This is a genomic window from Fimbriimonadia bacterium, from assembly GCA_039961735.1.
In the GTDB taxonomy this organism is placed as follows: domain Bacteria; phylum Armatimonadota; class Fimbriimonadia; order Fimbriimonadales; family JABRVX01; genus JABRVX01.
The window spans coordinates 115344-172690 of record JABRVX010000020.1; the positions used below are offsets into that span (position 1 = coordinate 115344).

Consider the following 57347-nt stretch of genomic DNA (forward strand, 5'->3'; position numbering starts at 1 on the left):
ACCCCATGCAGCGCCGTTGTGACTGCCCTCCCGGTGACCCCACAACCAGAGCCTGTCTCGAACGCACTGTCCTTGCATGGGAGCATTGTGGCCGATTCGGGAGCCGACCGAGGGGCCTACGGCTCCGTTCTCCTGTTACAGCCGTGGTGTTGGTGAGCGGCGGTCCTCCGTTCTACCTCTGCTCCTGCAGCAGAGGAGTTCGGGTTGTCGTTTGGGCTTCGCGAGCCTGTTCGCAATCTCTCAATGCTGAACCTGCCTGCAGCCAGATGCCGCTCCCGCTCTGACGCGGCCTTAGCCTAGCGCGAGCAGGCTCGCGAAGCCCCAGAGGTTCCACCCCTCCACGGTCCAGTCGCGGGAGCCCGGACAACCGCCTGGCTCGCCGGCGCCTATCGCGGCCAGGTGTTCGCCGGTGGTGCTTCCTAGTTGACCGCTGCCGGGGCGCTCGCCCTCTCCCGCTAGCAAACAAGGATGTGCGCTCGACCCGAAACCCCGCAGAAGACGCAGGGCCGCACCTCGGACCTCGACAATGAAGTGGCTGCCGGACTAGGGCTCGAACCTAGAACCTCCTGATCCAGAGTCAGGCGCTCTGCCAGTTGAGCTATCCGGCAGCGACGCTGCATCTTAGCATCCAGACCTCGGCGGGGTCAAGTTAGGTTCGAAATCGGCCATAACGACGCTTCAGACAGCCGGTGACAACGTGTCGAGGGGTCCGCGAAAGGACAAGCCGATGACCCACTTTCAGCATCTGATTCTGGCCGAATCCGCCGACGTGTTCCGACTACGTCGGCAACAGGCTTCGTGACGTTCCGCAAAGATGGTCGCTAGGTATCGCTACGCCACCGAAAAGTCGATGCGTTCGCTGGTATGTGGTACTTCAGGCCATTGGCGCGATACTGTTTCGGGCATTCCTCTCGGACCCGATAGACAATGGCATGATCGATACATCGGTAGGCTTCCTACACCATCACCTACGGGTGTTCTTCCGATGGGCCGTGGCCGAAGGGCTACTCGAAGCGGCCCCGACCGACCGGTCCGCTCCCCCTAAGGTTCTGAAGAAGCAGCTCTAGTAGATGCTCATAAACCCATTGTCGGAAGTGTCAGGGCCTCGGTGTTCGGCTTCCTTAAGGTATCGAAGCAGCCGCCAACTCCGTCACCTCTCTCGGAGAGGCGGTTCCAGTGACGCCACGTTTGCGGATGGTCACGCCAGCGCATAGGTTCGCCAACTCGGCCGCCTCTCGCGTGCCCGCCCCAACGCACAGCGCGCATAGCATGCCCGCAGCAGCCGCGTCTCCTGCGCCGACGGTGTCAATCTCCTCGGGAGCAGCGGGGGCTGGAACGAGGCCCTCCCCGTCCTCGCCGCAGAATGCGATGCCTTTCGCCCCGAGGGTTACGAAAGCCCGAGTCGCCCCACGTTCGCGCAGCGCCCGTGCCGCATCCACCGCGTTACCCGCGGTTACCTCGTGCCCGAGAGCGCTGGCAGCCTCCGATGCATTCGGCTTGACGCACATTCCCCGAAACTCCCCAATCCTCGACCTGCTATCCACCAGCACCGTGAGGGCAGGGAAGTCCCGCGCCAAATCCATCAGTCGCTCCCTCATCCACTCGGTCACTAACCCGAAAGCATGGGCACATTGGTCTGACACCATCACACCGCTCAATCGCGGTGCCTCTTTCGCGAGCGCACCGATCACCTTTCTCTGCAGTTTGAGCGAAGGTGGCTTGCGGTTTTGGATGTCGAGCCGCTCCATCTCGCGACCCGCCGCCATGGGCTTCATGTAGGTGGGTGTAAGCATTCCTTGTGACTTGATCACCGAACCCGTCTCAATGCCATGGTTCCGCAGTGTCCGCACGAGGTCGAAGCCCTCGCCGTCGCACCCGACGAAGCCCATTGCGTGCACCGCCCCCACTCCTAGCGCCTTAAGGTTGGATGCGACCGTGCCCGCCGCTCCCGGGGATTTCCGCACCTTCACAACCTGGTACGCCTCCAAGCCGGTTTCCAGCGAGCGTTCCGAAAGCGATGGGTCTATTTCGAGGTACTTGTCCAGGAAGAAGTCCCCTACCACGGCGATGGAGAGGGAAGGGAAGCGTTGCAGAAGCTCAGCCAGATGTTCGCGGGTCATGCTCCCTCAGCCTTAGCCAGAGCGTTCGGATGGTGTCCCGGTGGTCGCCCTGCACGTAGTAGCTGCGCCCTCCGTCCGCCACCGTCCGTACCAAGATGGTTTTCCAGGGACGGTAGTAGTAGCGCGCATCACTCCTGGGTGGTTCTTCGTGATAGTCTCCGGTGATCGGTAGCAGGTCGAACACCGCTGTGGTGAAGTTGGTGATCGTACGGCCCTCCTGCCGCGCTACGTTGCGCGCCATCGAGAGCGCCTTCAGATACACCTCTGGACCCATCACCGCCGAACCGAAGTTGAGGAATACCCCGCCTTCCAGGTTCTCGATGCTGTGTGCGTAGATGAGGAAGTCGCGATACGAGGTGAGGCCGGTCGCCGCCGCGTCGAAGTTGGGGTGCTCGTGTAGGATGTCGTAGCCGATGCCGACGTGCACGGTGACGGGCACTCGCAGCCGATACCCCATCGCGAAAATGCTGTCCTCGCGGTTGGGGTACTGCTCACGTTCGATTATCCGGCCGATGGCTTCACCCAGTCCGATGCCGTCGCGTGCGCCCTCCACCGCAGCATGGTTCAACTCGGCCGTTTCGCGCCACATACCGAACCGTCCCTGCTTGATGTAGAACGGCACGCTCTCTGAAGTTGCGCCGAAGCGGGACAGTTCGAAGTCGTGGATGGGCCCAGCGCCGTTGGTGGCCACGTGGGTCACGTATCCCTGTCGCATCAGGTCAATCACGAACCGGCACAGGCCCGACTTCACTACGTGCGCACCCATTGAGAACAGCACCGTCGCGCCCCGCTCGCGAGCACGCAGAATGTCGCGGGCGATGGTGCATATGTCGGGGTTCGACATCGGCTCGAAGGGCTCGTCGAGTCGCGGCATCTCGTCCAGCCGGTGCAGGTTCTCGCGATTGGCGAACGGCTCGATGTGTAGGCGGCTGACGTCGAACATGGGATATGGCATCTCTCTCAGGTTAGGTGTGCGAGTCCGATCTCCTGTTCACTGCCCGGTATACTCAGCCTATGCGTTGGGTGTGGATTGGGTTCATTGTCGCGGTTGTTGCGCTCCTCGTGGGGTGCGGGGGTTCGAAGTACGCGCAAACCGAGCTGGATGCTGCGCGCAACTTCATCCAGGCGACCAAGACGGAAAAGAGCGAGGGCGAGGTGATCGAGATGGCCCGGTCTGCACTGAAGGATGCGGGCGCGCGGGTGAGTGTGGAGAACGTGAAACAGGTGTTGGAGGGCGCGCACCTGACCGACCCCTCGAAGGGTATTCAGAACATCCCGGACATCGCCCGCCAAGTCGCCGCGTACGAAAAAGGCGAGCTGGCGGAGTAGCCTCTGCATCCTTGGGGTGGGTGGCCTGCCTCGCGGTTCTTCAATGAGAAGAATACGAAAAAGAGCGCGCCGCCCCGACTGCGTGCTGCTGGGAGGCTCCTGCGGGGGAGGCTGAGAGAGAACAAGGAGCTCGTTGCAGGACCGGGATTCAGCTTACAGCTATTTGCCATACCCTGGCGCACGAACTGAGCCCAGGGAGATAGCACCGGGGTGCCGGACCTTCCGCCGCCCATTGCATCTGGTTCGCCTCTGCCCGAAAGTCGCGGGCCCTGAGAACCGATATTAATGCCGTGGGCCCTGGCATTCCGAATCGAATAGCCCCTGTACGGCACTGGGTGGAGGATGGGACCTAGCGAGGGCTGGGCGCGAGTCGCGCTCGTCACCGGCCCTGACTGGACCCATGCGCCGTCAGTCGCTGACGCGCTGCGAACGGCTGGGCTGGTGTTTCGCAAGTACTCCGCGGACCAGATCGAGGCCGCGTGCTCCTATGCACAGATACTGATCGTGCCCCCGCTGCCCGACACTCCGGAGGCTGCAACGCTCCTTGCCCGCCATGTCGAAGAGGGCGGCTCCCTCATCTGCATCGGTGACACCTGCGGGCTGAACGCCTATCTCGGTGTACGCTCTCCAAGCGAGAACTGCGAGTTCGGCGAAGGCTACCTGGCTCCGGTCAGCGAACACTTCCTGCTGGGTGACGAGACCGTTCCCATCCACTGCATCGGTGGGCAGTGCGTGGTGGCTGACGGCACCATGACCCTTGCCCAACTCCTGGACCGCCACGGAAAGCCGACGGGCCTGTGCGGCCTCTCGGTGCAGGAACACGGCTCGTCCACGGCCATCTATATCGCCCCAGACCTCGGCTTGACGGCGGTTAGACTGAGGCAGGGCAGCTACGTGGAGATGGATGGGATACCCGCGTCCGACGGCACCGCGAAGATTCGCGACGGCATCTTGCGTAGCGAGGACGGCTCGGTGCTCGATTGGGACTTCGACCGCTCCACCGACCTAGCGGGCGAGCCGCCGGCTTTCTTGCTTCCGGCGGTGGATCGGTTGGTAGGGATAGTAGTGCGTGCGGCCGCGTACGCCGCAGAGCGGATGAGCCTACCGCTTCTTCTTCTCTGGCCGCATCCGAACGGTGCGGTAGCAACGGGCATGGTGTCCTTCGGCACCGACGGCACCGACGTGCAGAACGTGCAGACCATCCTGCATCAGGCCACCCTGGTCGGTCTTCGCGCGACATGGTGCCTGCGCAGCCCCGGCTTCAGCCTGGACGTGGCGAAGGCGCTGCGCACCCGGGACCACGAGGTGGCGCTGCAATTCGAAGTGAACGAGCCCGAAGACTGGGCGTCAGACAGGCTGAGCTTCCAGCAGACGCGTATGAGTCGCTCATTGGGAACGCGACAGCTACTGTCCACAAGCATTCAGGATGGAAGGTGGCATGGGCGCAACGAGTTCTGGGAATGGTGTGCTCGGGTGGGCATCGAGGCGGAAATCGGGCGAATGCCACGACAGCCGGGAAACGTCGGGTCCATATTTGGAACCTGTCGGCCCTTCCGACCTGCGCGGCGAGACGGGTCGCTGCTGCCCGTGCTCAGCATTCCGTGCCTTGCCGCGGACATAGGCAAGGGTGTCTCATCGGCACGCGCCCTCGAGATTCTGGAGCACGCGGTAAGATCGCATGGGGTCGTTCACTTCTTCTTCGAGACGCGCTCCTTCGAAGAAAAGACGGTGTCCGAGGCGTTCCGCAACTTTATGGCGCACGCACGTCCAAGAGGGATCGAGTGGGCCACCGCCGAGGAGATAGTGCAGAGAATGAAGGCCGTGCGAACCATGCGAGTGGATCTGAGTTTCGCCGACGAGGGGCTTGCCGTGGTGTTGCACCCCGAGTACGAGATGCCGGAAGCGGCGTTGTGCATTACCGGAGACACGATAGTGGGTGCTACGGCGCTGCAGAAGAGGTTGCGAGTGACTCGAGTGGTTAGGTATGGGATTCCGTGCTGCTCGGTCACCGTAGATTTGAACGCTCAGTGCCCAACCTATGTCACCCTCGAACGCACCGCCCCAGCCGAGATGACGAGCTAGTCGGCGAGCACCCTATCGTCCCCGACACGGCGGGTAAAGTGGATCGAATCGAGGTACTCCACCAGCGGCACAGCGTACTTGCGAGACGTCTGTGTTAGGTCCCTGAACGCTGCAACGGTCAGTCCGCCCGTGCAGCCGACCTTCTCACGTACCAGTCGCTTGATCTCCTCTACCGTCTCCACCGGGTAGTACAGATCATCGCTTACCTTCACCACCCGACCAAGATTGCGTGCGAGGCGCAGTACCTCGTTGATCGCAGGTTCGGGCAGTCCTGCAACACGCGGGAGTTCACTGACCGTCGGCACGCGAAAGCTTGCGTCCAGCAGCAGTTTCACCACGCGGTCCACCAGAGCCTGCTGTTTTTCCGAGACCTGCACGTGGAAGTCGGCGAGTCTAACGCCCGCGCCGCTACTAACGACCAGACCATCGTCCGAGAGCCGAGCCAGCGCTGCGTCCAGAGCCTTGGGGTCGTCTTGTATCGGCGTCGCGGCGGCCCATGTCGCTTTCGGCATCATCGGCGTAGTCGTGTGACTCGCATGGTAAGTGCGAATCGGCCGCACAAGGGCCTCCTTCAACGCCTCCCAGCCTCGTAGTGTTAGTATCCGCTCGCCTAGCGTGATCACCCGCCCGGACGCACCCAGTCGTTCTACGATGTCGCGGGCTTCGGCGGGCTGCAGGCCACACAGACGCCCAATCTGCACGAAATCCAGCCCGGATGCGCTCGAGTCGAGTGCTGCCAGTACTGCTTCTTCCGGCGATGCAGACAACGCGTCTGCAAACGCCTCCGACTCGATCTGTGCCCGCTTGCGTCTAGGTGCGATTGGTAGTACGATCTGCCCTCCGCCGATGGTGATCCCAGGCGAATAGCGACGTAACACGAACCGGTCCCCTTTCGCACATGCGATCGGCGACTCGCATCGCAGTTGCACGGCGCCAGTCTCGCCGCTCCCGATCTCGTCCATTGATGATCCCAGTGCGACCCGCGCGATCACCTCCGCCGTGCCGATGTGCAGGCGAACGCGTACCCCATGCTTGAGTGGCGGGGCGTCGCGCAGCAACGTGATCAAGGCGTCGCAGCAGAGTGTCTCCTCGCACGCGCCACGCGCGGACAACATTTGACCCCTATGCAACTTCTCCTTCGCCACGCCGGTCAGGTTCGCGGCCACCCTCTGACCTGCGACTGCTCGGGAGACTTTCTTTCCATGCACCTGCAATCCGCGTATGCGGCAATCCAGCGAGCCGGGGACTAACACATAGCTGGCACCCTCTGCCAACGTTCCAGCTACCAGCGTACCTGTCACCACCGTTCCGAATCCTGTCATGGTGAACACACGATCCACTGGCATGCGCGCCGGTGCGCCCGTGTCTCTGGCCGGCATGCGCTCCAATGCAGAGTCCAGCGTCTCGCGCAGTTCGTCCAAGCCGCTTCCCGTGACGGCAGACGTCTCCACGATTGTCGGTTCAGGCAGCTTGCGTTCCTCGAGCAGCGTACGAACATCCTCGGCGGCTAGCGCTCGCATCTCCCCATCCGCCAGGTCGCACTTGGTCAGCGCCACGACCACTCCGTGCACGTCGAGCAAACTGAGAATGTCGAGGTGCTCTCGTGTCTGTGGCATCACACCCTCGTCCGCAGCAACCACTAACAGTGCGAGGTCCACACCGCCCGCGCCTGCCAGCATGTTCTTCAGGAATCTCTCGTGCCCAGGCACGTCCACGATGCCCACACGTCCGGAGCGCGGAAGATCCAACCACGCGAAGCCGAGATCGATTGTCATGCCACGCTGCTGCTCTTCACGCAGACGGTCGGGGTCGATGCCTGTTAGAGCTTTGATCAGTGTGGACTTGCCATGATCCACATGCCCCGCCGTGCCGATGATGAGCGGCTTCATGGCACTCAGCCCTCCTTCAGCGATTCGATCCCTGGAATGGGCACCTCTTCGAAGTTGCCGTCAATGCATACTTGGGCCGTGAAGCCTTCTTTGGAGGCTGCGGCTCCCCACTCACCCTCTTTGCTCACGGCGAACACGGCGCTGCAGCGAGCGGTGGTGTTGGGTCTTCGCCTCACCATCTCCGCGATGGCCACGCGGCACGACTGCATGGGTGATAGGCCTGCACGCATGCCATCCACCGCGCGGTAGCTCAGCAAGAAGCGCCAGATGTCTTCGCCGACACCCGTCGCGCCCGCGCCACCCACCTCATCGTCCGCATAGAGTCCGGCTCCGAAGATAGCAGAGTCGCCCACGCGACCAGGCATCTTCCATGCCAGGCCGCTGGTGGTGCACCCTGCTACTACGTGCTTGCCGTCGGTTCCGACGCAAGTGCACGTGTCGTGCGTGTCGTGCGCGGTCATGGGCATGGTCTGCTTCATCTGCCACTCCTGGTACCGTTCTAGTGCCTGGGTGGTGAGTAGCTGCCGCACCTCGAATCCGTGACGGATGGCGAACTTCTGCGCGTTCTCTCCCACCAGCATCACGTGAGGAGTCTCCTCCAGCACCCTGCGTGCGAGGCTGATGACGGGCACGATCCCTTGCACCCCGGCCACTCCGCCGCACCTCAGGGTCTCGCCATCCATCAAGCCCGCGTCCAGCTCCACCACACCCTCGGAGTTGGGCATTCCGCCATAGCCCACCGAGGTGACCGAGGGGTCCAACTCGACCTGGGCAAGTCCGTGCTCGACCGCGGTGAGAAGGTCGGCATGTCGCTCCCACACGCTCCATGCCTCGTTCACGCAAATCCGACCGAAAGACCAAGTGGAGACGAAAACCGTTGGCATACGCGTATCGTACCCTTCGCCGTCCGAGGTTCCTACAGGGTACGGATTGGGATGCGTCGTTTGCGCTTCGCGGATTCGATGGCGGCGAACACCATGGCGAGCGACGCGATGTTGTCGTGGCATTCCGTCTGGGGCGGCGTTCCTTTTCGCTGGTAGGTCAGCATCTCGTTCAGCGCCCCATGGAACCCTTGGTACTTCACGGCCACCTTCGGTGCCCGCACGGCCTTGCGCTTGCGCTCGAAGCCGGAGCCGGGGAGCGCAATCTCGCCCGCCGGGTCCGCGTTCGCTTCGTATAGCATCGTGCCTTTCGTGCCGATAACCCGCCAGTCGCCGTTCCAACTCGTCGGGCAACCTTCCGCGCACCAACTGCCGCGATAGGTGAACACGATGCCGTTTGTCATCTCGAACACGCAGGTCGCTGCGACGTCCCCTTTGTACCACGAGCCCTTCGGGTTGAATTCGTGGGCGTACACCGCCACGGGGTCGGCGCCGGTGAAGAATCGCGCCAGATCGAACTGGTGAATGGCCATGTCCAGGATGAGTGGGCTCTGCATCTGCTCACGGAAGCCGCCGAAATGCGCACCCATGTAGAAGTCGCAGTTGATGGTGGTCACGTCGCCGATCAGGCCGCGGCGCAGCCCTTCGCGAAGAGACGCGTGACGCGAGTCCCATCGCCGGGTTTGCGCCACCATGTACAGCCGGCCGGTCTGCTCCGAGGTGCGAACCATCCTTCGCGCTTCGGACATCGAGGCTGCCATCGGCTTCTCGCCCAGCACGTGGCAGCCGGCTCTAAGCGACGTGGTGGTAACTCCGGCATGTGCATCTGGAGTGGTCAGGTCCAAGACGAACGTGGGCTGGTGCTTCCGCAACGTCGCCTTCAGGTCCGTCGAGACCTCCGCGCCAAGCCCGTAGCGCTTCACCGCCTTCTGGGCAACCTTCGGATCCAGCTCCACGACCGCTCGTACGTCTACGCCTTCTTCGATGAGCCGCGGGAACCACGCGCCCGAGATGCCTCCCGCTCCAACGACGACAACCGTTTCCTTGGCCACTGTCCTCCTCCTTCTTCCTGCCTGCCGACACGCGGATTCTACCGACAGACCCCTTTGTCCCCTGTCCTCCGTGGTGACGGCACTTATCTACAGCAGGGTTGCTCGACTGGGATGATGCAGAGGAAGCGGAAGGGGGAGGTACCCGTGTTCTCGAAGCTGTGTGGCTCGCCACCGGGCACCAGCACCGCGTCGCCTTCCTTCACGGCGACGGGGCCGGTGTCCGTGTGCACCTCTCCCGTGCCCGAGAGAATGTATACCTCGTGCTCCCACGCATGGCTGTGATGCATGGTGTGCCCTCCAGGGCGTATCTCGAAGAGGCGCATGGCGAAGTTCGGTGCGCCTTCACGCTGCGTGAGCAATTCCTTGATGTACGCGCCGCTCGCTCCTTCATAGGTTACTTCCTCGAACGGCAGTTGCTCGGACTGCACTACTACCATCTCTTTCCCCTCTTCTGTGTCATCGTATTATCGCATATGCCTCCGCTGCTCTGCAGTGGAGGTAGTTCGCTTCCGACACACCCCCACGCGGTGCGACATGGTGGCCGACGCGGAGGGCCTCGGTGTCCCGCTTCTTACACACCCGCGCACGGTGCCCACCGCTGCTTCTGCAGTGGAGGCATGTAGGACTGCGTCATGCTGAGCCTGTCGAAGCATGACGCCGCCTGGAGCACCCTTTCGTTTCCGGTTTTCACCCTTGCGGCAACCGACCGCATGCTTCGACAGGCTCAGCATGACGTTTGCTTCGATGAGCTCAGCATGACGTTATGACGTTTGCTTCGACAAGCTCAGCATGACGGTCCACAACCCTCACGACTCGCAGTGGTGAGAGAAAACGACTGCAGGGTAGTCGGAAGCCAAATGCTATCACTGAGCCAGCGCGCCCATCGGGTCCCAGGGCGGGAGCCCGACCGGCTCGGTGTCAAGCACCGGCAGTAGCGAGTCTGGCAGGTACTTCTTGTCCACTACCACCTCGTACATGTACTCGTCGAACCACCTATCCGTCATCACCAGAAAGCCCTTGTCGCCCACCTTGTCGCCCCAGCTATTCTCGACGCGCCACTTGCGAGGTTTCCCGGAGTCGTCCAGGTCCACTCCAGTTAGCACCATGGCATGGTTCATGGCACTGTGGCAGTAGTCCAGCCTCTGCGCCTTGTCCAGTCGAAAGTCGGTGCCGTATACCAGCGGATAGTCGAGCACGTGAGTGTCCAGCACGCCGAGTTCACGTTCCAGCCCTTTCCCAACGTCGCAGCCGAACCACACGGAACGTCCATCCTTCAGTTGCGCCAGCGCGGCCTCCTTGAACACGGGCAGATCCACGTTCAGATAGCGAATGACCTGGCCGCCCACCACGTTACCCAGAAACTCGATGGTGTACATGGTATCGAACCGCTTGTCCGCAGTGGGGCAGTGGATGAGGCATACCATCGAGTCCAAATCGAAGGGCACGTGCTTGTGGAAGAACTCGTGCGGCGTGATGATACCATCGCGGTGGAAGTTGTCATCCTTATCTCGCCACTGCCACTCGAACGACCGGGGCGGCTCTCCCAGGTGGATCACTAACATGCGGTAGACCTCGTTCAGCATGTCCGCTTTCTCCGCCCTCAGCCTATCGATGGATGCTCCCTTCGCATGGCTGTCACGCAACCGAGCAGCGTACTCGCGTAGCTTCGCGGTGATGTTCGCGGTCATCGGCCAGGTGGAACTACTGCTCTCCGTCTCCGGCATGACGGACTTGGGTACCACGCCGTACTTCTTGATGATGTTCACGAACATGTCCCACTGTCCGCCGTCTTGAATCGGATTCGCCAGGATGTGATTCAGCAGTCGGCTGCCGATGGGCTCGTGCAGTGTCAGCAGAATACTCTCTAGGAAGTAGTTGGACTTCTCCAACTTATCCCAGAACAATGGGTAGTTCTGCGACAGTTCGAACTTCTCTACGTTCATCTGCTGCATGGCTACTACGCGCAGTGTGTTGAGCCCTGCGAACAGCCAACAGCGCCCGCTCTTTTCCTGGCTTGTAGCCTCGCCCACCTTGATAGAGATGGAGTAGGTGTGATCGAGCGAGGTTACGATGTCGCGATTCAGCGCGACCTGCCCGACCGGCGTCTTGGATACGGCATTGCGAGCGAGCAGATTGCGGGGCTCTTTAGCGAAGTCCTCGCGAAACGCGGTCAGCGCTTCTTGGGTGATCGAGCCGTTGACGGTGTTCTCCACGGGTGCATACGCCATCGTTGCGTTCTCCTTTGACTGACTGCCTGATTCATGGTGTGCCGAAGAGACTCGGAGTGTACCAGAGGCCCTTCTATTCCCAGTACCTTCGCGGGCGGTGGAGCGCGCTAGCGGTCTTCCTAGCCACCGCTCCGCCAGGTGGATCGGCTCGTCGAGATTGGCTTCTCCCGCCTCGCACCGGGCCAGCGGCAGTCGGGTAAGACCTCCAACCTCGATCTGAGGGAAGGCACGTTGCCTGGGTCTGGATTCAGCGGTCGGTACAGCACGACGCCCACGTGGCTGTTGTGCACCCCCATCCACGTACTCCGGCTCGTGGTCCAGCAGCCCCGAGCACGCTGTTCCGGAAGTGCGCGGGGGCTGAGTGAATCGCCGCAATGGGTCACGACGCCGTCTGCGCACCGTATGTTCCACCGCTCGGCTCACGGCCCTCAGTCTACCGCGCCTTGAAGCAGTGCAGTGGTAGACTCCCGGCGTGTCCGAGGGTCTCGCTAGAGTTCCCGTCTTTCCTCTTCGGAGCGTGGTTTTCCCCAACGCTCTGGTGGCTTTGCACATCTTCGAGGACCGCTATCGGCTCATGATCAACGACTGTTTGGACGAGGGCACACCTTTTGGCACCGCGCTCATCCGCAAAGGCCGAGAAGTAGGGGACAAATACGTCGAGCCCTATCTCGTCGGGACCCTGCTCACCATCCGAGAGGTCGAGCGCCTGGACGATGTGAGGATGAACATCGTGGCTCAAGGCGGCGAGCGCTTCCGCATCCGTGAACTGGACTACGAGTCGGAGCCCTATCTCGTGGGACGGGCCGAGCCGGTGACGGACCAAGCGTGGACCGGCTCGGATGAGGAGATGGGGCTGCTCGAAGCAGCGAAGGATGCCTTCGCGGAGCTGGCAGACGCCCTAACGGAACGGCTGGACTTTACCGTGCAGATACGGCTGACCGAGGACCCCACGTCGCTCTCGTTCGCGATGGCGGGGCTGCTGCGTATGGGCCGTCGTGAGGCCCAGCACATGCTCGAGCTGACCAGCGCCGCCGAGCGCTTCCAAGAAATGCTGCCGGTGATGCATCGGCTCATCTCTTACGTTCGCAGCGGGCAGCTGCGCTCGGGCGGGTATGAGCACATTCGTCACTGGATCAGCCCGAACTAAGCTCCGAAGGCCGTTCGTGCAGGCCCGTTCATCAATAGGAAACCCAACGGTTGCGAAAAAATAATTAGCTAAGATAAGCAATTTACTGTATAATAGTACCCAGGCTTTGGTCCGCTCTGGCATGGCCAAAAGGATCTAGCCGTCTGCTTGCCTAGGGTCTGGGAGGGCGAAAGCTTCACGGCTCGGTCTCCACCCTAGCTTTGAAAAGGGGAGATTAGGGGGGCGCTCGCCGCCAGACGGACTGGCCGGAGGCGGCGAGTGTGCGCCAAATAAGTAGAGGTAAGACACCTCGAGGGATGCGGCCGATGGTCGGGTCCCCGAAGTAATGGGTTGCTGTACAACACCTGTCATTGCCGCCTGATGGTGATCGGAACGCACGCGTTCCGGTGCGTCCACGATGAACGCATGAAAGAAACCGGAGGGTAACAGATGATCAACCTACGACGACAGCGAGTGACCCGAGCCATTCTGACGGCCATGGCAGCCGCTGCACTCTCTCTCAGCGCGGTCGCCGACGACCTGACGCCCCCGTGGTATCGCGGGCTCCCGGACACGACATTTCAGCACTGGCAGTTCTACACCCCGTCGCAACACCCCGAGGTGTTCTGGAATCCTTACGGCGAGCCATTTATCTCTGACGTCAGCAGCGCCAGCGTCTGGTTCCCTGAGTTCGAGGGCCGCAGGGGGGTTTGGTGTATCGCCCCCGACACCTTCATGGAGTTCACCATACCGAATGTGGTGGACTACAATCACGAAAAGGAGTACCGGTTCCAACTCACTTACTTCGGGGCTCCGGGCGACGTGGGGCCTTTGGGTGATCCCTATGACTTCGGCTACATCGACATGGGAGATGGTTGGACCCACTTTCGGGCCGACTATCGCTTCCCGTTCTGCGACTGGACGAAGGCATACGTGGTCGCAGGCGGTCGGCCGCTATACATCGATCAGCTCGTCGTAGACAGCTGGTGTGTTCCGGAGCCGGGGACGATGGCCGCTATCGCGGCGGGTCTTGGCGCGCTCGCACTTCGCCGCCGCAAGAAATAGGTAGGCAAGACAGGGCCTCTCGGAGGCTCATATCCTATGGGATGGCCGGGCCACTCTGTGGCCCGGCCATCCGCTGTTGTTTGCGCCAACTCACGAGGTGTGTTCACCCGCTGTAGCGAATTTGGCGAAAGCTTCGCGCAAAACGCCTCTGGAGGACACATGGCCGTGGGTACGTTCATTCTCGTCTGTCTGCTGACCCTCTTGTTCGCCACCGTCTCCTACGGCGCGCCGCAAATCCCTCTGCGCATTATCCCGTCGCCGCAATCCGTCACCACGGCAGAGGGACTTTTCGCGCTCGACCGCATCGCCTCGATATCGGTAACTTGCGGTGATGAGGACGACTCCTTTGCCGCATCTCAGCTCGCTGAGGAGCTTCGCGAGTCCGCGGGGATTCGCGCATCGGTCAGCTTGGGCGCGTCCGGCGCAGTCGTGCTGGCCCGCTCTTCGTCTGCCGACTCCGAATTCGAGTCGCTCTTGCTGCGGCTGCCGGACGCAAACATCGAGGGATCGTATGTACTCTCGATTGACCCCGACCGCATCGTCATTGCCTCACGTAGTGCCCCGGGCATCTTCTACGGCGTGCAGACGCTGAAGCAGATCATTCGTGCGAACAGCGTGGAGGCCGCCATACCGTGTTGCTCGATTTTGGACTGGCCCGCGCTGAAGGTACGTGGGTGGCAGGACGACATCTCGCGCGGACCCATCCCCACGCTCGAGTACCTGAAGCGCCAGGTCCGCACCATGTCCGAATACAAGCTGAACTCCTTCACGCTCTACACTGAGCACGTCTTCAAGCTGAAGAAGCATCCGACCATCGCACCGCCCGACGGTATTACGGCCGATGAGGTGCGGGAGCTGACGCGATATGCCAAGCGCTACCACGTGGAGGTGATCGGGAACTTCCAGTCGTTCGGACACTTCGCTAACATCCTGAGCGTGCCTGGCTATGAGCACCTCGGCGAGGCAGGATGGGTGATCTCGCCGGCCAAAGAAGAGAGCTACCAGTTTCTGGCGGACGTATACAGCGAGATCGCTCCGGCGTACGAGAGCCCTCTCTTCAACATCAACTGCGACGAGACGGGTGGGCTGGGAACGGGAGCCAGCAAGGAGATGGTGGAGAAGGAGGGGTTAGGATCGGTCTATGCGCGCCACATCGTGCGCATCGCCGACCTGCTGAGGCCTTACGGGAAGACCGCGCTGATGTGGGGCGATATCGCACTGCACCATCGCGACATCATCCCTCGGTTGCCCAAAGACCTAATAGTGCTCTCGTGGGGATACCATGCTGGCGAGAGTTTCGATGATGCCATCCAGCCTTTCACCGAGCTGGGCTTCCGCTTCATGGTGTGCCCCGGTGTTAGTTGTTGGAGCCAGGTGTACCCCGATCTCCGCACCGCTTGCATCAACATCTCCAACTACATCCGCGATGGCGCGAGACACGGGGCTATGGGTGTGATCAACACCACGTGGGACGACAGCGGCGAAAACCTCTTCAACGCTAACTGGTACCCGCTGATTTGGGGAGCCGAGTGCTCTTGGCGACCCGCCGTGCCGGAGCCTGGCGAAGATGCCAACGCGTTGCGGGAGGCAAGGCTCGCTCGGTTCGACAGAGCGTTCGGTCCGCTGTTTCATGGCACCGACGGCACGGATACAGCGGAGTTGCTACATGCGCTGAGTGAGCTAAGGCAAAACCCGGCATCGGGTGGCATGAACGACGGTGCATTCTGGCGTACGATGGAGCAGGTGTACCGACGCAGTGGTAGTGTCTCGGATGCACTGGGGCTCGCACGCAAGGCAGGGAAGATCCGCGATGGGCTGGAGAGGTTGCTGCGTGCGCAGCCGATGAACGCCGACTCGCTGGAAGTCGCGTTGCACGCCGCACGACGGGCCGCGTTCAGCGGCTTGCGTGTACTGGTTGCGCACCTGCTACGCGCGGACGACGCGACGCGACTCGATAAGGCGGCCGAAGGGATCCGGCAGCTGCTGGCCGAGGCACGTGCCCTGCGCGACGATTATCGTCGGCTGTGGCTCGTCGAGAACCGTGGGTGGTGGCTCGACCGCAACCTCGAGAAGTGGGAACGTCTGGTAGCGGAAATCGCAGCACTGCCGAAGACACCGATCATTCTGCCTGGAAAGTGGGAGTTCCATGGCACGCAAGACGTGGAGATGACCACCATCGAGCCGGGGGCCATCATCAGGTACACGCTGGACGGCTCGGACCCGACGGAGCAATCACCTGCCTACGGCGCCAAGCTGCGCTTGGATAGGACCACGGTGGTCCGGGCTAGAGCCTACTATCCGGACGGCACGACGGGCGGGATCGGGGAGGCACGATACCGCACGCTCGCACTACCGGCGACTGTGGAGACTACCATGCCCACCTACGAGACATATGCTCCCACGAATACGATAGACAGTGACGAGGAATCCTTTTTCTGGTGCAGCAGGGGGCCGGTTGCAGGAGACACGTTCACCGTACGTCTTAACGAACCTTTTGGAGTGAGTAGGCTGAGAGTGCTCACGGGCCACCAAGAGCACCCATCGGACATCGTGTACGCAGGAGTGTTAGAGGTGTCGGTGAACGGCGTGGACTACGAGCCTGTCGCGGAGTTCTCCAACGGCGTGGCAGAGGTTTCCTTCGGGCCGGGCACTACTCGCAGCCTCCGTGCGGTGCGAGTCCGCGTCGTCGCCCCATCTCCGTATTGGGTGGTGATTCGAGAGATCGTGGTGGAGTGAGTTCCTGGTGCGTGCAAGGTGCCTGTTCAAGGATCGGTTGCGCTCGGTGAAGTAGACGGGCGCCGAGGCTCCGCAAAGTGCGCGAAGGTCACGACGGCGTCTCGCAGTGTCTGTCACGCGGCTGCTGCGGCCGGTCTTGCGCGCTCTGCTCGTCCTCTGCGATCTCGACGTGCCGGCTATTGCGAAGAGAGGGTCATTGTCGGCAGCGTTGGTGCTGCGTCGGCCGGATTGCTCGCCAACTGCCCAAGAGATTGCAAAGACTGTAGCAGCATTGGCGTCCTCCGCGGCACCTTCGCGATCTTTGCGTGAGAACGCTTCTGGTAGATGCGACGAGCAGGATAATGCACCCCAACCAGCTAGGGTCGTGATGGCGGTGCGAATACGGAAACGGTGGAGATCGTGGGACACGCCCGCGCACCGAGGATGTTTACACGCAGCCCATCGGCCTCCACCACCAGGATTCGTAGCAAACGCTCGTACCCGATGGTAGTGCCGCGCGCAACCTCCTGCCACTGCCCACCCACTCGAGCCTCGATGGAGAACTCCTCGACTCGCTGCCCCAGTTCGATATTCTCCTGCAGCATCACCACGCTGAACTGCACGGTCTCACGCCAAGTGATAGTCAGCGAGCCAGTCAGAACACCGTCATCCGTCGCCCAATAGCTGCCGGGCAGCCCGTCGATAGCACGCTCGGCAGCGAACCTGGCATCCCCACCGCGGACGCAGTTCGCCACGGCCTTCGCCTCGCGAGCCAAGTCCCGTGCGAAGATGGCATCGAGTGCCCCTCTGAACTCGAGAAGCCTCTGAACATCCGGCTCGGCGATCAACCCCCTCCTATCCGGCGGCACGTTGAGTAGCAGCGACGCGTTTCGACCCACCGACTTGAAGTAGATGTCCACGAGCTGCTCGACCGACTTGACCTGCGCGTCTTGCTCCGAATGATAAAACCACCCAGGACGGATGGACACATCACACTCCGCGGGCACCCAGTGTGTCCCATCCTTCTGCCCGTGCGTCAGCAACGAGAGGTCGGCCACCTTGCCTGGAGCGAAGTCATCGCGTCGCTGCATGCACCAGTTCGTCTCGCCCGCAAAGCCCTGTTCGTTACCGACCCACCGAACGTCCGGTCCCGCATCGCTGAAGATGACGGCCTTCGGTTGCAGCCGCCTGACTAACTCTTCATACGACCTCCAGTCGTACTCCTGCCTCTTTCCGTTGGGGCCTTCACCGCACGCGCCGTCCCACCACACCTCGAATACCTCGCCGTAGTTGGTGAGCAGCTCCGTGAGTTGGTTCTCGTAGTGCTCGTTATAACGGGGAGAGTCTCCGTAAGATGGTTCATGTCGATCCCATGGTGACAGGTAAACCCCGAACTTCAGCCCGTACTCCCTACACGCTGCGGCCAGCTCGCCCACTACGTCGCGCTTGCCATCCCCCCACGAGGTGTGTGCTACCGAATGGGTGGTATAACGGGAGGGCCACAGGCAGAAGCCGTCGTGGTGCTTCGCGGTGATGATAATCCCTTTGAATCCGGCGTCCTTCAGCACCCGTGCCCACTGCCGACAGTCGAGTTCAGTGGGCTGGAACAGCTCGGGCGACTCGGTCCCGTCTCCCCATTCGCGCCCGGTAAACGTGTTCATCCCGAAGTGGCAAAACGCGTACATCTCCAGCTTGTGCCACGCGAGTTGTCTCTCGCTGGGTATGGGAAGAAGTGGTGTCGGCGCGCTCGGCGGCACACTTGTCATCTGCAGTATCTCCCACGACGCCTCCTGCGAGGTACTACTGCACGCAACTACACAGGCAAGGCAGAGACCGACGATCGGTGTCAGAGCACTCATGATAGTCGAAAGTTCGGCATCGAGAGTGCCGGGCCTGCACGCGAATGCCCCTCAGTCGGCATTCCCGTCCTCATCCGATACCCGTACCGTAGTAGGCTGTGCAAACTGCTCCTCGTACAGGCGCCTGTACAGCCCACCTCTAGCCAACAGTGTCTCGTGCGTTCCTCGCTCGACGATGCGTCCCTGATCCATCACCAGGATCTGGTCTGCGGCAAGAATCGTCGATAGTCTATGTGCGATTGCGAAGGTGGTTCGTCCCTTCATCAGCCCCGCGAGCGAAGCTTGGATGAGCCGCTCGGAACGGGTATCCAGCGCGGAGGTCGCTTCGTCCAAGATGAGCACGCGTGGGTTCTTCAGGAGAGCGCGGGCGATGGCGAGGCGTTGTTTCTCGCCGCCGGAAAACCTGTATCCACGTTCTCCTACCACGGTGTCGTAACCCTCCGGCAGGCTCGTGATGTGATCGTGTATGGCAGCCAGCCGACAAGCTTCCACCATCTCTTCGTCGGTAGCATCGGGCTTAGCTACGTGCAGATTCTCGCGTATTGTGGAGTGCAGTAGATAGGTCTCTTGAGTTACGGCTCCCACGATCTCCGCGAGGTCCTGCAACCTGATGTCGCGCACGTCGTGGCCGTCGAGAAGCACCTGTCCGCTGTCAGGATCGTAAAGCCGTGGAATGAAATATGTGAGGGTTGTTTTGCCGGCTCCTGACGGTCCGACCAAGGCGACCAGTTGTCCCGGCTCGGCTGTAAAGGAGATGTCCACTACGGCGTGACTGCGCACGCTCTCGTCATAGGAAAAGCAGACGTCGCGAAACTCGATCCTTCCCAGCACCGACTCCTTGGGCAACGCCACTGCGTTGGGTGACTCCTGCACATCGGGCTGGAGGTCGAGGTACTCGAAGATACGCTCGAACAGCGCGAAGGAGCTGAGGATCTCCACCTGGATGTTCAGCAAGCCGGTTAGCGGGAAGAACATTCGCGTCTGCAGCGCCGTGAACGCTACAAGCACTCCCACCGTTATGCTGGCATCGCCCCTCCACATCAGGTAACCCGCAAGCCAGTACACCAGCGCCGGAGCCAGCGATGTGATCAGGCGGATCATGGCGAAAAACAGGTAGTTCACCAGTGTCATCTTGATCTGCCAACCCGCCAGTTTCCGATTCTCCTGATCGAACTTGCGTGTTAGTGTGTCCAGCCGACCGGTGGTCTTCGTCAACAGCACGCCTGATACCGAGAGCGTCTCCTGCATCATGGAGTTCAACTCGGCGGTTTGCTCCTGCGTGCCGCGTCGGACATTCTTAGCAAAGTCTCCTACCTTCGAGCCGATCACCGCAAACAGTGGGACCATTCCTACCGATAGCAGCGTGAGTCGCCAATCGAGAAGGAACATGGCGACTAGGGAGGTGATCACGATTGCCACGTTGGAGAGTGCATCGGTCACCGTGGTGCTGACGACGGTCTGAACTCCCTGCACGTCGCTGATGAGGCGTGTCTGTATCTCACCTGTACGCGTGGCTGTGAAGAACCTCAGCGACATTGCCTGCAATCTAACGAACAGGTTGTTGCGAATGTCGCACATGATGTACTGCCCGATCAGCACGCTCCAATAGCCATAGAGCAACGTGACCCCGGCGGCGGCGATGGTGACGATGACGGTGAGTGCCGAAAAGATAGAGACCGTTCGGAGGTCGTTCCGCAGCAGCCCGTCATCTATGATGATCCGCAGGAAGTACGGAGGAAGCAGCCCCATCAGCACGCCCACTATCACCGCGATGAGGGTCAGGCCGACGCGGGCGCGGTATGGTCGGAACAGGTCGACCACCCGGCGAACCGTCGCTCTGTTTACGCTTCGCTTTGGCTCCGTTTCGTCGCGGACGGGATGACTCAAGTCAAAAACCTGCCTGCGGGCTATTCACATGGGATGCATCTCCAGTATGACAGGAGCGAAGAGGGTGATGTTGGGGTGGAAGCCAAAGCCCTGGTTGCCGCAGGACCGCCGGCAGGTGGCACAAAGCGCAGGGCGGGTGAGCCGAGTCTCTTACAGAGCCGCCGTCCCGAGATGGCGCAACGCAAGGCGCGTGTCGGCTCGACCCGCCTACGTCCGAATAGGATCGCACCAAATCGAACAACCCGTTGTCGGCAGACGGCCATATCGGTTGTAGGACAAGGACCCAACCGGGGCACACGGGGCCGCTAGCCGAGGCCGTGCGTCAGCGCGTAGCGCGTAAGATCGGCGTTGGTCCGCGCGCCCAGCTTGGCCAATACGCGTGCTCGATAAGTGCTCACCGTTTTCGTACTCAGCGACAGCTCGGCGGCGATCTCCGTCACCGTCTTTCCCTTGGCCAGCATCTCCAGCACCTGGAACTCCCGGTCGGACAGCAGCTCGTGTGGCGCGCGATCTCTCGCGGATACCAAATGGTCGGCAAGTAGTTGTCCGACCTCTTCGGTGATGTACCTCTCCCCAACGTACGCCTTCCGGATCGCATGAAGGATGACCGTAGGTTCGACCGACTTTCCAAGATATGCGTAAGCGCCCGCCTGAATGACACGAACTGCGTACTGCGACTCGGGGTGAATGCTGAGTACTACGATGGGCAGCCCGGGTCTGAGACTCCGAAGCTCGCGCAGCGCTTCCAGGCCTGCGGATCCCGGCATAGACAGGTCCACGAGTGCCACGTCGCACGCCACCTGTCTGGCGAGTTGGAGCAGCTCTTGTGCAGTTGCAGCCTCGCCTGCGACCGTCATGTCGCCTGCCGCCAGCAGAATGCGCCGCAACCCCTCGCGGACCACAGCATGATCATCCGCGATCAGCACCCGGATCATTGCGCCGTTCCCTCAGCTAGAGGAACCGTCAGCCTAACGCGCGTTCCCACACCCCGACGCGATATCACGCGTAGCTTGCCACCCAGTTCCAGGGCCCGCTCCTGCATCCCGGCCACACCAAATACACCGGTTCGCCGTCGCCCCTCGGAAAAACCCGTCCCGTTGTCCCGCACCTCCATAATAAGCCGGCCTCCCCGAGTGCTCAATGCGATTTCCACCTCCGTCGCATTGGCGTGCCGCACAACGTTCGTGAGGCTCTCCTGGAGGATGCGGAATGCCGCAGTCGCGACGTGTACAGGCAACTCCGGCGTTTCGCCGGACATTGTCGCCCGGCACCTGATGCCCGTCCGTCGTTCGACGTCTTGTGCGATCCATCCGATCGCGGCTCCCAGGCCGAGGTCATCTAGGATGGCCGGGCGGAGGTAGGAGCAGAGCTGCCGAACTGACGTGATCGTCTGATCGACGAGCCCTAGCATGGACCGGATCCGTGCTGTGCCGAGATCGGCATCCGGCGTGCGCTCCGCAAGCCAGTGAAGGTCCAGCTTTAGGGCCGTGAGCGCCTGTCCCAACTCATCGTGTAGCTCGCGAGCGATTCGGGTTCTCTCTTCCTCGCGCACTTTCTGGAGGTGCTGAGCCAAATCACGAAGACGTTCCGCAAGCGAACGATGCTGCTCCTCGCTCTTGCGCAGCTCCGACTCGACCGCTTTCAACGCGGTGATGTCTACGGACGTTCCTTGGATGATCTCACCCTCGTTGCCCGAGTCGTACACCAAGCTAACATTCTCTAGAACCGTGACCTTCTGCCCGTCTTTGCGTCGAAGGGTCAGCTCGAAGTTCTGCAGCGATCCGCGTGTGCGCAGCGTTTTCAGAAACGAGTTACGTGCACGCTCGCTCGGGTAGAGGTCGGCGGCATTCACCTCCTTCATCTCCTCGGACGAAGCGTAGCCGAGCATCCGAGCAAAGGAGTCGTTGCAGTAGAGAATGCGGCCGTCCAGCGACGTCCGGTAAATCCCCGCTAGGTTCTCGTCCACGATCTGCCGAAGCCACTCGGCATCCCTTGCCGCTGGCGCCTTACTCTTGCCCGTGCTACCGCTCATGATCTGCACTCCGCCTCACAATAGTATACAGGGCGAGTGGCGAGTCGCCTTGCTCCGCGGCACTTCGAACGCTGCAGGGTGTATACATACCGCGTGGATATGCTGGCTTTGCGCGAGACGGGATTCACTCTCGCGCTTGGTGGCGGTGGGGCGTTGGGGTTTGCGCATATCGGCGTGCTGCGTGAGATGGAGGCTCGGGATCTGAAGCCCCGAGCGGTCGCGGGCACCAGTATGGGTGCCATCGTTGCTGCAACGTGGGCGTTGCTCGGGCCCGACGCGCTGAACGACATCCCCCGCCTTGCGTCCGAATCCGCGTTCTGGCTCGCCGTGCTGAGCAGGGGCTGGACCGTGCGGAGGCAGCTCCGACGGGTGTTCGGCGAAGCCACTCTCGGTGATTGCCACGTGCCGGTGGTCGTGTGCGCCGCACCCGTGAACGATCCCTCGCAACCGCTGTATCTCGATGACCCAAAACTGTCTGTATGGCAAGCGCTCGCCGCTTCGTGTTCGCTTCCTCTTGCGTTCTCGCCCGTGCGAGTCGGTGGGCAGAGGCTGATGGATGGCGGCAGCGCGGACAACCTGCCCTGCGCGGCGCTGCGCCGCTTCGGGCTGCCCGTCATGGGCATCGAGCTGGGGTTCCTACACGGGGCGCTGCGGGACGATAGGGAGCCGCGGAGACGCTGGATCAAGATGCTTGCCAGGCGAGGGCTCTGTGCCAGGTACCGCGACCTGGGGGATTTCCTTCTGCAGCCGAAACTGGGCGGCCTTACGCCGCAGAGCTTCGGAGCGGCAGACAGGATAGTGAAAGCGGGGGTAGAGTGCGTGAGTGAGGCGTCGGGGAGGGGGCCTTAACGCAAAACAGCGGCCCTTGCCGCTACGGAATAAGGTGGAGCCGCATCCGTGCGGCTTCCCTCGTTCCCACCATCCTTGGTGTCCACATGCTATTCTAGCAGGCTCCGATTCCTCCTGTCAACCCCGAGGGTCTTTTGGGAGAATCGGCGTCCGCGTGCTATACTCGAGACCCCTAGTCCAATCGCGCCACCGAGGGGAGGAAAGGCGATCATAGTCGAGCCACTGGACCTCGATCATCCCAAAGAGGAGTGCGGCATCTTCGCCATGTACTCCCGCGCATCCGACGCAGCCCGCCTCGCCTTCTTCGGCCTGTTCAACCTGCAGCATCGAGGGCAAGAGAGTGCCGGCATCGCAGCATCCGATGGCCGCACGATCCGTATGTTCAAGGGTATGGGGCTGGTCACGCAGGTTTTCAACGAGGAGACCCTCGCAGGCCTCAAGGGGCACATCGCCGTCGGGCATACCCGCTATTCGACCACCGGCTCCAGCGTAGTGCAGAACGCCCAGCCCATCTTCTGCGCGAGTAGAGTCGGCTCCATCGCCGTGGTGCACAACGGCAACCTGATCAACGCCCATTCCCTGCGCCTCGAGCTCCAGGCCAAAGGCATCGAGTTCGACTCGACCAGCGACAGCGAGGTAATCGCAAAACTGATCATGCACTCGGACGAGCAGAGCATCGGACGTGCGGTCATTCGAACCGTCGAGCGACTCGAGGGCGCCTTCTCGCTCGTCATCCTCACGCCGACGCAGCTCATTGGCGTGCGCGACCCGAACGGCATCCGGCCGCTGTCCATAGGCAAGACGGAGGGCGACTGGGTGCTCGCTTCAGAATCGTGCGCGTTCGGCCCCGTGCGCGCTAAGCTGGTACGCGACGTGCGCCCTGGCGAAGTTATCGTCATCAGCGAAAACGGCCTGCGCAGCGTGCGGAGCGGCATGCCTAGTCGAGACCGGCTATGCGTGTTCGAGGCCATCTACTTCGCTCGGCCCGACAGCGTGATGGGGGGGCACCTCCTCCACCGAGCAAGGCAGCGGATGGGAGCGCGTTTGGCCGAGGAACACCCCGCCGAGGCCGACATGGTAGTGCCAGTGCCCGACACCGGGGTCCCTGCTGCCATCGGCTTCAGCAGGCAGTCGGGCATCCCGTTCCAGGAGGCCCTCATCAAGAGCCGTTACATCCACCGCACGTTCATCGAACCGGAGCAGCGGATGCGTGCGATGGGCGTTCGCCTAAAGCTGAACCCGCTGGTCGAGTACATAGAAGGCAAACGCATCGTGCTGGTGGACGACAGCATCGTGAGGGGTACGACGACGGGACAAATCGTGCGCCTGGTGCGCGAAGCGGGTGCCGCCGAAGTGCACCTGCGCATCACCGCTCCACCCATCCGCCACCCCTGCTACTACGGGATTGACATGGCCACGCATAAGGAGTTGATCGCCGCCAACCATACCGTCGACGAGATTTGTGCAAAGCTAGGCGCAGACACGTTGGGCTACCTCAGCGTCGAGGGGCTGATAGATGCGGTGGGAGACGGGCCTGGCCTGCACTGCACCGCCTGCTTTACTGGCGATTACCCCGTACCCATCCCGCGCGAGAAGCTGGTGGCAAAGGATATGTTCGAGAAGGTTCGCGAGGATCGGCGAACGCTCGTGCAGGCCGCACGAGAGGGCTGAGGTTGGACAAGGTAAGAGACTATGCCGCCGCCGGAGTGGACATTTCCCGCGCACAAGAAAGCCTTGCTCTGGCCAAAGACCTGATCCGCAGCACGCATACCCCGAACGTGCTCTCCGATGTTGGGGAGTTCGGCGGCATGTACCTCGCGAGCTTTCCAGGCATCGAAGAGCCCGTCCTCGTGGCCAGCATCGATGGGGTCGGCACGAAGACAAGTTTGGCGGTCACCCCGCAGCACTTCGAGGGGATCGGCGCGGACATCGTGAATCACTGCGTCAACGACATTCTTGCACAGGGTGCACGACCGCTTTTCTTCTTGGACTACTTCGGCGCCTCCAAGATCGAGCCGCAAGCGTTCCAATGTGTGCTGAAGGGCGTTGCGGCGGCGTGCAAGGCCGTGGGCTGCGCGTTACTCGGGGGAGAGACGGCGGAGATGCCGGACGTGTACTCCGGCGGGGCGTTCGAGCTGGCGGGATGCATCGTAGGTGTGGTATCTAAGGCAGCACGGCTTCCGAGGCCCGACGTCCGGCCGGGGGACGCTCTGATAGCGCTCGGCAGCACCGGACTTCACACGAATGGCTACACACTCGCCCGACGCGTGCTGTTCGAGACCCTCGCGCTTTCGCCCGACGAGCCGCATTCCGCGCTCGGCGTCACGCCCAGACAGGCCCTGCTCGCCACCCATCGCTGCTATCTCGCATCGGTGTCTCCCCTGCTCGGACATGCAGGACCGGTGAAAGGCATCGCACACATTACCGGTGGCGGGCTGGTGGACAATGTGCCCCGCATGCTGCCCGCCGGCTTCGCAGCATACGTAGATCGCAGCACCTGGAAGGAACCGGCCCTGTTCGGCCTGATCCGCACAGGCGGTGTGAGCGACAGCGAAATGCTCCACGTGTTCAACCTTGGTGTGGGTTTGGTCATGGTTGTCGAGCGTGCCGAGAGCGACTCGGTCCTGGCAACTCTGCGTGCTGCAGGCGACGAAGCCTGGCAGATCGGCGAGGTTGTGTCGGGAGAGTGCGAGGTTCGCTTCGGCCCCGGCCCCCCCTGATATCCTACTGAGCCACTCAACCCCGTAACCCCACGGGCGCCCGAGGACCAGTCAGAGTGGAACCTGCAAGGTAGAGCGTAGGGGACCTGCGCGCGTGGTTGGGTGACTTGGCGAGGTTGGGAGAGAGACTTTACCGGGGATTCGGGCGGTGGCCGTTTCACACCAGGGTGAGAGGGCTCCTGTTCTTTGCCGTGCTCGCGGCGCTCATCTGCCAGTTCCTCGTGTTGCGGCAGTTCGGAGCTGCTCAAATGCAGCGCGAGGCAAAACTCGAGGCAGAACACAGCTTCAGGCAGGCGCAGCGCGGCATGTCTATCAGCCTCCGAGCAGTCGAGGACCTCGCCCTCGATGCAGCTATACGGCCGAGCCTGTTCGCAGCTGTCCGAGCAGGGGATGGCGACTGGCTCACCAAGAACCTGCTGACGCTGCCCTGGCGAGTCGAGCCGACGGTTATGCTCGTGCACTCGCCGTCTGCCGGGATGACGTGGTCGCACGGTCCACTGTCCGAGGAGGCACTGCGGAACCCGCTACGACTACCCGGAGTGGAGCGCGCTCTCGAGGGAGCCCATTCCTCCGGGTTCTTCCGATTGAACGGCAGGCTCGCAGCGGTCAGTGCGGCTCCCATCCGACCCGCTAGCCAGGACTTACCTGCTGTCGGCGTCATCTTCATCGCACGGTATGTGGACCAGGAGATGCTGGAGGTCGTCTCTGATGTCACCGGCTACTCCATGGCTCTGCTCTCGGGCGGGCACTACGTGGCGTCCGGTCCGCAGTCCGACAAACTCAAGCCGAGCCAACTGGAGTTGTGGCGCGATCGGCAAGGTGTCGAGAATTGTTCGCAGTGTCCAGCAGGCTCGTACGTAGCCTTCGGTCCGATTCTGGACTCCGAAGGAAACCGGGTTGGCACGCTCGCCGTGCTTCGGCTGTCCTCCGGCTTCGCCCTGTTCTCAGCGTTCGGAAGACTTGTCACCGTTGCATCGCTTTTTCTGTCCGTGCTCCTTGCAGCCGTCATCGGCATCCGCATCGGGGCGATGGTGAATCGACCGCTGATGGCCAGCGCCGACACCGCGCGCAGCGTAGCCGAAGGGAATCTCTCTGCCAGGATGGAGACGAACGGTACGGGAGACGCCTTCGACGTGTTCGCGCAGAGCTTCAATGCGATGGCAGACGAACTCTCCGCCGCCTTCACCGAGTTGGAAGACCAGAAGGCAGAGATCTCTGCACAGCTCGACACCTTCCAGGCGCTCAACGAGGAGATGGCGGACTACAGCGTCGAAGTGCAGACGCTGAGCGAGCAACTGCAATGGCAGAACTCCCAGCTAGAGACACTGAACGAGCGCCTGCGGCAGATGGCCCACACCGATGGGCTCACCGGCCTCATCAACCATCGCAGCTTTCACGACAAGCTCGCGGAAGCATTCGGCATTGCCACACGCCACGGCACCCCCCTAAGCCTCGTGATGATAGACGTGGACCACTTCAAGCAGTTCAACGACCGTCACGGGCATCCGGGCGGCGACGAGGCTCTCCGCGAGGTGGCGGCACTGCTTAAGAGACTCGCGCGAGAAACGGACACTTGCGCACGATACGGAGGCGAGGAGTTCGCGGTCATCCTACCGCACACCGATATCCAAGGCGCAGTCGCCTTCGCCGAGCGAGCACGCGAGGCAGCACACAAGCTAAAACTGTTCGGAACTCCAATCACCATCAGCCTAGGAGTAGCGAGCCTCGGGCCCGGCATCAAGACCCCCGGCGACCTGGTTGCTCAGGCCGACGCGGCGCTCTACGATGCCAAGCGCTCCGGCCGCGACAGGGTGTGCCTCGCCACCACGCACGACCGGCTCTCGGCATGAGATGGGTAGACTTTCACCATGACCCGAGAGATGAAGTGGTGGCAGAGCTTCTGTCAGTCGGCGGCTAACCCGTATGCCCTGTCAGCCTCACCCACCTCTTGCGACGCACCGGAGTGCCGAGTATAATGAGTGTCCTGTGGGCTCATAGCTCAGGTGGTTAGAGCGCACCCCTGATAAGGGTGAGGTCGTTGGTTCGAATCCAACTGGGCCCACCAGCTTCGCTAGCAGTCCCGCCGCGCGACGGGCTGCGGTTCTACTCCTTCTTGTGCCGCCACCAATAGTGGCAGTTGCGGGCGTGGATCTGGTCGCGGGTCAGCATTTTCATGTGCCCATCTACGAAGGCAACCGTGGCCGAGCGCTTTCCGACATGCCGAAACTTGATGATGCCGGGGTCCACCGTATGCATGGTGAATCCGGTCACCGGGTCCTTGCACTGCAGGTCCTCGGGCTCGGATATCCAGTCGCCGTCGCCGTTCTCGCTCACGATGATGGTCTCGGCGGGCGCGCCCATGCCGATTACCTTCGCCGAGCGCTTCCGGTAATAGTCGCCTCCGTTGGGGTCGGCGCTGGTAAAGCTGTCTATGTACGCCCAGTTGTTTACGCCGTACTCGCCCGTCCAACGGACCTGCGGGTTGACGAAGTAGTCGGTGCAGTCCACTCTTGGTCCCGAGTAAAGGGGACACTTGTAGAGGTTGTCTTCCTTCTGATAGTGCTTGCACAGCTGCTTCCAACTGGCGTTTTTATCGCACCAGCCTTGGGTCCAGGTCCAGGTGATTGGCAATGTCTCGTTGTAGTCGCCGTAGTACAGCGTGATCGAGAGGCCGACTTGGCGCATGTGGGTGCTGCAGACGGTGTTCTGGCTCGACTCTCGGGCCCGCGCAAACACGGGGAACAGGATCCCTGCAAGGATTGCGATGATGGCGATGACGACGAGCAACTCGATCAGCGTGAACGCTCGGGTTGCGAAGGACTTCGCTTTGTTCATTCGGCTTACGACCTTTCGTTCGGGCCGCCGGCTCGGAGGTCCATCAATGAAGACAAGATTCCACCGCCTATTGGTTGAACCTGCACGCGATAGGACTACGGGGTTTTCGTGTTGGCTCCGGGATTCGCTACAGCCCTTCGCGCAACTCGCGCACTTCCTCGAGAGCGGCTTCGAGCGAACTGCTGTCCGAAGCCATCTGGTGCAGGCGGTCGGCAAGGTGGTGAGTGTCGTCGTCCAAGTCGGCCGCCTGGGCCAGCCTCATGCGTGCAAGGCCCGCCGTTGCCCCCTCGAGCAACGTCTCCATGGCGCGCATTTGCGCCGCGACACGGCGACCAAGCGTTCCGACGCGCCTCAGGTTCTCATTCGTAGCCTCGAGGGCGGCAATCCGTTCTCGATTGGCTGCCAGGACGAAAGCGTCCGTTTCGCTCTCCATCGCCGACCTAACCCTCTCGATCTCGGCTTCGTTTCGGGCGATTGCCGCTTCATCGGGGCCCGATGGCAAGATGACGCGCTTGCGCTCCAGTTCCCGGTACTGCGCCATCACTTCGTTCACGCTCTCCAGCACCCGGGCGGCCTCCGAATGCGCGGGTGGGGGAAGTGCGTAGATCTCGTTCAGGATCGTCAGGTAGCGCCGGTCGGCACGGGATAGAGGCTCCTCAGCAATCGCGAGTCGCAGCTCATCCTGCGTCACTCGACGCTTCAACCGTTTTCGCCAGGCGAACTCGAGGATCCAAGGCAGTACTCCAACAAGGATCCCTGGGGCCACCAGTGAGGCAGTAACCTCTGGACTGGCACCCGTGAGGCCTGCAATCATCCCCGAAAAGGTCGCTGCGAAGCCGATGCAGTGCGCAGTGATGCCGAGTGCGAGGCGCGCGTCGTAACTCTCGGACAGCTTCTTGGCCTCCGGCCTGCCCGTCCAATCGTACTGCCCGATGTTCCAGTCCTTGGGCACGCGCAAGAACCAGATCTTACGCGGAAGGGAGTCTAAGAACTCTTTCTTGAACGGCCGAGCGTAATACGTGCCCAATCGCCGCACGACGAGGTCGCGGAAGCGAGAGTCTAGCTGGTCCAGCCTAGGGTCCATCCGCGGCTATTATGCCCCGCACCGACGGGGAAGTCATCGGGACCAAATACCACGCCCCCGAAGCGTCCGCTTCGGGGGCTGGCAACGTTCCAAACTATGGAGTAGGGCTACCTTCTCCTGCGAAGCATCGCCGCGAGACCGACGAACCCGGCCGCGAGTGCCGCGAGCGACGACGGCTCGGGAACCAGTGACAGGTCCTTCTGAACTTGGGTCAGTGCCACCATGGCCGTATCGTCAATCACGGTGTTGCCGAAGTCATCGGTGTAGGTCACGCCGTCCAGTGTGTAGACTTCCTTGATTCGGAGGAAGCGGGTCGGCGTGAACTGGTAGTAGCGCTGCTGCGGAAGGCTGTACTCCACCCCAGAATCCGAGATGAGTGTCACCGGATTGTTGGGATCAGTAATGTCGAGGATCAGTTCTGTCCAGGCGTACCACGGCGTCGTTGCATGCACGCCCGGGACGATCTGTCCGATGTCGAAGATGCTCACATCATGGATGAACACTCCTTCCGGCGCGACAACGTCACAGGTGATCGTGATGGTTCCGACCGCTATGCCAGTGCCGTTACCGACTACGCCGTTAGGGAAGAAGAAGTCACCATAGATGTCGTGGATAGTGTTCCCACCGATTACCGTAGATCCGCTGAACTGCCCAAACGCTCCCTGCCCCAGGGAGCCGTCCAGGGTACACGTCCATGACATATAAAGATCAGCGGCGGGCACCGATGAGACGCACGCAAAGACGACTGCGGCCGCAGTCAGCCTATACGTTTTCAGTCCCTTCATAGGAAGTATCCAAACTTCCAGCCGAAAACCCGGCTTGTATTCCACCAACAGGTAGGAACTTAACGGGGCTAAACAAACATCCCCCGCACGACCCTTCCCCCAACCGGCTCGAACGAGCCGAGGGAAGCAAAGCATCTCGCGAGATGAGGCCGCACTTTGTGACCCGTACGAACGAGCCCTTAGCTGCAACTAGCCTCAGGAGCCCCTTAGGGTGGCTTCCTATGCCTTCAGTATAAACCCGATCCTGTCGCTTGTCAACATCTGGGGCAATCTGGAATCGAATTATTCACGGTGGATGCTCCGCTCACAGGGGTACGACTTCGAAGGTCGCCGTTGGGACGAGGCCAGCCGCAGCGCCACGCCTCAGGAACTCCCGGATAGCTTTCAACCCACGGTCGCCCATGTCCAGCGTCATCTCGTTCACGTACATCCCGACGAATCGATCCGCTGTCTCAATATCCATCCCGCGCGCGAAGCGGAGTGCATACGCGAGTGCCTCCTCTCGCTGGGCCAACCCAGCCGCGATGCTGGCCCGGAGCGCATCCGACACCTTCTGCATAACGTCTGGGCCGAGGTCCCGCCGCACCACGTTCACTCCCAGGGGCAGAGGAAGGCCTGTCTCCTCGCCCCACCACGCGCCGAGGTCCCGTAGGAGCGTCAGCCCCTCTTGCTCGTGCGTCAACTGGCTTTCGTGGATAATGAGCCCCACGGCGTAGCGCCCCTCGAGCACCTCCGGGATGATACGGTCGAATGAGACAACCTCTACGCGACAACCCGGCAGGTAGAGCTGTAGTGCTAGGTAGGCGCTGGTCCGAAGCCCGGGGACGGCGATCACGTGTTCCTTCGGATCCACGTCGCGCTCGCGAGCGACCAGCATCGGCCCGTATCCATCGCCGAAGCTTCCCCCGTGTCGCAGTAGCGCATACCTCTCGGTGAGGTACGCGAAGGCATGGACGGAGACAGCAGTACACTCCAGCAGGCCCTCTTCCGCCCAGTCGTTCAGGGTCTGAATGTCCCGCAAGATGTGCTCGAACTGCAGGTCGGTTTCGACCTTGCCCGAAGCGAGCCCCCAAAACATGAACGCGTCGTCGGAATCCGGGCTGTGCCCAAGGCGAATCAGCATGTAGGGAGCATACCCGCGTCGTTCGACCGAAGCGTGGTCGCTGGTTGTGGCACAATCCAAGGTTGGGAAGAGCGTGATGAGCCCCTTCAAGTTCTGCGACATTCGCGGCGTGTATCCCGAGGAAGTGAACGAGAACCTCGCGCACAAGCTCGGGAGGGCGGTCGCCGCGCTTGCGGAGCCCGGTGCCGTGGCGGTCGCGGGCGACCTTCGCCCGAGTACTCAGTCTCTGAAGGACGCGCTCATCGCCGGACTTCTGGCCGGGGGGCGCCGGGTGCTCGATATGGGCTCTCTCCCCACGCCGGCTTACTATTTCGAGAAGGCGCGTCTTGGGGTCACGCCCGGCGTCATGGTGACCGGATCCCACAATCCGCCGAAGTACAACGGGTTCAAGCCGCAACTCGGTCGCTTTCCCATCTCGCAGGCGGACCTGACCCGGCTGGAGATCCTGAGCGCGCGGCGATGGGAACCCTCCGGTGCGGGAGCGTGTGTGCGTGTCGGCGGCCCCGACGCCTATGCCAAAGCCCTCAGCGACCGGTTCCGAGGAATGGCACCGATTCGAGTGGCGGTGGACGCGGGGAATGGTTCCCTCTGGGAACTCGCCCCGAAGGTATTTCGCGCGGTTGGCTGCGACGTGATCGAGGTGTACTGCGAGCCGGACGGAACCTTCCCGAACCGAGCCCCCAATCCCGCCGACCCGGAGAATTTGCGTGCGGTTTCAGAGGCCGTCCGCTCTCGCTCGGTCGAGCTTGGCGTCGCCTTCGACGGCGACGGCGACCGCGTTGCATTCCTGACCTCGGACGGAAAGGTGGTCGAGCCCGACCAGATGCTAGCAGTCGTGGCGAGCGAGCTATTGCGGGAATCGCCGGGAAGGGCAGTCATCCACGACCTGAAGTCGTCTCGAGTGGTGCCGGCCGTTGTGCAGGCTGCAGGCGGCGTCGCGCTATGGGAACGTTCCGGACATACCAGCATGAAGTCGCGCATGATCCGGGAGCGTGCGCTGTTCGGCGGAGAGGTCAGCGGGCACTTCTTCTTCGAGGAACTGGCGGGTGGAGACGATGGTTTGTTCGCTGCACTGCTCGTTGCCTCGCTGCTACCGCGGTGGGGGGGCCTGCGGAAACGGCTCGACAGCCTGCCGCGCTACGTGACCTTACCAGAGATACGCCTGCCGTATCCCGAGGGAAGGAAGCAGGTAATAGATACGATCCGCGCAGGGCTGGACGGTGAGGCCGACCTGACCCTCACCGACGGCGTACGTGCCGACTGGCCCGAGTGCTGGGGCATCGTGAGAGCGTCGGTTACGGAGCCCGTTTTGGCGCTGCGGTTCGAGGGCACGTCTGAGCAGGCCCTTCTCGAGGGAGCCCAACGCTTTCTGGTGCTGCTGCCCGAGCCGGCACGCGCCGAGGCGGAGGGCCGGCTGAAGCGACTGCTCGAGGAACGGCGCGTCCGAGGTAGCTAGTCTATCGAGTCCGAGGGCTGCACGTCCGAGCCGTTGTCCACGGGCGGTGCTTCGTGCACGGGCACATCCTCGGGCACACCCGCTTCGCTTCCCCCGATCACTTCCTGTACTTCACCACCGGGCGAGTCCTGAAGCGGTTGTTTGCGCTCCGAGGATGCTCGTGACTTCCGCGGTCGGGAGTAGTCGCCGCCGCCGACTGGGCCGAGCCGGTCCGGGATGGCCGACTCGTCGTACCAGGCGCCTCGTGCCGAATCGTCCATATTGGGCTGCTCCTCCGCAGCCGGCGCAGGTGGCTTTTGGAACCACCCCGCGTTGGCATACCACGGTCCCAGCACCAGGAACCCGAGCACGAAGAAGAGAGCCGGCGCGACCCCCCACATCACGATGATGCCTGCGGCACGCGCTCCCCGCTTCGGTCTCTTTCGGTCTCGTTTGTCCACGTTCTTACTGTACGTTCGGCAGCGACAGAATGTCAACATCCTGGGCGACGGCCCCGACGGCTATAATCCAGCCGAAGTGGACAGGCGCATCACAGTGTTCCTAGCCGAAGACAATCTCATGTTCTCGGCGCGTTTACGATCGGTGCTCGAGGCGGCAGGATTCGCAGTGGAGGTTTCGGACGGCGGCCTGCCGGACTCGGTTTGCTGTGACGTGATGGTGCTGAGCCTCGGCTGCCACTCGTTCGACGCACAAGTGGCAGCCGACAAAGCGCGGGAGGCGGGTGCCAAGCTGATCGGCCATGCAGGAGGGCGCGAGACCGAGATGATTGCCCTCGGCAAGCGCATCGGTTGCGACCGCATCCTCTCCAACTCACAAGCCATGACGGACATCGTCAGTGCGGTGAAGGACTTATGCGGGAGCTGAGAGTACAAACGGGCTCGGCGGAAGACACGATGCGGCTAGGTGCGGCGCTTGCGAACTGTCTCGAGGCAGGTGATGTGGTGCTCCTCGAGGGTCCTCTGGGCTGTGGCAAGACGACGTTCGTACGCGGCCTCGCCAGAGCGCTCGGAGTGGAAGGGCCGATTCGCAGCCCATCGTTCAACCTCGTCCACGAATACCGCACGTTGCCCCCTTTGGCCCATGCGGACCTGTATCGGCTCACGAATCTCGAGGAGGTGAAGTCGCTCGGCCTGGACGACCTGCTCGTCCGACATGCACTCGTGCTGGAGTGGCCGGACAGGGCCCCCGAGGCGTTCCCGGACGATGCGTTGTGGGTGAGATTCTCGTTCGTGGGGGAGGTGGAGCGTGACATCGTGCTGTGCGCACGTGGACCTCGCTCGGAGGAATTGCTGTTAGCCGTGGAGGAGCTCCTTGCGTCTGGTCGCTTTTGAAGCCAACGGGCCGCGGTGCAGCGTCGCGCTGGCCGACGAGAACGGGCCTTTCATGGACTGGTCGGGTGAGCTAGGGAACGCGGTGGCCGGCCCGATGCTCACCGCGCTGCAATCGCTTCTCGGTACGTGCAACTGGAGTCTGTCCAGCGTTGATGTGTTCGCCGCATGCGTGGGCCCTGGCTCGTTCACGGGTGTGAAGATCGCGGTGACCCTAGCGAAAACTCTTGCTCACAGCCAAGGGGTGCCCACGGTCGGTGTGGGATCGCTGGATGCGATGTCTGCAGATGTCCGGGCCGCAGACGTGTTGGCCTGCCTCTTACCAGCCAAGGCGGGACACCTGTATCTTGGAATGTATCGGCAAGGGAAGAGGGAGGGCGACCTGCGGATGCTCTCGTACGAAGAGGCTGTGGATGCGCTCGCCGAAGCAGCCCAGAACCCTCCCGTGTTCGTTGCGTCGCCAACGGAGTGGGACCATCTGCCGCCCGGGTGCGAGCAGGTCGGGTTCAGCTATCCGTCATCGGTGTCGGTTGCACGAGTTGCGGTACCCCGCGCGCTCCGAGGCGAGGTGATCCTTGCGCAGGCCCTGGTTCCCGACTATGTCGCCTCCTACTCGATCACGAAGCCCAAGAAGCCGTTCGCCGGGCGCTAGCGCCGTCGCTCAGAATGCCATGCCTTCGTAGTCGCGGAGCAGACCGATTACCTTCCCGATCACCCGCGCATCCTCTTGCTGGATGGGGATCCGCTCATAGGCCGGGTTCGCTGGCTCCAGCCACACCGAGTTGCGGTCGAAGTGCAGCCGCTTCACGGTGGCCTCGTCGCCCAGCAGCACGGCAACCAGGTCGCCGTTGTTGGCGGACTGCTGCGGCTTGATCACCACCAGGTCGCGAGGCAGAATCCCCGCGCCGGTCATGCTATCGCCTTTGACCCGAAGAAGAAACGCATCCCGCACGTTGCGCACCATTTGGCTGGGCACGGGGATACGATCCTCGACATTTTCTGAGGCGTAGATCGGTGAACCCGCAGCAATCGTGCCAATGAGCGGGAGAAGAACCACCTGCTGCTCCGGTTGGTACTCGGGATGCACGATGCGAATGCTTCTCGGGGTGTTGCCTCGCTCAATGTATCCCTTGCGCTGAAGGGCGTCGAGGTGCACCGTCACGCCTCGGAGGCTGCCGATGTTGGATGCCTTGCCGATTTCCCGAATCGAGGGGGGATATCCGTTCTTTTGCTGGTAGTCCACCAGCCACTGAAGGATCGATTCCTGTTTGGAGGTTAGTCCGCGCGTCACGTGTAAACCCCTTTCCGTCTCGATAGTGTATACGGATGTCGAGTGGTTTGTCAAGTGCCGCCTCATCCCCTTTCCTCAGCCAGCACCTACGGGCCCGTGCTACAATGAGCGGCTCTCGAACGATAACTATAAGAGAGATCCGGAATCTAGGAGTCGCAGGCGGGATGATATCGGTAACGGGGCTTCGAAACTTCCTCGGAAAACAGATGGGCTGGATCATGGTTGGCCTGTCTGTCGTCATGTTGGCATCTATGGGCCTCTACTTTGGCAGGGGCGGCGGATTCGGCGGTCGGCCGAGTGAGGAGTATGTCTTCGCCGTAATCGAGGGGCGGAAGGTAAGCGGCGAGGAGTTCTCCCGCAGGCTGAAGAGCGCTCTCGACCAAGCTCAGCAGCAGGCGGGGCGCCTTACCCCGGAGGCAGCATTCGGAGCCTATCGCCAGGTCGTCTCCGCGCTGGTCATGGAGAACGCGATGCTTGCCGACGCGGGCAGGCAAGGCATCCATGTGGATGAGAAGTCGGTGTACAAGCTCTTCGAGGACAATGCCAAAGAGCAGTTGGTCCAGATGCGAAAGCAGTTCGTGGAGCAGAAGAAGCTCAAAGAAGGCGCCTCGGAGAAGGAACTGCTCGAGGTGTATCGCAAGGAGAGCGGACGCAAGTGGGAGACGGTGCTTAAGGAGGAGCGCGCCCGCATTGACGAGCTACTGAGGAGTGAGGATGGGCGTCAGAGCCTCTTTGCCTCGGCAGCGGTTCAGGAACTCCAGAAGCGCATAATGGACTCCGTCAAGGTAGACGAGGCGACGTACAAGAAGGGTCGCGAGCAGGTCGGCCTACGCCGCATTCTCGTCAAGGCCGTAAAGAACGTTGACCCCAAGAAGCGGATTGAGGAGGCCCAGGCCAAGCTGAAGGCGGGTGCAGACTTCGACAAGCTCGTGGAGGAATACAGCGACGAGGAGCCGACCGGTCTCCCGGGCCAACAGCTCAAGAAGGGGGAAACCGCTCCGCTCGACCGGACCACGCTGGCCCGACTACCTGTTCTGAAATCGCTCGCGGACAAGGACGTGGGATACGTCTCCAGCATCATCAAGTTGGGCGAGGACTACGCCATATACAAGGTCACGTCTGTAACGCCGAAGCTGCCGGACGACTTCGATAAGAGGAAAGCTTTCTATCTCGACCAGTTCCGAGAAGAACGCCGGCGCGAGAAAGTCCAGGAATGGCAGCGCAGCATCGTCCTGAATGCTAAAGTCGAGTTCAAAGAACCGACGTGGCAGTTGCTGTACAGGCTCGTACAATACGACTGGAAGGCCAGCTTCGCCGCTACTCCGCCTAGCCCCAAGGAGCGCAACGCCCAATACATCGCATTCGTGGACGAAGCTACCGAGATGCTGAAAGCCAAGAAGGGCGTTCCGGAACCGGCTATGCTGATGAGAATGGTCCTTGCTCAGCAGCTCGTTGCCAGCCCGGACCTCACCGACCTGAAGGAGAAGGAGCGGATGCAGGCGGTGTACCGCGAGGCCCTCACGGCGGCTCTCCGCCAGTACGAGGACGCCAACGCTCGCGAGATGCTCGTCCAGGAGTACCTGAAGGACAAGAACTACAAAGCGGCTGTGGGTCAGCTCATGGCGATGGCTAAGTTCGCGTGGAACCCGAACAGCCCGGAGGACCAGCAGGTTCACTGGCGGGTGCAGTCGCACATCTCCACCATCAAGGCCGCGGGGTACAAGTCCGAAGAGCTGACCAAGCTGGAGGAGACGACCAAGAAGTTCGCCGAACGGGCGCGCGAAGCGAGGCTGCGGCAGATGCAGCGTGAGGAAGAAGATCGCAAGCGTGCGGAGGAGCAGCGGAAGCGCGCCGAAGAGCGCCGTACCGCTGAAGCTGCGAAGAAGAACGAAGGCGATGGGTCCACAGGGAAGAAACCGGGAGGCACGACTCCGGCTCCTGTGAAGCCCGAGGGGCGCTGAGCGATCTGCAGGGGTCGCCCCTTAGAGCGGCGCGATTCTGACGCGGTAATGCTTCCACTTCGCCTCGACGTAGCGATAGCGGATCTGCTCGTTCTGCCGTTCGCTCCAGCAGATGGCGACCTCGCGCAGATTGCCGAGGTGGGGCAACAGCTTGGTCGAGTTCTCGCTAGGCTCGGCGGCGTGTCCGAGCACCAAGCAGGGCTGCAAAGCCGAGGAAGACCCCGGCAATGGCGTGAGGCTCAGGAACCGGTCGGGTCAGGAAGAACTTCGAAGAGGCGGCCAGGTAGCCGTCCTCCCGACCACTGCCAGCCTTGGCCCAAGCCATGCCCTCCAAGATGAAGCCCTTTCCGTCGCGCAGCTCGTAGACACGATCGCCGTTCTTTGCCTTGATCGTGGTGCTCACGCGCAGAAGACGGATCTCCAAGTCATAGTCGGCGAGCGCGGGTTCCATCCACGCAAGTACGACACCGTCTATGAAAATGGGCGTCTCGTCCGGATCGTCCCCGTAGACTCGCAGCAGCCTGTCACCGATGTCCCCGAGGATCGCGTTGCCGTTCCAGTCCACCTCGTACAGGAGGAGGCCGAGCGGAAGCGGCATCAGCATGGAGAAGTGTGCCCCCCCAGGGGTGTCGTACGCAGTCACGCCGGTCGTGACTTGCCCGCTCGCGAAGTCAATGAAACTTCCGGAAAGCTCGATCTGACCGTTCATGTCGGTTTCGAGGACCCAGTCGCTGCCGGCATACGTGTTGGCGAACGCAGGCAGCCCGAGGGCAAGCACGGCTAAGGTGAGTCCTGTGGTAAGTGCAGTGATTCGCACGATGTGCTCTCCCCTTTTCGTGACTACCCAGGGATGGTGCGAATCGTATCAGCGAAGCTAAGTATTGTTGCCGGAATATATATCGGAGCAAAGCACGCAATGATATCCGGTATCCTATTGCCGAGGTTATTGTAACCTCGACTATGGAGAAACGCAAGTCAGTAAGCGGAAAACCAGTAATAATGCAGAAACTGCGGTTTCAGAGAGTAGTCTCATTGTGGCGGCCGACAGTCCACGGCCCCATTCGGGGCCAGCGGCTAGGAACTGACAAGGCAGAAATCGGAGAGACGACCCCGACGGGCGCCGGGGCCGTCTCGGGTGTAGGCAGGCACTTTATGGTAGTGCACCTATAGATACAAGCAGCCCTTCTTCAGAGTTCCCAGAAGTTGCGGCTTTTGGTGCGATTAGGACGACGGACCTCAGCGTCTTGCCTCGAGCGAAAGCGGATACGATGGCCATGCCGGCCTTGTTGGCGCGGAAGGTTCCGAACTGGTCAATCCAACCCGCGCCGGGAGTGCAGCCCCAGACAACCTCGGAATGAGGCACTGCCTCGCCTGTGGCCTGGTTCTTCACTTGCCAAGAAAGCGTCTGGCCGACTACTGCTTTGGCCACCTTGGGCTCCATACTCAGCGCCAAAGGGCTTGCTGTCGGCTCGGGAGCCAGGACCACAATCGCGTTAGCCGTAGGTCGTTCGGCTCCATCCGAGGGTGCACTCACTGTGAGCCCCCGCACCATCATTTGGGTGGAGCCACCGCCATCGAGATTGAGCGCGTTGTGGGCGCCGAGTGACAACATTAGGTCGGCTAGCTCGTCCAGCGTCATCCCGGAGTTCGTTGCCGATCGTCCTTCCACCACGACGAGCAGCAGGTCTCCGCCCGCAGTGTGTCCGATTGCGGTTCGAGGATGGCGCGCGGTGGCGTGCGTGGAAGCAAACCCCTGCGCCTGCCAATCAACGAACTTGGTGCCGTTGCGCACCAACCACGGTCCACCGCCAATCGCGAACTGAGCCTCCCGCCAGTTCGCGCCGTCCACGGTCTCAATCCTGAACTTCCATATGCCTCCCGAGGCGATGTCGGTGAGCAAAGTCTCTCCGCGATTATCCTTCACGAAGAGCACTGCGCCATCGGGCGGGATTGTCGCCTCCGTCACGTTGCGCTTTACCTCGACATACACAGCGTCGGAAGGGGTCGCCTCATCGAACGGTTGGCTCAGCGCGCGGAAGATGACTGCGACACCGGGCCTTGTGCACTTGGCGCGATCGCCGCCGGATGGCAGCCAGAGGACGTTCTCGCCGGGCCCGCAATCGCGATTGACGCCCGATATGGTCACCTTCGTGCCTGTGGGGCCGACGGCCTCTCCCCCGAAGGTCGGGTTGCCCACGAGCCATGCACCGTCACGGGTCCATCCGATGGCTCCTCGGTTCCGTGCGGCTTCACTGACGAGGTCGCCGTTCAGGATGCACAATCCCAGAGGGTCGCCTGTGAATGGAAAGTAATCCCCGTTGACGGCTGCAACGGCACGGTAGCGGGCAGAGATGCGACTGAGTGTCTCGCGTCCATCAGCCACACTGCCGGTCGTGATCCCCTCTCCCGCCAGCGCAACGCGCGCCGAGACTCCGTCCTTGCCTATGCCCGCCCGTACCGTGTGGATCACCATCGGCGGCGAGGTGCGGATCTCTTGCGTGTAGACCACACCAGGCGCTACGGTCTTGGCGATGCTCTGGGCAAGCAGCAGTGATAGCGGGACGACGAGGTGACTCAGCACATGATCCTCCGGCTCAAGAAGTTGCGGATTCTAGATACGTAAGAGTACCGGCCTCCGCGTCCAATCGTGCGCGAATGCCGAGAGGAAGCGTTAGTGGGGCGCTCATGTGTCCGCAAGGGAAGCCGGTCACAGTGGGCACTCCTCGACTGCCCAGGTGATCCGTGACGATACTCTCGGCGGAACGCACTCCTATCCCAGGGTCTGGCTTCTCGTCGGTGCGCGTCATCTCTCCCACCACGAAGCCTTCGGCGGGGCCGAGGAGTCCACTTTGCTTCAGGTGCTGAAGCATGGCGTCCACCCGATGGGGCTGCTCGTCCACGTCCTCGAGCAGCAGGATGCTCTCGGCGGTATCAGGCTCGTACGGGGTTCCGATGCTGTCTGTCAGAAGGCATAGGCAACCACCGAGCACGATGCCCTCTGTCGTACCCGGCGTCAGGCAGGAAGCTACCCCTTCGACTGGAAGGGTAGGCAACGGCTCGGGCACTTCCATGGCACGGAACCACATCTCGGCTACCCATGCTGGTCGCTGAACGGAGAAGGTGATCAGCATGGGGGCGTAAAGGGTAACGAGGTCGGCTTCGGCTTGGCAGGCGAGGTGGAGCATCGTCACGTCGCTGAAGCCCACGAGCAGCTTCGGGTTCTCGGCGATGACAGATGTGTCGAGGTGGTCGAGCGCACGCGCCACTCCGTAACCACCTCGTGCACAGATGACGGCGCGGATGTTCTCGTCAGCGAACATCCGCTCGATGTCTGCAGCCCGGTGCTCGTCCGGCCCCGCCAAGTAGCCGTCGCGCTCCCATAGGTGCTCACCTAGCACTGGGACGTAGCCGCGGTCCTCGAGCAGCCGCAGTCCCGTCTCGACCTGCTCCCTATCGACGGGGCTCGCTGGTGCGATGATGCCCACTCGGTCACCCGGTTGGATGTGCCTAGGTTTGGTCAAAGCTAGCTGACACCTCCTCGTATTCTTCGATCACACGCAGTACCTGCTCGAGTGTCGGGATTCCCCCGCACGCGCCCAGTTCTGCGACGCTCAGCGAAGCCGCCGCTGAGGCGAAGCGAATGGCGGCTCCCAAGGACTGTCCCTGTTGTAACCCGTACAACAGGCCCGCGCGGAAGCAGTCGCCCGCACCCGTCGTATCAACCACGCGCCGCGCCGGATAAGCAGGGAAGACGCGACTTGCATCCGGAGTGTGCAACTCGCTACCTTCCATACCCTTCGTCAGCAGAACGGTTTGCTTGGTGCGTCGAGCCCAATCGGCCGGGTCCTCCTTCAGCCAATCGAGCGAAGTGAGGTGGATGTCGGCAAAGGGCGGATTATCCTTGTGGGCATAGTCCATCGCGACGGTGTAGAGTCCGGAGGACCGCGCGTGATCCAGGGCCTTGGCTCCCAGAGTTCCGAAGTTGGAGTCCGTCGTGAACCATCCGCAGTTGCTACAGTCGAAGGGCTGCAGTTCTCCTTCAGCCAACGCCGAGAACCCTTGCCCGAACATCGTGCGTTCGCCGTCGGGAGTTACGTAGATCTGGCACACAGGGACTGTGGCTCCGGGCTCGCGAATAGCGTGGTCGAGGGGAAGGCCGGCTTGCTCGGCCAGATGCAGGAGGCGGTCGCTCTCCGCGTCGGTCCCGACCGGGTTGGGTAGAAAGCGGACAGCAGCCCCCCATTTCACCAGGTTTGCGACCGTGTTGGCGGCTTCACCCCCAAGTCCCCACGTCTCCTCACTGATTTCGACATATCCGCCGACGGGCAACCGAGGTACGCGCAGCACGCGATCGAGGCAAAAAGTGCCGTGAACGAGGATTCGGGGAGGAGAGGGATCGGCCACGGGGCTCGATTCGTTCCAGCACGGTATCATTCCTGCGCGGCCCCAATGCCTATCGAGGTTGGCGCCGCAATCGGGATGCATCATGCGCATTATTACCGCCCTGATCCTGCTTGTCTGTACGCCTGCTCTCGCCCAACAGGGCGATGGCCTGGTTCCCATTCCTGAAGGGTTCAAGCGAGCGCGCGCCATTGTCGAGGTCAGGGAGCAGCAATCCGGCACCTCGGAACTGACCGTTTCGTTCGTGGAGCCGAACTATAGCCGCGCAGCGATTGACAGGCACGCAGAGGCCTGGCGGGCGCACTCGGGCCGTCCGCTCCTCTCCTCGACAGTTTCCGAGCGCAAAGTGCCCATGCCGGACGGCAAGACGATGGTCATTACACGCTGGGTCGTGACCACCCATGGAATCGTGGACCGCAAGACGGGCGCCTTGGATGTGCAGGCCGTTGCGCGAGCATTGTCCGAGATCCAGGACCTGGACGTGCTCTGGCTGGTGCCGTCGTTTCCGTACCGTGGGTTTGGGACGTTCAAGAGCGATGCGGCAACGATGAGCGCGGTGGCAGGGCCCGACAACGTGCACATGTTCGTTCACGTCTCGGCGACCGACCCCAAGGACGTCGTCATCCCGTCCATCTTCACTGCTCCGCCGCCGGAGCAGAAGCAGTCCGTTCGCAAGCCGTGGCCGCTAGGGATGTACATCCTCGTAGCGATTGGGGGCTCAGTACTCGTGGGCGTGTTGGTATACTACGTCCTACGGCTGTCTGCCGGCGGTGAGGGCAGGTAACGCTACTGAGGCCGGAGGTTTGGTGAGCATGTCCGTTGACGTCGCCCAAAAAGACATCACCCAAATGGAGATTCCCGACTTCATACGCGTCGGATTCGAAGCTCGTGCATCGGACGTCTTCATCAAAGCCGGCTCCCCTCCTTCGATGCGCGTGGCGGGCAAGATCAGGGCAATCGAGGGACTCCCGGCGCTGACTGCCGCCGACACGAAGCGCCTCTGCTACAACTGCTTGAGCCACGAGCAGATCAGCCGCTTCGAACACCATCCCGAGCTCGACCTGGCGTTCACGGTGGAGCCCGTCGCCCGCGTCCGCGCAAACATCTATATGGAGCGGCAGCAGGTGGCGGGAGTGTTCCGCATCATCCCGCTTCATATCTACACGTTAGAGCAGCTCGGCATGCCGCCGATCCTCGCCGAGATGTGCAAAAGCCGCCAAGGGCTCATTCTGATCACCGGGCCTACCGGCTGTGGTAAGTCCACCACGCTGGCCGCGATGATTGACATTATCAACCGTGTGCGTCGTTGCCACATCGTCACTATCGAGGACCCCATCGAGTTCGTGCACGCCGATCAGCAGGCCATCGTGAGCCAGCGCGAAGTAGGAATCGATACCGAGAACTTCCAGGTCGCTCTCCGAGCCGTGGTCCGCGAAAGCCCGGACGTCATCCTTATCGGCGAGATGCGCGACCCCGAAACGATGGTGGTGGCTATGCAGGCGTCAGAAACGGGCCACCTAGTTTTCTCGACTGTCCATACGCCGAGTGCGCAGGAGACCCTCGACCGCATCATCAACATGTTCCCACCTCACGAGAAGGCCTTCTTGAGCCAGCGCCTCGCGAACTCGCTTCGCGCGATTGTCGCGCAGAAACTGGTTCCGACTGTGGACGGCAACAATCGTGTGGCAGCGGTCGAGATCATGGTGTGCACGCCCACCATCGCCAAGCTGATCGAGGACGGACACTTCGGGGAGATCTACCACGCCATCGCAGAGGGCGGCTTCTGGGGTATGCAAACGATGAACCAGTGTCTGCTGAAGTACGTGAAGGAGGGCGTGATCACGGAAGAGGTCGCCCTGGACTACGCTGGCATCGCGACCGAGCTCCGGCAGATGCTGCGCCGTGCCTAGTTGTGTCGGCACGCTAATTTGCCAGACCTGGCGCGGTGTCGCGCGAAAGCATCGTATAGGTTAGCATGAGCCTGCATCGGGTCGCATTCACGCAGATCCTCGTCTGGTCTTGTCTGCTCCTGGTCGGGGGCTGTGCGAGCGAGCCGTCCCAGCCACAACCGGTCGCTCTGTCTCCTGTAGTAGCGGGTCCCACGGACCGCGTGCTCGTCGTGCGCAACGTCGGCAGCACGATGGGGAAACAGATTTCCGACTACTACGTTGCCAAGCGCGGCATTCCGCCAACCAATGTCGTGGAGATTGACGTGAGCCCGGCCGAGGAGATCGGCCTGGCCGGATACCAGATGCACATCGAGGCACCGGTTAGGCGCGCGCTGGAGTCGGCCGCGCTCAAGGACAAGATCGACTTTATCGTATTGGCCAAAGGCACGCCTATCCGCATCAAGGAAGGTGGGTACTCCGTGGATGCCTTTCTCGGCGCCATGGACCTGAAGTTCGCTCCCATCGCGGATACCAAGGTCGAGAGCTTCCAAAGGTCTCAGAACCCGTACTTCGCCAAGCGAGAGGCTTTCAGCCGTAAGAAATACGGCTTCTACCTCGTCACTCGGCTGGACGGCTACTCGGTGGAGGATGCGAAAAGGCTGGTGGATAACTCGCTGGCGGCCAAGCCGAATAAAGGTCTCTTTTTGCTGGACCTAGATCCCAAACGCAAGGGTGGCGGATACGACGAAGTCAACAGGTCCATGCGCAACGCGGCCGCCATCCTGAAAGCTCGGGGCTTCGACGTCTACCTCGATGAGACCGAGACTTTCATGGGCCGAAAGAGCGGTCTGGCTGGCTACTATTCCTGGGGAAGCAACGACTACGCATTCGACAGCCAGGGATACAAGAGCATGCAGTTCCTGCCGGGGGCGATCTGCGAGACGGCGGTTAGCACCAGCGGACGAACTTTCTGGCCGACGAGCGGCGGGCAGAGCCTGATTGCCGACCTGATCGCAGCCGGTGTCACCGGGGTCAAGGGATACGTCTCCGAGCCCTACACCATCGGCTTGTGCCCTGCCGACATCCTGTTCGACCGCTATACCGATGGGTACAATCTGGCCGAGAGCTTCTACATGGCGACACCACTCTTGAAATGGAAGGACGTGGTGATCGGCGACCCACTCTGCGCTCCCTATGCGAAGAAGTGACTTGCCGGATGCTCTGAGAAGCGGAGCGATGGCCGAGTGGTCGATGGCGACGGTCTTGAAAACCGTATCCCGGCAACGGGACGGGGGTTCGAATCCCTCTCGCTCCGCCATCTAGCCCCGCAGTTTCACATCGGCTAACCTGGGCTTCAAGCCCCACGATCTCTTCGGTGCCGATCCTTCCTGGTCTATGATGGGCGAGTGTCGGGAGCCGTCCTCTCCATCATCGTTGGGCTAGCCCTGTTGGCATGGAGCGCAGAACGCTTCGTCCGCGGAGCGGCCGCTCTGGCGCGCGCGCTTGGTATCGCGCCCATAGCCATCGGGATGCTAGTGGTAGGGTTCGGCACCTCTGCACCGGAGCTGCTCGTCTCTGCCATCGCTGCGGCAGATCGCCAGACCCCGCTAGCTGTAGGGAATGCCTACGGATCGAACATCTTCAACATCGCTTTGGTCTTGGGCATCACGTCGCTCATCCGTCCCATCCCTGTGGAGTCGAGTCTTCTTCGAAGGGAGCTTCCCGTGCTGGCCCTGCTCACGCTGATCGGCATCGGCCAACTCGTGGATGGAGGCCTGACCAGGGCTGATGGGTTGGCTTTGCTGGCGGCGTTCGTCGTAGTGATGGTCTGGCTCTGGCGATTGGGTCATAAGGATGGAACCGACCCGGCTGCGGCAGAGAGCGAGGTGGAGTACAGCCGAAGCTCGATGAAGCCCTTGACCGCCCTGCTCTGGACCCTTTTCGGGCTCGTCACCCTCATTGCGAGTTCACGGATGCTGGTGTGGGGAGCGGAGAGCTTGGCAAGGGGTATGGGAGTGAGCGAGCTAATCATTGGTCTTACGATCGTCGCAGCGGGCACTTCGTTGCCAGAGTTAGCTTCGTCCGTAGTTGCCGCGCGGAAGGGGGAACTCCAGCTTGCTCTCGGCAATGTGGTCGGCTCCAACATCTTCAATACGCTAGCCGTTGTGGGCTTGGCGGCGGTTATCCACCCGCAGGAACTGCATCGCGACGTTCTACTCCGCGATGGGATGGTGATGAGTAGCCTGACGCTCTTCCTGTTTGTCATCGGCTACGGGTTCGGTCGTCGCGGGCTGATCAACCGGTACGAGGGAGCTATCCTCGTGATGGCCTACTGCGCATACGGGGCGTGGCTGCTCGCCGATGTCATGAAGTAGCGATGCAGCAGCGAATGGGGAGAGTATTGGCTGCAAACGCGCATTCGGCCTCAGCTGCGTGCGCACGGCAGGAGCAAGGCTCGAGAAAGCCGAATCCGTACGCGACGAGGAAGGGACGAGAGGTGAGTTCATGCTGTTGTTCGCTCTAGCGTGCTCGTTGCTTGCAGCTCAAGCCCCCAATGCAAGCAGCGTGCTGTTGCAGGACGGTGTGGAGCTGCGAGTGAGAGACGCGCAGCCCTACAAATATTGGAACTGCAGCGACACGTTCCTGGCAAAAGGGGACAAGGAAGGCAACTATGGGGCCGAGCCGGTGTTGGAGTGTGGGCCAGAGAGCCGTGCGCTGATCCGATTCACCGATCTTCGCCGAGCCATCGGTCCCGCCAAGCGAATCACTGGGGCGAAGCTGATCCTGACCTCGGCGGGCGGGAGCGCACCGCGAGAGATACGTCTGCACCGGGTGCTGGCCGATTGGCACGAGGGGTACGGGCGTCGGCGCAGCAAGACAGGTACCAAGTCCCCGTGGTCGGCGACGTGGGACTTCCGCTTCTCGCCGAGCGCGTTGTCGGGCGAGCGCTGGGCGGGCGCCGGCTGTGCCGCAGGGGGCAAAGACCTCGTCGAAAGGGCATCCGCAATCGCGCGACCTTCGCCCGGCATCGCGACCTACGAGCTTGCGGGATTGGAGGCAGACGTCCAGGGCTGGTACGACCGCGAGTACACCAACTACGGCTGGGTGATAGTAGTACAGGAAGCCGGCGTTCAGTTCGCATCGTCGGAGGCCGCAGTAGGCAGGCCGGCGCTCGAAATCTCCTTCACGGACACCGAGGAACCAGCCCGCGGGCCGGATCTGACGGTGGCATACATCGAGCGCCTGCCGGAGTTCAAGCGCTACGACCCGACCAACGCTTACACACAGAAGGAGGACAGAGGCACTCGTGTCGGCATCATGGACAAGCCGGGATTTGCCTCCGATCCAAAGTGGCCGGCGGATGGTTCGCTAGTGACCTACCGCGGACACGTACGCAACCAGGCGTTAGAGGGAGCCGTGAACGGCTTCCGATATACCTGGTCCATCAATGGAAAGGAGGTGCGTTCGGGTGAGCACACGGGAGCCGTGCAGCCCGGCGAGACCGTACTCCTGGAGATCCCCGCTATCTGGGTGAACGACCACTCGGATCATCGCATTCGCACTGTCGCGCTGCAGGTCGAGACAACGACACCTGAGGTCACTCAGAACAACAACCGACTCAGCATATACTCGCACGGCCTTAACTTCGGCATCTGGTGCGAAAAGTCGGTTGCGGACTACCTTGCATCCAAGCTGAACGGGTTGGGCAGCTACAGTTTCGAGGATTGGATTCAGTGGCAGTTCTCTCTTTGGAACGAGGTCTACATGCCCAACTCGAAGTTTTCGTTCGCTCCCGATGGTTGCTTGGAGCGTGTGCGGATTCAGCGTATTACCGTAGTGCCTGATGGCACGCTTTCGGGCGGCAATCACATTCCCGGAGGGAAGACGGACTTCAACTACGATGGCGAGTGGGGGTTCGAGTGGTCCGAGGATGACCCCGACAACGTGCGACGCTACTGCGATTACATTCGCACGAACCTCGACGGGGCGCTGATCCACGAGTGCAGTCACCAGATCGGCCTGATGGACATTTACGTGATGAACATAGACGCCAGTCTTCCGAACGGAGAGCGCGGTAAGGTGCGGCTGAAGGCCGGCGGAGAACACGTCATCACGAGGGGCAACATAGACCCCTACGGCGGCCTAATGGGTGGTGGCGACACACGGAACGACACGGTGGTGCCCGGCTTCCTCGCAATCCGCAACGAGCCCGTGCGCGATAGCAGGTTGGAGTTTCGCTTGTTCGAGCCGACAGGGCTGTATGCCGCGCTGGACGTCGGCGGTTTGAACTCGAACTTAGGTTATCGTCGCGGATTCTACGGTGAGTTTCTCTACGACCTACCTCCGCTCGTCTTTCTGCGGGCTCTGGATGGCGGTGGCAAGCCTGTGCCCAATGCCGAGCTCAGCTTCTACCAACTCAACGGCGGGCAGTTCAAGGACGAGCCGCCTGTGTTCGAGGGTGTGACGGACGAGACCGGTGTTTTCCGGCTGCCGAACAGGCCCACGGGTGAGCAGCGGGAGTTCAAGACGCTGACCGGCCACGTGTTGCGGCCCAACCCGTTCGGCCGGATCGACGTGGTGGGTGGTAACGGTGTGTTTCTGATTCGCATTCGTTACGAGGGCCAGGAGGAGTGGCAACTCCTGAAGCTGTGGGAGATGGTCACTGCCTACTACCGTGGCGCGGAATCCGTGTTGATCAAGGATGTGCACTTCACGCTCTGCCCGCGCCCCTTGGAGCCTGAGAACGTGGCAGCGGGTCGCCCGGTGACCGTGTCGTGGGCTAGCACGGAAGCCCCACGGGTTCTAACGGACGGCGATCCCAAGACTGTCTACCCGTTCCCCGCGACCCCGAACGCCTCGGTTACCATAGACCTGGGTGCCGAGCACGACGTGGGTGAGGTGACTCTCCATGCCTATGGGCGTCATGGCGACTTCTGGGGCAAATTCGACCTTTACGTTCTCTCTAACACTGGGCCCGAGGGGGCGGCCGCAGCCTTTGCCGCGGAAGAAAACTGGCAGTGGAGCATCGGACACAAGCGGGACGTGGACCCGAATGACCATGAGTGGTGGCGGCTTGCATATCGTGGAGAGCCAGTGCGAGGGCGGTATGTGCGGATCGTCAATCGGAGCGAGCGTGGAGGGCAGCTTGCGGAGATCACTGTAAGAGCAGCAGCCCCGGCGAAGAAGGACTAACGGATTGAGAAGATACTCCTATCGCGCCGTCATAGCGAGCCTAGTGCTGTTGCTATGGGCATGTGCGTTTGCAGTCGTCGAGTACACGGTGTCGGCGGCACCCGGTCAGACATACGTAGGCGTCGAGATAGTGGCTTCTGTCAAAGGGGATTCCATCCGGTTCCAGATCCCGTCGTGGACGCCCGGCGCGTATATCCGTCAGCGGCACTTCCGAGCCATCGATGACGTGAAGGCACAAGGGGCGGATGGCTCCGAACTGATAGTCACGCGCGAGGATGACATCACATGGTCTGTGTTCGCACCGGGGCAGAAGAAGCTAGTAATGACATACAGGGTTACGCGGGATGCGATTCCGAACGCTGGCCTGCAAATAGCTGGGCCGGCCACGTACATGTACGTCGTGGACAGAAAGGACGAAGCCTGTTCGGTGCACTTCGCGATCCCCGTCGGGTGGCGAGTTGCCATCGGGCTCGACCCGGCAGGTAAGAACACCTATCGCGCTCCGAACTACGACGTGCTCGCCGATGCACCCGCACAGCTCGGACACTTCAATGTGGATGAGTTTAGGGTTCGGGGAGTCACCCATCAGTGCGTCACTTTCGGCGAAGGAGCCGACCAGGTAGACCGCAAGCGTCTGGTGGCAGTATGCAAGCGCATTGCAGAGAGTCAGACCGCGTTCTTCGACGACATTCCCTATCGGCGGTATGTGTTCCTATTCTCCGTCCGCCCGGGTGCGGATGGCGGCGGTGGATTGGAACATCTGAACTCGACGAGCATCTGGATGTCAGCGGGGCTGGGTCCGCGTGTGGTCCACGTCATCGCCCATGAGTTTTTCCACCTATGGAACGTTAAACGAATCCGTCCGGCAGTGCTCGGCCCCTTCGATTATACTGGCCCGGCGCTAACACGCAACCTGTGGTGGAGCGAAGGTGTGACGGACTATTACGCCACGGTCCTCAATCAGCGTGCGGGCCTCCTCAGCCGCGACGAGTTCTTTGCTACGTGGGGACGCGACATCCTGCGTTTGCAACAGAACCCGTCTCGTCTCAAAGTATCGGCAGACGAGTGCTCCCTTCGCACGTGGGAAGGTGGAACGCACTCCGGGTACGGCGGCCTCGACTACTACCTAAAGGGCAAGTTGGTCGGTTTGTGCCTGGACCTGAAAATGCGTGATCTGACCGATGGCCGACGCAGCCTGGACGACGTGATGCGCCTGCTGTACGAGAAGTGCGGGAGAGGAATTGGACCAGGCTTTGCGGAGGACGGCATCCGAGACGCATGCATCGAGCTAGGTGGTCCAGAGATGGGTCCCTTCTACGACAAGGTGGCGCGAAGCACGGACGAGTTGCCGTTCCGTGAGATTTTTGCTGCTTTCGGGATCCGGTGTACCATGCGGACGGATGAGAATAACAGGGTGGAGTCCGTTTCGGTGACGCCGATGACCGAGATCACGCGACGCCAGGAGCGACTGCGAGATGGCTGGCTCAACGGTAAGGTTGGTGCAGTAGCAGCGCGGCCACTGCCAGAAACTACCTCTACTTCAATGACTGCACGGCCTGTTGCAGCCACTGCGTGGTGACGGACTTCGGACGCTCGATGGGTTCCATGATGCCACGTGCCAAGATAAGCTGAGCGCACATGCCGAGCACGCGTGCAACTCCGAAAAGCACGGTGTAGTACTCGAACTCCTTGAGGCCAAACTGATAGATCAGCGCGCCGCTGATAGCATCCACGTTTGGCCAGATATTCTTGGCTTTGCCCTGTTCCTTCAACACCTTCGGCACGACACGGTAGATCATCTCCACGGTCTGGATGACAGGGTTGTGACCACAGCAATCGATGCCGAAGTCCAGCAGAGCTTCGAAGCGTGGGTCGACCACTCGGAGCACGGCGTGGCCATACCCTGGGATGACGTGCCCACGATTCAACGTTTCCCAGGCATACTGGTACAGCTGCTCCTCGGTCGGCACGCCTCCGAAACGTTCCATCAGGTCCAATACCCACGCAAGGCACTCCTGGTTTGCCAACCCATGTAGCGGACCTGACAGCCCGTTCAGCCCTGCGGACACCGAATAGTAGGTATCGGAGAGGGCGGATCCAACGCAATGGGTGACATGGGCGGACACGTTGCCGCTCTCGTGATCGGAATGTAGAACTAGGTACAGACGGATGAGGTCGGCAAAGCGCTTGCTGTCGTCGAGCAGCCCCAGACAGTAAGCGTAGTTGGCGCCGAAGTCTAGGTCCTCACGTGGTGGTATGTGTGGCCCCTTCTTGAAGCGCTTGCGGTAGATGTACCCGGCGATGTCGGGCAGTTTGGCTATTAGGTTCAGGGAGTCCTCGTAGGTCGCCTCCCAATACTCTTGCTTGCGCATTTCAGGGTATGTGCGCTGAAACACCGACTCCCGAACGAGCACGAGTACCGCCGTGTTGAACATCGCCATCGGGTGTGTATCGCGATCCATCGCGTCGAGCACGTGCCATACGTACTGTGGTACATGGGCGCGGCTGCGTAGCTCGCCCTGCAGATCGTGAAGCCCCTCCTCGTCCGGAAGGTTGCCCGTGCAGAGGAGGTAGAACACCTCCTCGGGCAGTCTGTTCACCAGATCCTTGATTGGCCGTCCTCGGATGATTAGTCCTTTGTCTGGTGGGACCTCGGACGTGTCACATAGGAGAGACTTAATCCCTCGCTGCCCCCCGAGAATCTGGCCGACCGTCACTTGGTCCACCACTTTGTCGCCGTGCTCAGTCGCCAGAAGGTGAAGCTCCTCACGGCTCTTCGCGATTGTCTCGGCGAGCGCATTCTTCAGCGTTGCCAACTGGACATGCTCCTTCCTGCATCTTCGAAGGCTGAGATAGGCGGCGCTCGCTGCCGCCCAGCCCCTATGATACTACGCGGCTCGCGTCCTAGGCAGGTCGCAGGAACAGATGCGGCTCGCGCCTCATTTCACAAAGGAGATATGCGGGTGTCGAGGAACCTAGAGGCAAGCACTTGGGACGTCTCGGCGTCTCGAAACGGAGGACACGATGCGAATTGGCTTTATCATGGGCTTCGACGAGGGTCGGCTGAAGTTCGCAAAGGAGAACGGTTTCCGCTCTGCGGAGTTCGCACCTCAGACGGATGCCCCCTACCGGCCGGGGAAGCCGGGTTGGGAGCGGAAGGCAAAAGATGTGCGGGCCGCCTTCGACGCGGCGGGACTCCGCATCTCCTGTATCGCCGGCTTCTACGTGAATCACCTGGACGGGCCGGATGTCCGAGCGCATAAGAAGCTGGTGCGCGACGTTATCCTTCTGGCGGAAGCCATGAAGGTGCCGGTAGTCGGAGGTTTCGGCGGTAAGAAGTTGAACGCTCCACTGGAAGACAGCATCCCCCTGTTCAAGAAGGTGTGGACGGAGCACGCCAAGTTCGCTGAGGACCACGGCGTAAAGATCGCCTTCGAGAACTGCCCGATGGGTCCGTATCATCAGCCGCCCGGTGGTAACAACTGTATGTGCACCCCTTGGATGTGGGAAGCTTGCTTCGATGCCGTTGGCAGCAATGCGCTCGGTCTGGAGTGGGACCCCAGTCACCTCATCTGCATGTTCATTGACCCTGTGCAGACGCTGCGGAAGTTCGGCTCGCGGGTCTATCACGTGCACGCGAAGGACGCGAAGGTGAACCGCGATCTGCTTGCGGCGAACGGCGTGTGGAGCGCGGGCGCTATCGAACACTGCTTCCCTGGACTGGGTGACACGGACTGGGCGGAGTGCATCAAGGAACTGCGAAGGCAGGGCTACCACGGTGACCTGAATATCGAGGGTTGGCATGATGCCGTGTACCGCGACCATCCTCGCGGAAGGAAGATGGAAGACGAAGGCCTGATTATCGGCCTGCGGCATCTCGAGCAGTTCGTTGTTCAGGACTGAGCAGCGAGCGCTTCGGCATAGGCACGACGGGCTTCTGGGTGCATCATGCCGTCGTGATAGGCGCATAGGCCGTCGGGGCCGGCCAGCAGCACGGTCCTGACGGCTAGCTCGACTTTCTCCATCGTGCAGTGCGGAGGGATGGCGGCGAAGCCCGCGATCACCCCCGGAGACCTCTGCTGTTTGCGTTGAAGGCTCTCGGCGTCACAGCCCTGCAGCTCGGCGAGAGTCCTTCGGACAGCATCCCGTACTTCGGCAGGATCGCTGGACCAAACGGGGACGACCAATTCGTCCGGCAGGATGGCATTGGGCGCGGGTACCTGCCGCACCGCACCGAAGACGCGATTGTCGGGCGACACCTGAAGACGTATCCTCGTCCGCCCCCTCACCCGCTCCATCACCTCGGCCGAGAGCTCATCGCAGTACGCTGCTCGCGCAGCCCCTTCCGCAGCCAAGATGCGTGCTAGGTCGTCCGAACCACGGCTCACAGGCGCATTACTCTGGGAGACACGTTCCGCAGGCGACCCGAGAAGCATCCGCTTCACCAACTGCGCCAGATCCTCCGATGTCGCTCCTGTGGCCGCTCGACACCTGGGGCAGCAACACAACGATAGGGTCTCGACTAGCTGTGCCTGCGCCGGCAACTGCACCTTGTCGTGCTCGGAGCCGTGCGTGAGACCATAGAAGCCGAAGGCCTCCAACTCCAGCGTCCGGAAGGCACCCGTCATGGCGGCCCGCTCGATGAACGAGAGAATGCGCTCACGTGCCTCGGGGTGACGTGGGCACGAGGCCCAGGGGTACTCGTCACCCAAGCAGTTGAGCACCCGCTGGCCTTCTGGAGCCGGGTCCTCATGAAAGCAGACGATCCAGGCGTCCAGTGCAACGCCCGAAGCTGCGTACCGCCCGGTGAGGCTTGCCGCTTCGTCCAGCCAGCTCCTGCCCATAGGTTGCGTCGTGATGCGCGGGACGTCCGGACGATAGGTCAGCGCTCGCACGGCGTGATACCGTACGGCGACACAAACATAGTCGAGACCCATGTCGGCGTGGCGCCGGGCGCTGTCCGGTTCGGCCAGCAGATCCCACGGGTAGGCCCATACGCCTTTCTCCATCACAACAGTCCCAGTTCGTGCCCCAACCGCAGAAGGTATTTCTCCTCGATGGGCAGGAGTGTGGCTCCCGGGGCGCGAGGTTTGGCGTTGATGAAGACGCCGCGCTCAACCATCAGGCGCTTGTAGCAGGCGGTGGCGAACTCCGCGCTCTGAAACATGAAGTCCAGCAAGGGAACGAGTCTCCGCCATGAGTGAGCCAGGTCCCCGTTCGCCTCCAACTCCCTTAAGACAGATAGGTAGAGGTCTGGGAATCCGGGGCCGATGAAGAATGCCCGAGCGCCTACTTCGTACTCGAGAGGCATGAAGCGACCGCCCTGGCCCCCGATGAGCATCACTGGGCGTTCGAGACGTTGTTGGATTGCCTGCATTCTCTCGATGCTTCGGGGTGCCTCGACCTTCACACCGCACACCCATTCGTTGCGGTCGATTGCCGCGGCGATGTCCTCCGGCTGCAGTGGCGGCGGGCCGAAAAACGCTGCGTCCTGCATGATGACGGGTGCTCCCGATGCCTCAGCAGCCGTGTTCTGCATAGCCTCGAATTGCTTGGCGTTCACCACCGGGCTGAAACCAGGCCACACCATGACTGCATCGGGCTCTAGTACCCCCGCGCGATTTGCTGCGCTCCGGATCAGCGGGTAGCTCGGCTCCAGGATGCCTATCACCAGGCCGGTTCCGTCGGGCAGGGCCGCGCGAACCGTCTCGGCAGCCAGGCAACGCTCTTCGTGGGACAGCTTGTGCGCTTCGCTGGTCACGCCGTTCACGATGACCCCGCGGACGCCTAGCTCCGCGAGCCACTGGACCTCGGCGTGCAGCGCACCATAGTCCGCTTCACCTTTCGCATCGAAGGGTGTTGCAAGAACGGACCATATGCCCGCGGGAGCTGCTACTTCAGGCTCGCGCTGCTGAACCTCTGCCATCTACACGACCGTTCGACGACAGATCCGTAGCCCCTGCGGGGAGAGTAGCCGGTTGCAGGTCCAGGGGGATTCGTGATTTTTCTCATGAGCTAGGCTGCCAATTCTGCTGATGATTAGGTACTCTGTACCTATAGGCGCTCGTTCAGGCATGAGCGATGCGGCTTGGCATTGAGCGGGAGCCTAAAGAGACGATTCAAAGGAGAATCAGGCGATGTCAATCGTTCCACCGAAGCCTTCCGACCAGGGGCTGAACCCCTTTGCAGTCGCCCAGGCGCAACTCGACCACGCTGCAAAGCTGCTCGAATTGGAACCGGCCGTGCACCAGCTCCTTCGTGAACCCATGTTCGAAGTTCGTGTCCAGATCCCCATCCACATGGATGACGGCTCAGTGCGCATCTTCACCGGCTTCCGCGTGCAGTACAACAACGCCCGCGGTCCCTGCAAGGGCGGTATTCGCTTTCACCCCGACGAGACGGTGGACACCGTTCGCGCACTCGCGGCGTGGATGACGTGGAAGACGGCCGTAGTAGATATCCCCCTCGGCGGCGGGAAGGGAGGCGTGATATGCGACCCCAAGAAGCTGTCCAGAGCCGAGCTGGAGCGCCTTAGTCGAGGCTACATTCGCGCTATCGCACATGTGATAGGTCCCTACCGTGACGTTCCAGCGCCGGACGTGTACACCACGCCTCAGATCATGACTTGGATGCTAGACGAGTACGAGACGATGATCGGGCACAAGGCGCCGGGCGTCATCACGGGTAAGCCGATCCAGAGCGGTGGTTCCGAGGGTCGGGGCGATGCTACCGCGCGAGGTGGCATTTACACCGTTCGTGAAGCGGCGAAGACGCTGGGCATCGAGACGAATGGGGCCGAGGCGACCATCCAGGGCTATGGCAACGCCGGCCAGTTCGCTCACAAGCTCGGAACCGAGCTGCTCGGGCTCAAGGTGGTTGCCGTTAGCGACTCGAAGGGTGGCATCCTGTGTCCGAGCGGCCTCAAGTACGACGAAGTGCTGGAGCACAAGATGACCACGGGAAGCGTCATCAACTTCCCTGGCGCAGAGTTCATCAGCAATGAGCAGCTCTTGGAGTATCCGGCTACCGTGCTGATGCCGTCTGCGCTGGAGAATGTGCTGACAGCAGCAAACGCCCCCCGCGTGCGTCCGAAGATCATCGCCGAGCTGGCCAACGGGCCGACGACACCAGAGGCGGACGAGATCTTCTATCGCAACAACGTGTATGTCATCCCAGATTTTCTGTGCAATGCGGGTGGCGTCACGGTCAGCTACTTCGAGCAGGTGCAGAACGCCTACAACTATTACTGGGAGGTCGAGGAGATTCATCGGCAGTTGGACGCGCGAATGTCCGAGGCCTTCCACGCCGTGCACGAGATGAGTACTCGGAGCAAAGTGGACCCGCGTACCGGAGCTTACTTGGTTGCAGTTCAGCGCGTAGCGAACGCTTGCCGCCAACGTGGGTGGGTGTAGTTTCGGTCCCTCGCATGGGAGTACGCGGTCCCGCTGCACCGGGACCGCGTACTCATTAGTTCTTCAGGCGGTAGAAGCGGTATACCACGTCCTGCCGATATTGGCCAGGTCCCTGCCTATCGCGAAACCACTCGGTTCGCAGCGTCGTGTGAGGACTGACGAGAGCCTCGAGGTCCAGATACCAAGGGCTTTCCTCGACGACGACGGCGAGCCCCGGACCCGATGTCTCTCCCCACGAAGCGGTTCGGAACTCGGCCTGATTGCGGTCGTAGCCGCCTTGCCACAGGGTGCGCAGTCGGCGGGCGGTGATCTCGCCCACTAGCTCGGCGCCGGTCGGAGCGGCCCGGTCGAAGCCGAAGCGCACGCGGGCGACGCTAAGCTGAAACGACACTCCCTCAGGGCTGCGCTGGTAGTCTATCGTGGTTGCACCGGCAAACTCCGTGAGGGGTCCCCGGGCGAACTGCACCAGCACCCCCGTGTAAGCTCTCTCGCTCTCGCGCTTCTCGTACAGCGCTCCAATAAAGACGGGACCGAGGCGCTTGCCGACGAAGAGTGTGCCGCCCAGCTTCGCATCTGCGCCCAGAGGCTCCGGCCGATTGGGTAACGCACCGGCTCTCGCTTCCAACCGCCAACCCTTGCCGAAGTCGCGTCGGTAGAAACCGTAGGCCGCCACCACCTCGTTGCCGGAGTGGCCGAAACCCCACAGCACGCTGCCGAGATGTGCCCCGAGGCCCGCCACATGCGCGGCCTCGAAG

Annotated in this window: 49 protein-coding genes and 3 tRNA genes (1 of these 52 only partly in view); 24 read left to right on the forward strand and 28 right to left on the reverse strand. The window is 61.8% G+C overall.

Annotation, left to right across the window (positions count from 1 at the left end; translation table 11 throughout):
* The 4 genes from HRF45_07150 to HRF45_07165 all read right to left on the reverse strand — a co-directional run.
* On the reverse strand, positions 1 to 78 hold the start of the coding sequence (locus HRF45_07150) for a hypothetical protein (protein ID MEP0766299.1). 735 nt of this gene lie to the left of the window's left edge; the window shows 78 of its 813 coding nt (coding positions 1–78); it begins with the start codon at positions 76 to 78; its stop codon lies beyond the left edge, outside the window.
* A gap of 454 nt (positions 79 to 532) precedes the next feature.
* Positions 533 to 608: transfer RNA gene (locus HRF45_07155), tRNA-Gln, on the reverse strand.
* A gap of 513 nt (positions 609 to 1121) precedes the next feature.
* Positions 1122 to 2120 carry a carbohydrate kinase gene (locus HRF45_07160; protein MEP0766300.1) on the reverse strand — a complete coding sequence of 333 codons (999 nt, stop codon included), beginning with the start codon at positions 2118 to 2120 and terminating at the stop codon, positions 1122 to 1124.
* Positions 2098 to 3075 carry a hypothetical protein gene (locus HRF45_07165; GenBank protein MEP0766301.1) on the reverse strand — a complete coding sequence of 326 codons (978 nt, stop codon included), beginning with the start codon at positions 3073 to 3075 and terminating at the stop codon, positions 2098 to 2100. The genes HRF45_07160 and HRF45_07165 overlap by 23 nt, the downstream gene beginning before the upstream one ends.
* A 59-nt stretch (positions 3076 to 3134) precedes the next feature.
* On the opposite strand from HRF45_07165, the gene HRF45_07170 reads away from it, so the two are divergent.
* Both HRF45_07170 and HRF45_07175 read left to right on the forward strand, forming a co-directional pair.
* Positions 3135 to 3449 (forward strand): hypothetical protein, encoded by a 315-nt coding sequence (locus HRF45_07170; GenBank protein MEP0766302.1) that lies wholly within the window; start codon positions 3135 to 3137, stop codon positions 3447 to 3449.
* A 342-nt stretch (positions 3450 to 3791) separates the two neighbouring features.
* Positions 3792 to 5531 carry a hypothetical protein gene (locus tag HRF45_07175; GenBank protein ID MEP0766303.1) on the forward strand — a complete coding sequence of 580 codons (1740 nt, stop codon included), beginning with the start codon at positions 3792 to 3794 and terminating at the stop codon, positions 5529 to 5531.
* On the opposite strand, the gene selB is transcribed toward HRF45_07175, so the two are convergent.
* The 5 genes from selB to HRF45_07200 all read right to left on the reverse strand — a co-directional run bounded on the left by selB (position 5528) and on the right by HRF45_07200 (position 11581).
* Entirely contained in the window at positions 5528 to 7420 is a 1893-nt protein-coding gene (gene selB, locus HRF45_07180; protein MEP0766304.1) for a selenocysteine-specific translation elongation factor, read from the reverse strand. The two genes, HRF45_07175 and selB, sit on opposite strands and share 4 nt — an antisense overlap.
* 5 nt (positions 7421 to 7425) lie before the next feature.
* Positions 7426 to 8304: a N(4)-(beta-N-acetylglucosaminyl)-L-asparaginase gene (locus tag HRF45_07185; protein ID MEP0766305.1), complete on the reverse strand. Its 879-nt coding sequence runs from the start codon at positions 8302 to 8304 to the stop codon at positions 7426 to 7428.
* Positions 8305 to 8336: 32 nt separating this feature from the next.
* Positions 8337 to 9353, reverse strand: a complete 1017-nt coding sequence (locus HRF45_07190; GenBank protein MEP0766306.1) for a Gfo/Idh/MocA family oxidoreductase — start codon at positions 9351 to 9353, stop codon at positions 8337 to 8339.
* 83 nt (positions 9354 to 9436) lie between these two features.
* Entirely contained in the window at positions 9437 to 9790 is a 354-nt protein-coding gene (locus HRF45_07195) for a cupin domain-containing protein (protein MEP0766307.1), read from the reverse strand.
* Between the two features lie 426 nt (positions 9791 to 10216).
* A complete protein-coding gene (locus HRF45_07200) occupies positions 10217 to 11581 on the reverse strand; it encodes a C1 family peptidase (protein ID MEP0766308.1) in 1365 nt (454 codons plus the stop codon).
* A 472-nt stretch (positions 11582 to 12053) separates the two neighbouring features.
* On the opposite strand from HRF45_07200, the gene HRF45_07205 reads away from it, so the two are divergent.
* The 3 genes from HRF45_07205 to HRF45_07215 all read left to right on the forward strand — a co-directional run bounded on the left by HRF45_07205 (position 12054) and on the right by HRF45_07215 (position 16508).
* On the forward strand, positions 12054 to 12728 hold the full coding sequence (locus HRF45_07205; protein ID MEP0766309.1) for an LON peptidase substrate-binding domain-containing protein: 675 nt from the start codon (positions 12054 to 12056) through the stop codon (positions 12726 to 12728).
* A 429-nt stretch (positions 12729 to 13157) separates the two neighbouring features.
* Entirely contained in the window at positions 13158 to 13772 is a 615-nt protein-coding gene (locus HRF45_07210; GenBank protein MEP0766310.1) for a PEP-CTERM sorting domain-containing protein, read from the forward strand.
* A gap of 165 nt (positions 13773 to 13937) precedes the next feature.
* Positions 13938 to 16508: a chitobiase/beta-hexosaminidase C-terminal domain-containing protein gene (locus HRF45_07215; GenBank protein MEP0766311.1), complete on the forward strand. Its 2571-nt coding sequence runs from the start codon at positions 13938 to 13940 to the stop codon at positions 16506 to 16508.
* A 356-nt stretch (positions 16509 to 16864) separates the two neighbouring features.
* On the opposite strand, the gene HRF45_07220 is transcribed toward HRF45_07215, so the two are convergent.
* The 4 genes from HRF45_07220 to HRF45_07235 form a co-directional block, all read right to left on the reverse strand.
* The gene (locus HRF45_07220; GenBank protein ID MEP0766312.1) at positions 16865 to 18253 is read right to left on the reverse strand and encodes an alpha-L-fucosidase; all 1389 of its coding nucleotides are present in this window, start codon (positions 18251 to 18253) and stop codon (positions 16865 to 16867) included.
* Between the two features lie 144 nt (positions 18254 to 18397).
* Positions 18398 to 20233: an ABC transporter ATP-binding protein gene (locus HRF45_07225; GenBank protein MEP0766313.1), complete on the reverse strand. Its 1836-nt coding sequence runs from the start codon at positions 20231 to 20233 to the stop codon at positions 18398 to 18400.
* A 305-nt stretch (positions 20234 to 20538) separates the two neighbouring features.
* Positions 20539 to 21168: a response regulator transcription factor gene (locus HRF45_07230; protein ID MEP0766314.1), complete on the reverse strand. Its 630-nt coding sequence runs from the start codon at positions 21166 to 21168 to the stop codon at positions 20539 to 20541.
* Complete coding sequence (locus tag HRF45_07235; GenBank protein MEP0766315.1) at positions 21165 to 22265, reverse strand: PAS domain S-box protein; 1101 nt, start codon at positions 22263 to 22265, stop codon at positions 21165 to 21167. The genes HRF45_07230 and HRF45_07235 overlap by 4 nt, the downstream gene beginning before the upstream one ends.
* Before the next feature lie 36 nt (positions 22266 to 22301).
* Between HRF45_07235 and HRF45_07240 the strand changes: the two genes are divergently transcribed.
* The 5 genes from HRF45_07240 to HRF45_07260 all read left to right on the forward strand — a co-directional run bounded on the left by HRF45_07240 (position 22302) and on the right by HRF45_07260 (position 27899).
* Complete coding sequence (locus HRF45_07240) at positions 22302 to 23114, forward strand: patatin-like phospholipase family protein (protein ID MEP0766316.1); 813 nt, start codon at positions 22302 to 22304, stop codon at positions 23112 to 23114.
* 264 nt (positions 23115 to 23378) lie between these two features.
* Entirely contained in the window at positions 23379 to 24785 is a 1407-nt protein-coding gene (gene purF, locus HRF45_07245) for an amidophosphoribosyltransferase (GenBank protein MEP0766317.1), read from the forward strand.
* A 2-nt stretch (positions 24786 to 24787) separates the two neighbouring features.
* Positions 24788 to 25834 carry a phosphoribosylformylglycinamidine cyclo-ligase gene (locus HRF45_07250; GenBank protein MEP0766318.1) on the forward strand — a complete coding sequence of 349 codons (1047 nt, stop codon included), beginning with the start codon at positions 24788 to 24790 and terminating at the stop codon, positions 25832 to 25834.
* 167 nt (positions 25835 to 26001) lie between these two features.
* Positions 26002 to 27684, forward strand: coding sequence for a diguanylate cyclase (locus HRF45_07255; GenBank protein MEP0766319.1), 1683 nt, complete (start codon positions 26002 to 26004; stop codon positions 27682 to 27684).
* 138 nt (positions 27685 to 27822) lie between these two features.
* Positions 27823 to 27899, forward strand: a tRNA-Ile gene (locus HRF45_07260).
* A 38-nt stretch (positions 27900 to 27937) separates the two neighbouring features.
* On the opposite strand, the gene HRF45_07265 is transcribed toward HRF45_07260, so the two are convergent.
* The 4 genes from HRF45_07265 to HRF45_07280 form a co-directional block, all read right to left on the reverse strand.
* The gene (locus HRF45_07265) at positions 27938 to 28669 is read right to left on the reverse strand and encodes a prepilin-type N-terminal cleavage/methylation domain-containing protein (GenBank protein ID MEP0766320.1); all 732 of its coding nucleotides are present in this window, start codon (positions 28667 to 28669) and stop codon (positions 27938 to 27940) included.
* A gap of 127 nt (positions 28670 to 28796) precedes the next feature.
* Positions 28797 to 29753: a hypothetical protein gene (locus HRF45_07270; protein ID MEP0766321.1), complete on the reverse strand. Its 957-nt coding sequence runs from the start codon at positions 29751 to 29753 to the stop codon at positions 28797 to 28799.
* A gap of 107 nt (positions 29754 to 29860) precedes the next feature.
* Positions 29861 to 30538, reverse strand: coding sequence for a PEP-CTERM sorting domain-containing protein (locus HRF45_07275; GenBank protein ID MEP0766322.1), 678 nt, complete (start codon positions 30536 to 30538; stop codon positions 29861 to 29863).
* A 304-nt stretch (positions 30539 to 30842) separates the two neighbouring features.
* Positions 30843 to 31661, reverse strand: a complete 819-nt coding sequence (locus HRF45_07280; protein MEP0766323.1) for an ABC transporter substrate-binding protein — start codon at positions 31659 to 31661, stop codon at positions 30843 to 30845.
* A gap of 76 nt (positions 31662 to 31737) precedes the next feature.
* Here HRF45_07280 and HRF45_07285 point away from each other — a divergent pair, with 76 nt between their 5' ends.
* A complete protein-coding gene (locus HRF45_07285) occupies positions 31738 to 33117 on the forward strand; it encodes a phosphomannomutase/phosphoglucomutase (GenBank protein MEP0766324.1) in 1380 nt (459 codons plus the stop codon).
* Here the strand turns inward: HRF45_07285 and HRF45_07290 are convergent.
* Positions 33114 to 33557 (reverse strand): hypothetical protein, encoded by a 444-nt coding sequence (locus tag HRF45_07290; GenBank protein ID MEP0766325.1) that lies wholly within the window; start codon positions 33555 to 33557, stop codon positions 33114 to 33116. The genes HRF45_07285 and HRF45_07290 overlap by 4 nt on opposite strands.
* Between HRF45_07290 and HRF45_07295 the strand changes: the two genes are divergently transcribed.
* Genes HRF45_07295 through tsaB form a run of 3 tightly spaced genes read left to right on the forward strand, consistent with a single transcriptional unit; the run spans position 33550 to position 35097 of the window.
* Entirely contained in the window at positions 33550 to 33981 is a 432-nt protein-coding gene (locus tag HRF45_07295; protein MEP0766326.1) for a hypothetical protein, read from the forward strand. The genes HRF45_07290 and HRF45_07295 overlap by 8 nt on opposite strands.
* Complete coding sequence (tsaE, locus tag HRF45_07300; GenBank protein ID MEP0766327.1) at positions 33969 to 34448, forward strand: tRNA (adenosine(37)-N6)-threonylcarbamoyltransferase complex ATPase subunit type 1 TsaE; 480 nt, start codon at positions 33969 to 33971, stop codon at positions 34446 to 34448. Before HRF45_07295 ends, tsaE begins: the two co-directional genes overlap by 13 nt.
* The gene (tsaB, locus tag HRF45_07305) at positions 34429 to 35097 is read left to right on the forward strand and encodes a tRNA (adenosine(37)-N6)-threonylcarbamoyltransferase complex dimerization subunit type 1 TsaB (GenBank protein ID MEP0766328.1); all 669 of its coding nucleotides are present in this window, start codon (positions 34429 to 34431) and stop codon (positions 35095 to 35097) included. The genes tsaE and tsaB overlap by 20 nt, the downstream gene beginning before the upstream one ends.
* A gap of 9 nt (positions 35098 to 35106) precedes the next feature.
* Here tsaB and lexA read toward each other — a convergent pair whose 3' ends face one another.
* The gene (gene lexA, locus HRF45_07310) at positions 35107 to 35790 is read right to left on the reverse strand and encodes a transcriptional repressor LexA (protein MEP0766329.1); all 684 of its coding nucleotides are present in this window, start codon (positions 35788 to 35790) and stop codon (positions 35107 to 35109) included.
* Between the two features lie 110 nt (positions 35791 to 35900).
* On the opposite strand from lexA, the gene HRF45_07315 reads away from it, so the two are divergent.
* Positions 35901 to 37697, forward strand: coding sequence for a SurA N-terminal domain-containing protein (locus tag HRF45_07315; protein ID MEP0766330.1), 1797 nt, complete (start codon positions 35901 to 35903; stop codon positions 37695 to 37697).
* A 21-nt stretch (positions 37698 to 37718) separates the two neighbouring features.
* On the opposite strand, the gene HRF45_07320 is transcribed toward HRF45_07315, so the two are convergent.
* The 5 genes from HRF45_07320 to HRF45_07340 form a co-directional block, all read right to left on the reverse strand.
* On the reverse strand, positions 37719 to 37889 hold the full coding sequence (locus tag HRF45_07320; GenBank protein ID MEP0766331.1) for a hypothetical protein: 171 nt from the start codon (positions 37887 to 37889) through the stop codon (positions 37719 to 37721).
* Positions 37864 to 38514 (reverse strand): hypothetical protein, encoded by a 651-nt coding sequence (locus tag HRF45_07325; protein ID MEP0766332.1) that lies wholly within the window; start codon positions 38512 to 38514, stop codon positions 37864 to 37866. The genes HRF45_07320 and HRF45_07325 overlap by 26 nt, the downstream gene beginning before the upstream one ends.
* Before the next feature lie 333 nt (positions 38515 to 38847).
* Complete coding sequence (locus tag HRF45_07330) at positions 38848 to 40278, reverse strand: phosphodiester glycosidase family protein (GenBank protein MEP0766333.1); 1431 nt, start codon at positions 40276 to 40278, stop codon at positions 38848 to 38850.
* A gap of 13 nt (positions 40279 to 40291) precedes the next feature.
* Positions 40292 to 41218 (reverse strand): LD-carboxypeptidase, encoded by a 927-nt coding sequence (locus tag HRF45_07335; protein MEP0766334.1) that lies wholly within the window; start codon positions 41216 to 41218, stop codon positions 40292 to 40294.
* Positions 41205 to 42131, reverse strand: a complete 927-nt coding sequence (locus HRF45_07340) for a carbohydrate kinase family protein (GenBank protein MEP0766335.1) — start codon at positions 42129 to 42131, stop codon at positions 41205 to 41207. The genes HRF45_07335 and HRF45_07340 overlap by 14 nt, the downstream gene beginning before the upstream one ends.
* Positions 42132 to 42183: 52 nt before the next feature.
* On the opposite strand from HRF45_07340, the gene HRF45_07345 reads away from it, so the two are divergent.
* The 7 genes from HRF45_07345 to HRF45_07375 all read left to right on the forward strand — a co-directional run bounded on the left by HRF45_07345 (position 42184) and on the right by HRF45_07375 (position 50759).
* Entirely contained in the window at positions 42184 to 42882 is a 699-nt protein-coding gene (locus tag HRF45_07345; GenBank protein ID MEP0766336.1) for a hypothetical protein, read from the forward strand.
* A gap of 64 nt (positions 42883 to 42946) precedes the next feature.
* A complete protein-coding gene (locus HRF45_07350) occupies positions 42947 to 44008 on the forward strand; it encodes a type IV pilus twitching motility protein PilT (protein ID MEP0766337.1) in 1062 nt (353 codons plus the stop codon).
* Between the two features lie 65 nt (positions 44009 to 44073).
* Positions 44074 to 45195, forward strand: coding sequence for a TIGR03790 family protein (locus HRF45_07355; protein ID MEP0766338.1), 1122 nt, complete (start codon positions 44074 to 44076; stop codon positions 45193 to 45195).
* A gap of 22 nt (positions 45196 to 45217) precedes the next feature.
* A tRNA-Ser gene (locus HRF45_07360) sits at positions 45218 to 45305 on the forward strand.
* An 88-nt stretch (positions 45306 to 45393) separates the two neighbouring features.
* Entirely contained in the window at positions 45394 to 46362 is a 969-nt protein-coding gene (locus tag HRF45_07365; GenBank protein ID MEP0766339.1) for a calcium/sodium antiporter, read from the forward strand.
* 130 nt (positions 46363 to 46492) lie between these two features.
* Positions 46493 to 49180 carry a DNRLRE domain-containing protein gene (locus tag HRF45_07370; GenBank protein MEP0766340.1) on the forward strand — a complete coding sequence of 896 codons (2688 nt, stop codon included), beginning with the start codon at positions 46493 to 46495 and terminating at the stop codon, positions 49178 to 49180.
* A gap of 4 nt (positions 49181 to 49184) precedes the next feature.
* Positions 49185 to 50759: a M61 family metallopeptidase gene (locus HRF45_07375; GenBank protein MEP0766341.1), complete on the forward strand. Its 1575-nt coding sequence runs from the start codon at positions 49185 to 49187 to the stop codon at positions 50757 to 50759.
* On the opposite strand, the gene HRF45_07380 is transcribed toward HRF45_07375, so the two are convergent.
* Positions 50716 to 51996, reverse strand: a complete 1281-nt coding sequence (locus HRF45_07380) for a citrate (Si)-synthase (GenBank protein ID MEP0766342.1) — start codon at positions 51994 to 51996, stop codon at positions 50716 to 50718. The two genes, HRF45_07375 and HRF45_07380, sit on opposite strands and share 44 nt — an antisense overlap.
* A 208-nt stretch (positions 51997 to 52204) precedes the next feature.
* Here HRF45_07380 and HRF45_07385 point away from each other — a divergent pair, with 208 nt between their 5' ends.
* Positions 52205 to 53083: a sugar phosphate isomerase/epimerase gene (locus HRF45_07385; GenBank protein MEP0766343.1), complete on the forward strand. Its 879-nt coding sequence runs from the start codon at positions 52205 to 52207 to the stop codon at positions 53081 to 53083.
* On the opposite strand, the gene HRF45_07390 is transcribed toward HRF45_07385, so the two are convergent.
* Both HRF45_07390 and HRF45_07395 read right to left on the reverse strand, forming a co-directional pair.
* Complete coding sequence (locus HRF45_07390) at positions 53074 to 54189, reverse strand: hypothetical protein (protein ID MEP0766344.1); 1116 nt, start codon at positions 54187 to 54189, stop codon at positions 53074 to 53076. The two genes, HRF45_07385 and HRF45_07390, sit on opposite strands and share 10 nt — an antisense overlap.
* Entirely contained in the window at positions 54189 to 55106 is a 918-nt protein-coding gene (locus HRF45_07395; protein MEP0766345.1) for a dihydrodipicolinate synthase family protein, read from the reverse strand. Before HRF45_07395 ends, HRF45_07390 begins: the two co-directional genes overlap by 1 nt.
* A 211-nt stretch (positions 55107 to 55317) precedes the next feature.
* On the opposite strand from HRF45_07395, the gene HRF45_07400 reads away from it, so the two are divergent.
* The gene (locus HRF45_07400) at positions 55318 to 56592 is read left to right on the forward strand and encodes a Glu/Leu/Phe/Val dehydrogenase (GenBank protein MEP0766346.1); all 1275 of its coding nucleotides are present in this window, start codon (positions 55318 to 55320) and stop codon (positions 56590 to 56592) included.
* 55 nt (positions 56593 to 56647) lie between these two features.
* Here the strand turns inward: HRF45_07400 and HRF45_07405 are convergent.
* Positions 56648 to 57347: hypothetical protein (locus tag HRF45_07405; protein MEP0766347.1), on the reverse strand; the 700-nt coding region annotated here is incomplete at its 5' end.

Excerpts from the sequence above, each read along its gene's own strand:
- HRF45_07160 (MEP0766300.1), bottom strand. The coding sequence starts at position 2,120 with ATGACCCGCGAACATCTGGCTGAGCTTCTGCAACGCTTCCCTTCCCTC.
- HRF45_07165 (MEP0766301.1), bottom strand. The coding sequence starts at position 3,075 with ATGCCATATCCCATGTTCGACGTCAGCCGCCTACACATCGAGCCGTTC.
- HRF45_07170 (MEP0766302.1), top strand. The coding sequence starts at position 3,135 with ATGCGTTGGGTGTGGATTGGGTTCATTGTCGCGGTTGTTGCGCTCCTC.
- HRF45_07175 (MEP0766303.1), top strand. The coding sequence starts at position 3,792 with ATGGGACCTAGCGAGGGCTGGGCGCGAGTCGCGCTCGTCACCGGCCCT.
- selB (MEP0766304.1), bottom strand. The coding sequence starts at position 7,420 with ATGAAGCCGCTCATCATCGGCACGGCGGGGCATGTGGATCATGGCAAG.
- HRF45_07185 (MEP0766305.1), bottom strand. The coding sequence starts at position 8,304 with ATGCCAACGGTTTTCGTCTCCACTTGGTCTTTCGGTCGGATTTGCGTG.
- HRF45_07195 (MEP0766307.1), bottom strand. The coding sequence starts at position 9,790 with ATGGTAGTAGTGCAGTCCGAGCAACTGCCGTTCGAGGAAGTAACCTAT.
- HRF45_07200 (MEP0766308.1), bottom strand. The coding sequence starts at position 11,581 with ATGGCGTATGCACCCGTGGAGAACACCGTCAACGGCTCGATCACCCAA.
- HRF45_07210 (MEP0766310.1), top strand. The coding sequence starts at position 13,158 with ATGATCAACCTACGACGACAGCGAGTGACCCGAGCCATTCTGACGGCC.
- HRF45_07220 (MEP0766312.1), bottom strand. The coding sequence starts at position 18,253 with ATGACAAGTGTGCCGCCGAGCGCGCCGACACCACTTCTTCCCATACCC.
- HRF45_07230 (MEP0766314.1), bottom strand. The coding sequence starts at position 21,168 with ATGATCCGGGTGCTGATCGCGGATGATCATGCTGTGGTCCGCGAGGGG.
- HRF45_07235 (MEP0766315.1), bottom strand. The coding sequence starts at position 22,265 with ATGAGCGGTAGCACGGGCAAGAGTAAGGCGCCAGCGGCAAGGGATGCC.
- purF (MEP0766317.1), top strand. The coding sequence starts at position 23,379 with ATGTACTCCCGCGCATCCGACGCAGCCCGCCTCGCCTTCTTCGGCCTG.
- HRF45_07265 (MEP0766320.1), bottom strand. The coding sequence starts at position 28,669 with ATGAACAAAGCGAAGTCCTTCGCAACCCGAGCGTTCACGCTGATCGAG.
- HRF45_07270 (MEP0766321.1), bottom strand. The coding sequence starts at position 29,753 with ATGGACCCTAGGCTGGACCAGCTAGACTCTCGCTTCCGCGACCTCGTC.
- HRF45_07275 (MEP0766322.1), bottom strand. The coding sequence starts at position 30,538 with ATGAAGGGACTGAAAACGTATAGGCTGACTGCGGCCGCAGTCGTCTTT.
- HRF45_07280 (MEP0766323.1), bottom strand. The coding sequence starts at position 31,661 with ATGCTGATTCGCCTTGGGCACAGCCCGGATTCCGACGACGCGTTCATG.
- HRF45_07285 (MEP0766324.1), top strand. The coding sequence starts at position 31,738 with ATGAGCCCCTTCAAGTTCTGCGACATTCGCGGCGTGTATCCCGAGGAA.
- tsaE (MEP0766327.1), top strand. The coding sequence starts at position 33,969 with ATGCGGGAGCTGAGAGTACAAACGGGCTCGGCGGAAGACACGATGCGG.
- HRF45_07315 (MEP0766330.1), top strand. The coding sequence starts at position 35,901 with ATGATATCGGTAACGGGGCTTCGAAACTTCCTCGGAAAACAGATGGGC.
- HRF45_07340 (MEP0766335.1), bottom strand. The coding sequence starts at position 42,131 with ATGATACCGTGCTGGAACGAATCGAGCCCCGTGGCCGATCCCTCTCCT.
- HRF45_07345 (MEP0766336.1), top strand. The coding sequence starts at position 42,184 with ATGCGCATTATTACCGCCCTGATCCTGCTTGTCTGTACGCCTGCTCTC.
- HRF45_07350 (MEP0766337.1), top strand. The coding sequence starts at position 42,947 with ATGGAGATTCCCGACTTCATACGCGTCGGATTCGAAGCTCGTGCATCG.
- HRF45_07355 (MEP0766338.1), top strand. The coding sequence starts at position 44,074 with ATGAGCCTGCATCGGGTCGCATTCACGCAGATCCTCGTCTGGTCTTGT.
- HRF45_07370 (MEP0766340.1), top strand. The coding sequence starts at position 46,493 with ATGCTGTTGTTCGCTCTAGCGTGCTCGTTGCTTGCAGCTCAAGCCCCC.
- HRF45_07385 (MEP0766343.1), top strand. The coding sequence starts at position 52,205 with ATGCGAATTGGCTTTATCATGGGCTTCGACGAGGGTCGGCTGAAGTTC.
- HRF45_07390 (MEP0766344.1), bottom strand. The coding sequence starts at position 54,189 with ATGGAGAAAGGCGTATGGGCCTACCCGTGGGATCTGCTGGCCGAACCG.
- HRF45_07395 (MEP0766345.1), bottom strand. The coding sequence starts at position 55,106 with ATGGCAGAGGTTCAGCAGCGCGAGCCTGAAGTAGCAGCTCCCGCGGGC.
- HRF45_07400 (MEP0766346.1), top strand. The coding sequence starts at position 55,318 with ATGTCAATCGTTCCACCGAAGCCTTCCGACCAGGGGCTGAACCCCTTT.